This window comes from Legionella cincinnatiensis (assembly GCF_900452415.1).
GTDB classification, from domain to species: Bacteria; Pseudomonadota; Gammaproteobacteria; order Legionellales; family Legionellaceae; genus Legionella; species Legionella cincinnatiensis.
On the sequence record NZ_UGNX01000001.1, the window covers coordinates 692,057 to 749,727 of the forward strand.

Here is a 57,671-nt window from a genome sequence, read left to right on the forward strand (position 1 = left end):
ACAATAAGGATTTCACCAAAATCAAAGTAATTTATGTATAAACCATTAGCCCTTTTTATGGGTTTACGCTACACACGCGCTAGAAAGAAAAATCATTTTGTTTCTTTTATTTCTCTTAGCTCGATGCTTGGCATTGGCTTGGGGGTAATGGTTCTTATTACCGTTTTATCGGTAATGAATGGTTTTGATCAACAAATACATAAGCGATTTTTTGGTATGGCACCTGAAATTACTGTCTCTGGTCCCAATGAACGATTAAGTGATTGGCCAGAAATTGCTAAAAAAATTAAAACAATTCCAGAAATTAAAGCGCTTTCACCTTTCGTTGGAGGCCAAGGATTAATGGTTCATGATGGACAAGTGTTACCTATTGTCCTAACGGGTGTATTACCCCAAGAAGAAGAAAAAATGAGCCATCTGCAAAATAAGTTGCTTGCTGGAAATCTTAATAATTTAAAAGACTTTGGCATTATTCTTGGACGAGGTTTAGCAGATAATATGGGAACTATGATTGGGGATAAGGTAACCGTTATGATTCCTCAAGCGACCGTTACACCTGCCGGAATGATTCCTCGTTTTAAACGATTTACGGTTGTAGGTGTTTTTTCTGCAGGAACTGGATTTAATTTTGATACAAAATTAGCATTTATTAATCTGGGGGATGCGCAGAAATTATTGCAAATGGGTAATGATGTGACTGGTATTAAGATGAAGATCAATAATGTATACCAAGCGCCAGAATTATCTTCTCGGTTATCGCATTTATTAGGTGAAGAATATCAAGTAGGTAATTGGACAGAGCAATATGGATCTTTTTTTCAGGCAGTTAAAATGGAAAAAACGATGATGTTTATGATCTTATTACTGATTATTGCGGTGGCTGCATTCAATTTAGTGTCTTCTTTAGTGATGGTCGTCAATGACAAGCAGGCAGAAATTGCGATTTTGAGAACTATTGGCGCCACTCCCTCGACGATACTCTGCACCTTTATAGTCCAAGGGATGATGGTAGGAATCGTAGGGACTTTTTTGGGATTGATTGGTGGGGTAATTTTAGCAGAAAATGCAACGACTATTGTGAATCATCTACAAACTTGGTTTCATTTTAAAATTTTATCATCTAGCATTTATTTTGTGGACTATTTACCCTCTCAAATTATGCTTAGTGATTTATGGAAAGTTTGTCTTATGGCTTTATTAATGAGTTTTGTTGCAACTATTTATCCTGCTTGGAGAGCCTCAAGAACAGTGATTGCGGAGGCTTTACACTATGAGTAATCTTATTTTAAATGTTACAAAACTCTGTAAGTCTTATAGTGATGGTGCCTCTAAAGTTAATGTATTACGAGGTATTGATTTGACCATCACTGAAGGGGAGCGCTTGGCAATTATTGGCCCATCAGGTTCTGGGAAAAGCACCTTATTACATTTACTTGGTGGATTAGATAAACCAACAAGTGGGGATGTATGGATCAAGGAGGTAAATTGGCAAAAAATAAATGAAAAAAAACGCTGCCAATTACGAAATCAAGGCCTAGGGTTTATTTATCAGTTTCATCATTTATTACCCGAGTTTACTGCACTTGAAAATGTTTCTATGCCTTTACTTTTAGCAAAAAAATCGGTTAGAGATGCAGAGGCTACAGCAAGTAAAATGCTCGATGATGTTGGACTTAAAGAAAGAAAAACGCATAAACCGGCTCAACTTTCCGGAGGAGAGCGACAGAGAGTTGCCATAGCCCGAGCTTTAGTTCATCAACCTTATTGTGTTTTAGCAGATGAACCTACTGGCAATTTAGACCAGGTTACTGCAACCAAAGTTTTTGAGTTAATGTTAGAGCTGAATCGAAAAATGAATACTGCCTTGGTGATTGTCACTCATGATCATCAGTTAGCAAAACAAATGGATAGAGTTTTAGTATTAGGAGAGGGGCTTTTATCTGACCTTATATAGACTTAATGACCAGAATCGTGCTGATTTTTGCGGAAATATTTATTTTTAAGACATCGGAATTAATTAATAGGAGGTACCAAAATGTTTATAAAAATTGAACAAAATACGAAAAAAAGTTGGTTAGCTAACCAGAACGTAGCACAACTAGAGCTTACAGATACTGGTATATTAAACACACACCATTTTTTTTCTGCTAAAGAGATGTTTAAGAGTAAGATTGCTAAGAATATGTTGTTAGCTGATTCTAAGGAAATAGAAACGTCAATAGATGAGACAATTCAGAAAGGAATGTAATTTCTTTTGCCTACCCACTGAAAGGCTGTATTTGGCGTAATTACACGAATACAGCCTTTCTTCAATAGGAGCTGATCATTTTCTAATAATCAGCATGGCCAGGGGTGCGTGGGAATGGAATTACATCACGTACGTTAGCCAATCCAGTAACATAGCTCACAAAACGCTCGAGACCTAAACCAAAACCTGCATGGGGTACCGTACCGTAACGGCGTAAATCTCTATACCATTGGTAACTTTCTTTATTGAGATTGCTTTCCTCAATGCGTCTATCCAAAACATCTAAACGGTCTTCACGCTCACTACCCCCGATAATTTCACCGATGCCGGGAGCTAAGACATCCATGGCAGCAACCGTTTTTTCATCATCGTTAAGGCGCATATAAAAGCCTTTAATTTCTTGAGGATAATTAGTCAATATCACTGGTTTTTTGCAATGTATCTCTGCAAGATAACGCTCATGCTCTGATTGTAAATCGAGTCCCCAGCTGACTGGAAAATCAAATGGTTGTTCACTTTTTTCCAAAATTTTAATGGCATCAGTATAAGTCATAATTTCAAAATCTGATTCAGCAATATGCTCTACACGCTCAATACATCCAGGAGCAACAAATTGATTGAAAAAGCTCATATCGTCTGCTCGTTCTTCAAGAACAGCTTTGCATAAATAACGCAACATGGATTGACTCAAATCACATATATCAGATAATCCCGCAAAAGCGATTTCAGGTTCCACCATCCAAAACTCGGCTAAATGGCGGCTAGTGTTTGAGTTTTCCGCACGAAAAGTTGGGCCAAAAGTATAGACCTTAGACATAGCGAGACAATAAGCCTCTACGTTTAATTGTCCAGAAACGGTAAGGAATGTTTCTCTACCAAAGAAATCCTTGCTAAAGTCAATTTGACCCTGCTCACCTTTAGGTACATTGAGTAGATCTAAAGTAGATACCCGAAACATCTCCCCAGCTCCTTCACAGTCGCTTGAGGTAATAATGGGCGTATGGATCCAAAAAAAACCTTGTTCGTGGAAAAAACGATGGATGGCTTGTGATAAACAATGACGAATTCGTGTAACGGCACTAATTGTATTCGTACGAGGACGTAAATGTGCTACTTCACGTAGAAATTCAAGGGTGTGGCGTTTTGCTTGAATAGGGTAGGTATCAGGATTTTCTACCCAGCCAACGACGTTGATATGCTCTGCCTGAATTTCAAAAGTTTGACCTTTCCCTTGGGAGGCGACTAATTTACCTGAGACAATCAATGAACAGCCAGCGGTAAGTTTTGCCACTTCATCCTGATAATTCGTTAAATTATCAGTGGCTACGACTTGAATGGGAGAAAAACAGGAGCCATCGTGCATACTGATAAAAGAAAGCCCTGCTTTTGAATCACGCCGGGTTTTTACCCAGCCTCTGACAGTAACGTAGTCGTCAACACTGATTTCACCATCTAAACACTGTCTTATGGTAAAAACTTCGGTCATTTTTTACTCCTAATTATAAATATACTTAGCTTGGTCACAAAGTAAGACTTTGTATTTCTATCTGCTTGTAAGCTCCCGAATTAGAAAAAGACAGAGGTGTATTAGTGTTACATCAGCATTTTCGATTGGAGAGTCCAAGCACAACGCAGGTAGGTGACGCCAAAATTACAATTTTGTGATCACGCGAAGATAGATACCTTTTACTTAAAATGAGATGATACACTGGGCCTATCGGCATTTCTACTCTCTTGGCTAAAACGGATTGATTTTCTCAGTTTTTATGGACTCTAAAAGCATTTTATGCCCTAATACCCTGAATAGAATTATTGAGGAAGAGTCATGTTGCAAAAGATATTGTATCTATTTCTGTTCTTTTATTCTTTTAACGTTGCGGCAGATGATACGATATTAAAATTATACAGGCCCTATGGTGATGTGGAGAATCAGATTGCTCCTCAAGTCAAAAAAACCTTTAGAGGGGAGTGTTATTCACAATCTCGATTAATTGTACGTGAAGATGCATGGCGTTGCATGGCGAGTGGCAAAACTTATGATCCATGTTTTGTTAAATCGGGCCCCAATAGGACTACTGCTTTATGTCCTCAATCTCCCTGGGTGGGGGACAGCGTGCAAATCATGGTAAAACTACCCTTGAATAATGAACAGAATAAAACCTTGGATATGTCGCGTACTTACCCTTGGGCAATCGAGTTAACCAATGGCGAACATTGCCAGGCCATCAACTCAGGTAAAAGGTATGACAAGATGCCTGTGCGTTATAAATGCGGTAAAAAGAATTACTTAGTAGGACATTTACAACGATGTAAAGCCATATGGAGCATACTTGAAAAAACATCCTCTGGCGTTGTTACTGTAGAAATCAGCAAGGCTTGGTTCTAATCAGAATATTGTTGTAAATTTTAACTTACTCCATACCGCTTTACATCGTTGTAACTACCTGTTCGTATCTGAATTAATTGCTTGGCTAATGATGAACTTCATGAAGTCTCCGGGATGGCTTTTTGAAAGGCTTCAAGTGTTAAGCAATGTGTATTAATTTCATTTATAAGAGGATAATCATCCATTGCAAAATGAAAACGATGGGCATTGTATACTTGAGGGATGAGACAAAGATCCGCTAAAGAGAGTGTCCTGCCAAAACAAAAAGGTTCTTGGCGAGTAAGTGTTTGTAATTTAGCTTCGAATGCATCAAATCCGACTTTAAGCCAATGGTGATACCATTGTGTTATTTGAGATTCGCTGGGACTAAACTGATGCTTTAATTGATTTAATACTCTTAAATTATTTAGAGGATGCATATCACAGGCAACAATTAAAGCCAAAGATTTAACAGTAGCTCTATCTAGAGCATTCTGAGGCAATAAGGGAGGGGTAGGGTAAGTTTCATCGAGATAATCAATAATCGCCAATGATTGATTTATAACATGACCATTGATTTCTAAACTGGGTACTAAACCTTGAGGATTAACTTTCCGATATTCAGGACTATGTTGTTCTCCTCCATGGTTGATTAAATGAATGTTTACTTTTTCGTAGGGAATATTTTTTATATTAAGTGCAATTCGCACTCGATAGCACGCCGTGGAGCGATAATAGTCATAAAGCTTCATGGCTTATACCTTTCAACAATTTGATCAATTGCACCAAACAGACTATTTTTGTGCTGGTTTAACATTTCAATGCGAATCCTATCTCCAAAACTCATAAACGAAGTTTTTGCTTGTCCTTGCTCGATGATTTCAAGCATTCTTTTTTCAGCAATGCAGGAAGAGCCTTTACTGCGATCTGTGTTAGATACAGTACCTGAACCAATAATAGTGCCCGCACTTAACTTCCTCGTTTTTGCAGCGTGTTGAATCAACTCTGGAAAGGAAAAGGTCATATCGACACCGGCATTGGGCTGACCAAATAGTTGTCCATTTAAATGACTTAATAAGGGAAGATGCACACGTTGCCCATCCCAGTCAGAACCTAATTCATCAGCGGTTATGGCAACAGGAGAAAAGCTGCTGGAAGGTTTAGATTGAAAAAAACCAAAGCCTTTCGCAAGTTCATTGGGAATTAAATTGCGTAATGATACATCATTGACTAACATCAACAATTTAATATGTCGTCCTGCATCCTTATGATCGATACCCATAGGGACATCATCGGTGATGATCGCAACTTCAGCTTCGAAATCAATTCCAAAAGCTTCATCTGCAACTAAAATGGGATCTCGTGGACCTAGAAAAGAATCTGCACCTCCTTGGTACATCAGTGGATCAGTCCAAAAATTAGCAGGAAGCTCTGCACCACGGGCTTTGCGAACCAGTTCGACATGATTCACATAAGCACTGCCATCTGCCCATTGATAGGCACGAGGCAGGGGAGAGGTACATTCTTGCGGGTTAAAATCAAAGGTATTTTCTAATTGTCCTTCATTAAGTTGCTGATACAGTTCCTGAAGCTTTGCTTCTACTTCGTGCCAATGATCGAGGGCATATTGTAAGTTAGGTGCAATTTGGGAAACAGTGATTGCAGTAGTTAATGACTGATTGACCACACATAGTTGCCCATCCCGAGATGATGTTGATTTTAAACTCGCAAGTTTCATAAAAACCTCTTTATAAGCCTAGTTTAACCAGTAGGTGGCCCTTGTTATAGCCCCATTTCACTGGTATAAACGCCTAGGTTTAATAGGATAGAGCATATAACCCAGGCTACATTTATATTTCTTGTAATAGAGCACCTCTTCCCTGGTACGGTCATATTTGTCACGTCTTGCGCGCAAATCAGGCCGTTTACGTCAACATGGCATAGAGGAGCTGAGCCATTACTGTCTTTTTTAAACAGATGTTTCTTTTAAAGTACCGCGTTTGATTTGGTCTCTTTCAATCGCTTCAAATAAAGCTTGGAAATTACCTTCTCCAAAGCCTTGATTTCCTTTGCGTTGGATAATCTCAAAAAATACGGGGCCAAAGATATTTTCGGTGAAGATTTGCAGCAATAAACCATGTTTAGGATCCTGCTCTCCATCAATCAATATTTTTTCGTCATTCAACTGATTGACTGGTTCTTGATGCCAAGGAAGACGATCATGCAACATTTCGTAATAAGTATCGGGGACATCAAGGAATTTTACGCCTTGTTCTCTTAAGGTATGTACTGTGTGGTAAATATTGTTGGTAGTTAACGCAATATGTTGGATGCCTTCACCTTTGTATTCATGCAGAAACTCTTCGATTTGAGAGAGATCATCTTTGGATTCATTTAAAGGGATTTTAATTTTTCCACAAGGACTACCTAACGCACGACTTAACAATCCAGTCATCTTACCTTTGATGTTAAAATAGCGAATTTCTTGGAAGTTGAAAATTGACTCGTAAAAATGAGCCCATTTGTCCATATTGCCACGAAATACATTATGGGTTAGATGATCGATCAGTATTAAACCATTACCCTCTATCTTTTGATTGGGTTGATGTTCCCAATGAGCAGAGAAGGGTTGATGCTGTTCATCCACAAAATAAATCACACTACCCCCGATCGCCTGAATGGCAGGCAAACCATGATGAGCATGCTCACAATCTTCAAATGCAACAGCACCATGTTTGATGGCGTAGTCAAATGCTGCTTTGGCATTTTTAACTCTAAATCCCATTGCACAAGCCCCAGAGCCATGAGTTTTGGCATGTTCTTCAGCTTGGCAATTGGAGGCAGCATTTACTATAAATTGAATTTCACCTTGTTGAAATAAAGTAATGTCTTGGTTTTTATGATTGGCAGTGGCTTGAAAACCCATATCAGTAAACTGTTGGTGCAGACGAGTCTTGTCTGGGCCTGAAAACTCTAAGAAAGCAAAACCATCTAATCCACAAGGGTTGTTGTTTTGTTGCATTATCTATCACTCCTTTAAAATTATTCTGCTGTATCAAACATAACTGTCACATAATGATATCAACTTAAGCCCCAAACTTGTTGGGCTCATATGTGTCGCTTGGTGAAACCCGTGTTTTTAGTTTCTCGGACTGGTGACTTAAATCAGACCTAGGTTTAACATAGTTTTCTTAATGTTTCAAAAGAAGAGCTTATATGTTGTTTGGTTGTATTAATAATAATCCATCAGCTATAGGCAACAAGCTAATAAATACCCGAGGATCATTTTTAATTAAATCATTTAGTTTTCTTATTTCTCTAGTTTGTCCACCTGTTTCATTTTCATCAATTACTTTACCATCCCAGAATATATTATCTATAGCGATTAATCCTTGGGGCTGAATCAGTTTTAATGCCATTTCATAGTAATTGATGTAATTGGTTTTATCCGCATCAATAAAAATAAAATCAAATTTATGGTGCCAACCTTCATGAACTAATGTATGCAAAGTATCAAGTGCGCGTCCAAGTCGTAATTCAATTTTATGGTCTTGCTTTGCTTCTTTCCAGAAAGGATGTGCTTTACTCGTCCAGGTAGTATTGATGTCGCAAGTAATGAGTTTTCCATCATCAGGTAACATCAATGCCATTGCTAAGGCACTATAGCCTGTAAATGTTCCTAATTCTAAGATATTTTTTGCATGAATTAAACGCAAGAGCAATTGAAAAAATTGCGCTTGCTCTGGAGGGATTTGCATATTTGCCAACTCCATTGTGGATGTTTCTTTGCGTAATGCTGTTAAGGACGGGTGTTCACGCAAAGATTTATCCAGCATGTAGGTGTATAATTCGGGAGTTAGGCTAATATGCTTCATATGATCCTTTTTATTTTAAGAGAGTTTCTCTTGAGCTAAATGATCTGCTATTTCATTAGTAGGTAAATTTTCTTTGGCAGATCGCGTAAAAATTTCCATTAAATGAGTGTATATCGCATCAATTTGCTCATTAATTTTTTCTTCCGGAGTATGAAGATATTTAGATGCCGCAAAAATTAATCCTCCGGCATTAATTACATAATCTACTGCAAATAAGATATTTTTATCATGTAATTTTTTACCATGGTAAGTATGCGCTAATTGATTATTTGCAGCACCGGCAACAATTGTAGTTTGCAGTTGCGGAAGCGTAAGGTCATTAATAATAGCTCCCAATGCACAAGGAGCAAAAACATCACAGGGGACCTTGTGAATTTGCTCAGTACTTATTGGTTTTGCTCCAAATTGAGTCACAGCACGTTCAACTGCAGCTGGAGAAACATCGGCAACAGTCAGTTTGGCACCTAATTCATGTAAATGTTTGCACAGCAAGAATCCAACATGTCCTAGGCCTTGGACCGCTACATGAATTCCGCTTAGGCTGTCTTTCCCCAATTTAAAAGCAACTGCTGCTTGAATACCGCGTAAAATTCCGCGGGCAGTAGATGGAGACGGATCACCATCATACTTGGATAAACTGGCGACATAAGGAGTATGTTCTGCAATGATGTCCATATCCTTTAATTCAGTTCCGCTATCGAGAGCAGTGATGTAACGTCCGTTTAATTCATGAACGAATTTACCAAATTGATGCATATATTGAGCACGATCGAAGGGCTCTCTAGGTTTTATGATAACAGACTTACCACCTCCTAAAGGTAGATTCACCGAGGCGGCTTTAAAGCTCATTCCACGAGCAAGGCGCATTGCATCTTTAACTGCAGCCTGAGTATTGGGATACTCAATAAAACGACACCCTCCTAAAGCAGGTCCTAGTTTGGTGTTGTGTATGGCTATTATTGCTTTCATTCCTGTTTCGGGATCAACCTTAAAGTGCAAATCACCAAATCCATGAGAGAGCGCATAATCAAGAAAATCATCATCGGCTATTGTTTGGTTACTATTAGAGATATTGTCCACAGACATCATGTTTCGCTCCGATTGAAATATTTGCAGAAGTTATATTCCTATTTTTTGATTAAATCAATGGTACCGTTTAATAATTTGGTATCTTTGGGTTTGCTGATATACACTTATTCGATTATTTATCAACTTGGAGAGTGTTATGCGTCAAGTAGTTCAAATGCTGGCTTTGATGGTAGTTACACCGTTTGCCTTTGCGGAAAATGTCTTACCACCGCCACCGCCGCAACCTCAATTAGTGCTTGATAAAATTGATTTCCAACTTTCGGCAAAACAATGGGTTACAACGCAAACTGCATTGCTTGGTGTCACTATTAATGTAACTTTAAACAATGCGGATCTTGTTAAAGCTCGTTCTGATATTATGGAGCGATTAAACAAAATCGCCAAAGGAGATTGGCATCTCGTTCAATTTGATCGTTCACAGGACAGCTCTGGGCTTGAGAAACTTTATGTACAAGCTCAAGCGCGAGTAAATCAGGAGGTATTAACTGATATTTATCAAAATGCTAAGGTTGTAAGCTCGCCTGGTGCTCAATATGAAATCTCCAGTGTAGATTTCAAACCAAGTTTTGATGAAACACAAATGGTTCTAACTCAAATTCGGCAGCGCTTGTATCAACAAGTAAATGATGAGCTTGATCGCATTAATAAGGCCTATCCAACCCAAAATTATAGTGTGAGTAACTTGGTTTTTGTTGATGGAAATAATCCTCCTCAGCCAAGGCCTTATCAAGCCAAAGAGATGAATACGATGTTGGCTACAGCTGCGCCTGCAGCACCTGCTTTGACGGTAAGCAATGAGCTTATATTAACAGCTATAGTTGAGGTTGCTGCAAATCGTAAACAATAAGTTGAGAAAATAGTTGTCATTTAGGTGGCGTATCGCAGACACTAGAAGGGTATTGTTACGCTTCATGCTCATGTTAAGTTAAGGTCAATTACGGATAAGCGAGCGAGTTATTACTTCGAAGCCTTGGCAGGTACTTTCAAATCCGATGTCAAGGCTTCGAGATGGCATAAATGCCTCCCCAGTCCGAACGGTTCGTGATGGAGGCTGGATCTAAGTAAATTCTTTATTAGATCTTTGGATCCCGTGGACAAGCCACGGGAAGTAGACACGAGCCTTAACTGAACGTGAGTTTCGTATAAGAGAACGTGGTTTTAGTTTGAGCCGTTCGGGCTGAGGAAGCGCATCGCGCTGTCTCGAAGCCTTAGGACAAATTTTCAAGTTCTGGGCTAAGGCTTCGAGATGGCGTAAACGCCTCTTCAGCCCGAACGGTTCGTGATGGAGGCTGGATCTAAGTAAATTCTTTATTAGTCTTTGGCTCCCGTGGACAAGCCACGGGAAGTAGGCACTAGTCTTAACTGAAACGTGAGTTTCGTATAAGAGAACGTGGTTTTAGTTTGAGCCGTTCGGGCTGAGGAAGCGCATCGCGCTGTCTCGAAGCCTTAGGACAAATTTTCAAGTTCTGGGCTAAGGCTTCGAGATGGCGTAAACGCCTCCTCAGCCCGAACGGTTCGCGATGGAGGCTGGATCTAAGTAAATTCTTTATTAGTCTTTGGCTCCCGTGGACAAGCCACGAGAAGTAGGCACTAGCCTTAACTGAAACGTGAGTTTCGTATAAGAGAACGTGGTTTTAGTTTGAGCCGTTCGGGCTGAGGAAGCGCATCGCGCTGTCTCGAAGGCTTAGTACGAATTTTCAAATTCTGGGCTCAGGCTTCGAGATGGCATAAATGCCTCCCCAGCCCGAACGGATGGGGATAGTAACGGGTTATAATTACATCTTTATCCATAACTGACGTTACGTTAAGGAAGTTAATTACGCGCCTAGGGGAGATGACTGCTTTCTTGGTATTTAAAAGGTGGGCGCATGACGCGTGTCTTATGCTTTTACTTGAAGGGGATTAATTTGTTGGCTGTAGAAAAAATTATTGGACATAGAGGCGCCTCTGCTTATGCTCCTGAAAATACCATAGCGGCATTTGATAAAGCTTTAGCTTTAGGATGCCGTTTCATTGAGTTTGATGTGATGTGCTGTTCTGATGGTGAGCCTTTTGTCATTCATGATGACTGTTTAAAAAGGACGACAAATGGACGAGGGAGTGTTGGTTTAGTTGATTCAGATTATTTACAATCCTTAGATGCTGGTTCTTGGTTTTCACGGCGATTTAAAGGAGAACATATTCCTCATTTTAAAGAGGCTTTGAACTGGCTGTCTGTTGCAAATATGCAAGCAAATATTGAGATTAAACCTTATCCTGGTACAGAAGAGCAAACAGCGGTAGCAGTAATGAGCCATATTAATCGCTATTGGCCGTCTGAAAAAAATTTACCTTTAGTATCCAGTTTTTCTTGGGATGCTTTGACATTATGTCGAAGCATCGCCCCGGAGATGCCTTTAGGTTTACTATTGCATGTTTGGGATGAGCAATGGTTGCAAAAAGCAAAACAATTAGAATGTTTTTCCATTCATTTTAACCGTAGAGTTTTAACCAAAGAGCGGGTTAAGGAGATAAAAGCTGAAGGTTATGTGCTTTGTGCTTATACGGTTAATCGCAAGCGATTAGCAAATAAATTATTTGATTGGGGTGTCGATGCAATTTTTAGTGATTATCCTGACTTATTAGCATGAAAAAAATAACTCATCATTACTTTAGATGTCTCATTATTCTGAATTGTTTCGTTGCTTTATTGTGCTCTTTTCCGGCACAGGCAGAGCGGGTCGAGCTGGTATTTTGGCATGGAATGGCAGGACATTTAGGAGAAGAGGTCAAAGCACTTGCTTATGAATTTAACCAAAGCCAAAGCAAATACTTGATTAAACCTGTGTATAAAGGAAACTATGTTGAAACCTTAACCAGTTTTGCTGCCGCATTCAGAGCACATCATCCACCTGCAATCGTGCAAATATTTGAAGTTGGCACTGAAATTATGCTTTCGCCTAAGGGTGTTATTAAACCAGTAGATGAACTTATGCAAGAACAAGGAGTTCGTCTCCCTAAAGAAGATTTTATACAATCTATTCGGGAATTTTATAGCAAAAATGGGGAGTTGATGGCTTTGCCTTTTAATCTTTCAGTTGCTACTTTGTATTATAATTTAGATATTCTTGCTAAGGTAGGTTATACCCAGACGAATTTTCCACGTACGTGGAATGAAATGGAAGTATTGGCTAAAAAGTTAAAAAATGCAGGTTATGATTGTACTTATACAACAGCTTATCCAGGCTGGGTACTTTTTGAATCTTTCTTAGCAATTCATGGATTACCATTAACTCAAGATGAGCGTGCTGTTTTTGCTACTTCCCAATTATTAAGTCATTTTGAACGCTTAAAGCGTTGGCATTCTCTTCACTATTTTCGTTACGCAGGAAGAGTAGATGATGCCACTATTTTATTTACCAGTGGAATTTGTCCTTTATTTAGTCAATCTTCAGGCGCTTACAATAGTTTATCGGCATTAGTTCCTTTTCATCTGGGTATCGCAAGTATGCCTTTAGACACACAAGTGAGTAAAATAAGGCACGCCAATGTTGCAGGGGGGGCTGCTCTATGGGCCGTATCCGGACAAACAAAGGAGCAATATCAGGGAATCGCACAATTCTTTGCTTTTATAGTAAAGCCAGAAATACAAACACGATGGCACAAGCATACAGGGTATCTTCCTGTTGGCTTGCAAGGTATCTACGCCAGTATTCTACAAAGCAGTCATCACCCTACATTACTTATGGCTCAAGCTGATTTAGAAGGTGAAACACATAACAAATCATTACGTCGCTTTGGCCCACAAAACCAAATCCGTAGTATTAACGATGAAGCATTAGAAGCTATGTTTGCTGGGTTTATAAGCCCGAGTAATGCCTTACAGGAGTCTTCTATACGAACGAATCATGTGTTATTGCGTTTCATCCAAAATACAGAGGGACAATGAGGGTAAGATGAGTTAAATGCTATGCATCCTGGGATAACATTCGTATACCACCATAAAATGCATTTTTATGTCGAACCAAGTTATTTATGAATAATAACGACGGATTCATAGGTGTCTGTATCAGTAGGGACATCTGGATACACAACTTGGGGGGGATTATAGCCTGGCGCATAAGTGTAATGAATTGGGACGTTTGAGGTACCAACCACAGTTGCAGTAGGAGCGCAACCTGTTAGAGAAGAAAGTATTATCCCTAATAGACTACAAGAGAAAATCATCTTTATCATAAAAACTACCTTAAGGCATACAAAAAACGGTACGCCTTTGAATCTTATTGTATAATTATAGACCAATTCGGAGCTAAGAGGTATAGAGTTTAGGAGGCACAGCCATAAGGTATTCGGGTCTTGGAAGACGAATTGTCAACAGATCCTAATACCTTATAAAATTTTTATAAAGGCTCGAGAAAATGATGTAAGTCAGATTTTTGGCCCAATCGATATTGATAAACAACGTAAAAAGCCATAATGTTTTTTAAGTAATTGCGTGTCTCTTGCCAGGGTAAGGTTTCTATCCATACGTCAATTTCTTTGGGAGGATGAGTTTTTAACCAATAAACCACTTGTTTAGGACCAGCATTATAAGCTGCTGCAATAAGGATAGGATGATGACCAAATCGCTTTGCGAGCTGTTTTAAATAAGCAACGCCTATATTAATATTTTTTTGGGGTAGAAATAATTGTTTTTGATCATTATAGGGAATCTTATCTGCCTTTGATACGACTCGTGCAGTATAGGGCATGACTTGCATTAAACCACGAGCGCCAGCTGAAGACGTCGCATCATCTCTGAATCCGCTTTCTTGGCGGATAATGGCATAAATAAATTCAGGTTCCACCGTATATTTTTTAGAATAAAGTGAGATACTGTCTTTGTAGGCGAGCGGAAATCTTAAAGAAAGTTGATTATTAAGCGTTTCGTTATTACTGAGATAAACGGATTTGCCATGCCACTGTAGTTTACTATCAAGCCAATAAACTAAAGCACTTGCCTCCTCTTTGGGCAGCTCACTGATAAAGTCATTGAGCAATCGTGATGCTTGCAGATTTTGTTTGGTGACGTAGAGTGTTTTAATTTGGTCGATAAAAGATTGATAAGGTTTCAAAACTTCTAAGTTGGTTGTGGGTGCCTCATTACTAAAGCTTGGTGTTTTATCAAGACGTAAACTGGCTAAAAAACCATAATATTGTCTATTTTTAGCTAAAGGCTCATAAATTGCGCGCGCCTCTGTCATTTTGCCTTGCTCTTCTAAGGCGCGAGCTAGCCAATATTGCCAACAAGGTTCCTCTTTATTTTTTGAATCATTAATTAAGGTTGTGACTTGAGCCCAATTTTTATGTTTTAACGCGAAACGTATTTGCCAATCCAGTAAAGTATCATTGTAATATTGTGGCTTTACTTTAGCGAACCATTGCAATGTATCCTCATTATTCCGCATTGCCTTATAAAGTGCTACATGGGCTAAAAAGGCTTGTTGTTGTTCTTGGTTTAGCATCTTTTGGGTTTTACTTTGTTGCCATAATTTAAGCGCTTGATCCATATTTGTTGAAACCATGTGCTTAAGGCCATAAAGATAAATGGTACTGTTTAATCCACCGGGACTAAGCTTGCTTACGTTAGCGGGATTTTGGATCACAGCATTTAATGCCTGAATTTCTGCTGCGGGAGATATTTTGTATTGTTTTAACAAATAACGAGCTAACTGTATGTTACGTTGTTCTAATGCTAGGTCAAAACGTTTCGTAATTAAGTCCCGATCTAATTTATTGTTTTTCAATAATAAATTAAATAAGCTATCGCATGATGGTGGTCTTGAGCTTCCCGTTAACCATAAAGGAATCGACTCTTTTATGGCTTCATCCTGCATTCCTAAATTATATTTTGCAATCTGGTCATAACACACAAGATTAATATCCTGAGAGGGTTGGTAATATTGATTGAAATGAGTCCAATCTTTGTTTTTAGCCAATTCATAAAGCCATTTATCCCGTAATTTGGTTGAAAGAGCGCCATCTCCACTAATAAACTCGAGGAATGTGGTATCAGGCGTAGCAGGAATATTTTGACTATAGAAGAGATAAGTATTAAATCGATCCATATAGGCCTGGCCTGAAAGAGCATGACATAGCAGTGATCCCATAAGTCCGCATAGTAATAAAATGATATTTTTCATGACTCTCTTACATTAAAGTTTTTTATACATTGGCTAATTGGGTGCGCATAGCACTAATGGTGTCTTTGTAATTGGCACTTTTAAATACTGCAGCGCCTGCAACAAATTGATTTGCTCCGGCGCGTGCTAAGGTGGCGATATTGTCTATTGTAACGCCTCCATCCACACAAAGATCAAGTTGAGGATAGCGTTCACGGATTTGTGGTATTTTGTTAATGATTTCAGGAATAAGTTTTTGACCACCAAAGCCTGGGTTCACAGTCATGATGAGTACAAAATCAAGTTTATGAGCACACCACGTTAATACCTCAATGGGTGTTGCCGGGTTTAATACTAAGCCAGCCTTGCATCCTAAATCTTTAATAAGGTTAAGGCTACGATCGATGTGGATGGTAGCATTCGGATGGATACTAATACGTTTTGCGCCAGCTTTTGCAAAAGATTCAATCAGTGCATCTACAGGTTGAATCATGAGATGTACATCTATAGGAAGTTTGGGGAAGCGTTTGATTAAAGCATCGCAAAATGCAGGGCCAAATGTCAAATTAGGTACGTAGTGATTATCCATGACATCAAAATGAATAAAATCAGCTCCAGCTTTCATTACAGCATCGACTTCAGTGCCAAGACAAGTAAGATCAGCGGATAATATTGAAGGTAATATATGGTAAGCCATGGTTTATGTATTTAAAATTCGGTGTATACGCATATAATATGCTGTCTTGAAAAAACATTCTATTGCTATCGTGTGGAAAGCAATAAATTGTTTTCAGGTAGCATGATTATGGTGCATAGGATGCTGCGGAGCATAATAAACTTCTTCAATATTTGAACTCAATATTGAGAATTTGAACAAAATCTGAGATAATATCAGACCTAGTCCTGATTTTATATTGAGTTAAGTTACAGAAACCTAATCATGCTTTTAGGGAGAATAATATGAGTCAAAATTGGCCTACCAGAGACAAAGATTTACAAACCGCCCGCATGATTATGGAAGAATATGCTAGTGAGCGTGAAAGTGATACTTTAGGTCTTTTTGAAATTGTTGTGGATCAAGCCGAGAAAAAGATGAGTTTTCGTTTATCCGGATGGGTTATTACTTTAGCGAAACATTTTAATTCAATGTATGGATTGGATCAGGGCGATTTTGTTATCCGACAAGTGATTACACGTTGTTTTACTCAGGGACAAACATTACATTAAATTTTTCTAAAATATTATGTTGTAACATAAACGTAACGTTTGTCTCTTGCAAAGGTAGGAATGTGACGTATTAAGACGGCATTCGGTTCTAAATGGAAGTAGTTCAATACAAAAGTTTATACACATGGAAAATTCTGCATTGCTGCAATCAAAATCATGGTTTATCGAAAAATATCTGTCAGATTTACATCATCCATTGTCTGACAGCGTAAAAAAACTTACTCTTATTAGCGACTATGCGTGCAGACATATTCAATTGTTAAAAAACTTACTGATGACGGATAATTGTCATTCTGCTTTGTCTCGCGAGGATTATTTTCATGCACTAAAAAGCACCGCATTATGTTTACCGATTGCAACTTACTTACGTGTCGTGCGCCAATTTAGAAATACCCAACTTTTGCGGCTTCTTCTTCTTGAGATGGCCGGTATTATTCATGTTGAAGAAGCAATCGAATCTTGGTCCGATTGTGCCGATGCTTTGATATTGCACGTTTTAGATTATTGCAAACAAACGCTTTCTTTACGTCATGGGACGCCGCGTGATAGAGAGGGAAATGAAGTTTATTTATATACCCTTGCTATGGGTAAGTTAGGGGGAAGAGAACTCAACTATTCTTCGGATGTTGATCTGATTTTTGCTTATACGCTTGTAGGTGAAACTGACGGTGAAGAGCGTATTGATAATCAACATTTTTTTAGTAAATTAGTCCAGCAGCTCGTTCAAGTTTTGCAAAATATAACCGCAGATGGATTTGTTTTTCGTGTCGACTTGAGGCTACGTCCTAATGGAGATAGTGGTCCTTTGGTGTCAAGTCTAGCAGCACTAGAAACTTATTATCAAGAACAAGGCCGTGATTGGGAGCGCTATGCTATGGTTAAGGCTCGTGTAATTACGGAGTCACTCGACGAGGTACATCCTTGGTTTGCGCGGTTAATCGTCCCTTTTGTTTATAGGCGTTATGTTGATTTTAGTGTGATTGAGTCTTTGCGTAGTATGAAGGCAATGATTGAGAGAGAAGTAGAGTTAAACCCACGATTAGATGATATAAAACGAGGCAAAGGGGGAATACGAGAGGTCGAATTTGTTATTCAGAGTTTTCAACTAATTCGCGGAGGCCGGCTACCGCAACTCCAAGAACAAAATGCTTTATCGGCACTGAGTGTTTTAAAACGGGAAAAACTATTACCACATACCGATGCTTTAAGACACGCTTATCTGTTTTTGCGCCGATTGGAAAATATGTTACAAAGTTTAAATGATCAACAGACTCACTCTTTACCGGAAGATGTAATAAAACAAGAACAAGTTACTTTAGCTATGGGGTTTTCTTCTTGGAATGATTTAGTAATCAAATTAAACAAATATCAGCGCATTATTAGCTATGCATTTCATTCAATACTTGGCAAAGTCAAAGACTATGAAAATGATAAAAGGCTATTAGATAATCAGTTATCAAGTCTTTGGCAAGGCCATGTTGAAACCGGTATGGCAATTAATTTATTAACCAGCTTGGGTTTTATAAACGCTTCTTATTGTTATCAAATGATTCATTCCTTTCGTCATAGCCCTCGCTGTCGACGTTTAACCCAAGGCGCACGTATGCGCTTGGATCGGTTAATGGTGATGTTGCTTGCAGAACTTACTCATGTTGAAAAAACGGATGAGGTGTTATTGCAAGTGATGCATTTACTTGAAAATATTGTAGGACGTAGCGCTTATTTGGCTTTAATCACTGAAAATCCGCAGGTACTTACTGAATTATTGTTTTGGTTTGCTCATAGTCCTTTTATTACTTCATTATTAGTGAATCAACCGTTTTTACTCGAAGTCTTGCTGGATCAAGGGCAAGAATGGCGCCCATTATCGCTTCACCAATTGCAACAACAATTGATTGAAAAATTGGGCCATCATGATGATATTGAGGTGCAGGAAGAAATTCTGCGTCAGTTTAAATTGGCGAATTGGTTGATGGCTGCTCGTGCAGAATGTTATGGGTTCTGTAGTTCTGTACGAATTGGACAATTTCTGTCGGATGTGGCGCAAGTGATTGTGAATCAGGTTTTGCAGCTTGCTAGTGAACAATTGGGCGTACGCTATCCTGAAATAGAGCAAACCAAAACACATTTTGCAATTATTGCTTATGGGAAATTAGGTAGCCGTGAAATGAACTATGCATCTGATTTGGATTTAGTATTTTTATATACAGCAAAACCATCAGAAGAGGCTTTGGTGACACGATTAACCCAAAAAATTTTACATATGCTGACTACTCGTTCCCAATCTGGAGTTCTTTACAGTGTCGATACACGTCTTAGGCCCTCTGGTGCTGCTGGACTATTGGTTAGTCATGTGGATGCATTTGTTGAATACCAAAAAAAACAGGCATGGACATGGGAACATCAGGCTTTATTAAAAGCACGGATCTTAAGTGGTAATGCCAAAATTAGACATCATTTTATGCAATTGAAAAAATCGGTAGTGCAAATAGAGCGAAATAAAACCACTTTGCAGCACGATGTATTGTCTATGCGATCCAAGATAGAACATTATCAAACTAAAGATCCAATAGCTCGGGGATTGTTAGATTTAGAGTTTTTAGTGCAATATTTGATACTTCATTTAAGAAATCCTTCTTTGGCTCGATATACCCACACATTAAGTCAATTGCACCATTTATTTTTAGCCGGCGCTTTCAATAAAGAACAATACCTTTTTTTGAAAAAAGCGTATAAGAAACACCATCAGCTATTACATTTGAATTTATTACGTCCAAATACGGTAAGTAGTGATGGCATGCAAAATGAAATTATGAGAATTTCTCGCGATTTTTTTGATTAATCTTTAAACTCTGCATATAAATCATAATCATCACTATCTGTAATCATTACTTCGGCGAAAGATCCACTTTTAATTCCTGGAGTAGGGGGGAGAATCACAAGACCATCAATTTCTGGTGCATCACCTTTGCTACGCGCAATAATTTGATCGCCATCAATTTCGTCAATTAATACTGTTTGGGTTTTACCAATTTTACTTTCCAATTTATTACGACTAATTTCTGCTTGTAATTGCATGAAGCGGTGGTAGCGTTCCTCTTTTATTTCTTCGGGAACGGGATCGCTTAATTCATTCGCTTTAGCTCCTTCGACTGGAGAATATTTGAAGCAACCTACACGATCTAATTGTGCCTCTTCTAGGAAGTCGAGTAACTCTTCAAATTCTTCTTCTGTTTCTCCAGGAAAGCCAACAATAAACGTGGAGCGAAGCGTAATCTCTGGACAAATCTCGCGCCAAGAGGCAATCCGTAAGAGGGTATTTTCACTACTTGCCGGGCGTTTCATTGCTTTAAGTATTCTTGAGTTGGCATGCTGTAAAGGGATATCCAAATAAGGAAGAATAAGACCATCGCGCATTAAGGGTATAATTTCATCAACATGCGGGTAAGGATAGACATAATGCAAACGGATCCAAATGCCTAATTGACCTAATTGTTCACATAAATCAAAAAATCGGGTATTGATGGTTTTTTCTTGCCAAGTTACTGGTTGATAACGCGTGTCTACTCCATAAGCGCTAGTATCTTGAGAAATCACTAAAATTTCATTAACTCCGGCATCCTTTAATTTCTTAGCTTCGGTTAATACTTGTGCCATTGGATAACTTTGTAATTTTCCTCGCATCGTGGGAATGATGCAAAAAGTACATTTTTGATTACATCCTTCAGATATTTTTAAATAAGCATAATGGCGTGGAGTTAATTTAATTCCTTGGGGAGGAACAAGTTGGGTAAAAGGATCAGTTGGTGGAGGTAGATGTTGATGTACTGCATTGACTACTTCTTCATAGGCATGTGCACCGCTAATATGGAGAACATCAGGACAAGCTTCTTTGATGATGTCCGCTTTTGCCCCTAAACAACCGGTAACAATAACACGTCCATTTTCTGCCATTGCTTCTTTAATGGTATCTAGCGATTCTTTAACCGCACTATCAATAAAACCACAAGTATTAATAACGACAACACCGGCATCTTGATAACTGGAAACTAATTCATATCCTTGAGCACGTAATTGGGTAATAATTCGCTCTGAGTCAACTAGAGCTTTAGGACAACCAAGGCTAACAAAACCAACTTTATGATTCATATTATTTTAACTGTAAAAAAAATGAACTAATTATACCTCTTCTTTAATGCTATTCCAATAATTCTTATTTAATTTTCTCATGTTTGGAGTGTATCGTGTGGACCGAAATGAAGAGAGTTGATGGACGAATTAAGGATTTCGTCATTTTCGCGAAAGCGGAAATCCATTTCTAGAGGAGCATTGTGCTTCCATCAACATGGGAACCCGCTTGCGCGAGGACGACTACAGATTTCCTAAGTTAAGTTGAGTTCGGAATAAGGATGTCATTAAACTCTGTTTTTAGCACGATCCGTTCGGGCTGAGGAGGCTTTTACGCCGTCTCGAAACCTACGCAGGACACTTGAACGCTCGCACTAAGGCTTCGAGACAACGCTATGCGTTTCCTCAGCCCGCACGGATCCGAGTAAATTTACGTCCGTTTATCCTGAGCTCATGGTAAGTTAATGACAGTAAAGCATCGGCTAGCCCGAACGGACCTAGATATAGACCCGATCTTATATAATCCTTATCCGATACTCACGTTAATTTAAGGACATGCTTTTTCGAGCTTCCTCTAAATTTTCATGAAGCTTACTACCACGAGAGTTCCAGAAACTCATAGCATTGCTTGCAGTATTATCACTTGGGATGAAAGGAGTCAGATATAAGAGACTTGGTAAAAGTGTTGTGATGAGGTGACGTGCAGCATACACCACATGGGTAATAAATCTTGACAAGGAGTCACGATGCGTTTTTAAGGTTTCTGCTCCATCATTAAGAGTGATAAAAAACTTAGTAACCCTATCAGAGGGCTTCAAAGAAGACTTAGTATCTCTCAAGTCTTGTATCAAGTGCTCTATTAAATCAATTTTACTTGCTGTTCTTATTCTTTTGATTTCATCCATGCTCGTTAAATCTTGAGATTTAAGATAATCGTAGTATTTTTGGGTCATAGGCAACAATTTATTTTGAATTAGTTCAAAATATTTATGCTCAGTTTTATTATTCACAAGAGACATTAAGTGTTCATTTTCATTGTTTAATCTTGCACTAATTCCAATGCCTTCAACAAATAAATCTAAAATACTATTTAGTGAATTTGTTAATTCTTCAATTTCCTTATTGTTTTGAGCTATTAACTCGCTAGTTTCATTTTCTAACTTTTTAAAGTCCTTGCTTTTTTTATCTGCTAGCGCTTTAGCTTCATTTAATGCTTTTTCTTTCTTCCCCAGCTCTTTAGATTGTAAATCGATCAATGTGGTGATGCTGATTATTTTTGTTTCTGGTGTAAACGTTGGAAAACCATTTTGCTTAAAGAGTTCGCATTGTTGGTGTTTCTTTGAATACCTTACAATGTTCCATCCTTTATCCGTATCTGATAAGTTAATTGGTGTTCCAATTAAGGAGTCAATTCCTTTTTCATTAAGTGTACCATCTTGATTTTTTACCGGAAGTGAAGTGGTACGAAGCTGCTGTTTTTCGCTTTGATCAATTTGATCTATTCTGATATGGGTTAGTAGATCAGGTGTTTTTAGGATGGTTGTGGCAATAGCGGCCTGATTCTTGCGATAATTACATGTATCTGCTCCAATACGATGTAAAACCACCTCTTTCTCATTGGTATTATAAGTGTTTTTATAAATACGCGGACGTTCTGCTGGTATATGACCATGATATATTTCGTGTACACCACTATCGTATAATTTATGCAAAGTCTCTTCTTTTAAGGTATTTCCAAAAGCACCATGAATTAGGGTTGCTCCACCATTGCGCGCCGCTGGAAGTCCCATACTAACGAGTTCAGCGAGTCCATAATTAAGCCTTAAAGTTGACTCTTTAGCTAAGTGATTTGCATGAGTGTATAACGTCCATAACACAGTATACCAAGCATTTTCAGCGTCGATTAATTCCTGAATATTTCGTGCAATTAATTTTCCTTTTTCATTTCTGGGAGGTAAATTGCCGTTGAAGATTTTAGATAATATATCAGCATCAACTAATTCCTCTAAAGTACTTGGTAGTAGGAAAGAATTATCGTCAATACCGCCATGGGTAAATAAAGTACTACCAATTTGTGCGCCTAATTGGCAATAACCAAGATATTGGACATAAGGGCTGTTAGGATTGGTAAAGTAGTATTTCACAAATTCTAAAGTGGCTTCTTGATTATCGACCACTATTTTATTCTCTTCCCAATGAGCAAAACCTTTTTCTAAAGCGAGATCTTCCCATAATTCAGGAGCTCCAGTACTGTTTGCAAACTGCCATTTTATAAATAAAATCTGTTTTTCTGTATCAGTGAGCTTATTAAATAAAGTGATTAGTTTTTGAGAGTCAGACTCCTTAGGCCAATTTAACTCGTCTATAAGATAAGTTAAAAATAATTTTGCTTTATCATTACCATCTACCCAAACAAGCGATGGGTTACGAGCTGTTCCTTTATTTTGACGCTCCTCTGGAGTTAAGTGAACATCATTTAGAAATACCTGATTGATAGAGTTGATGCTTAATTCATTCAGGATGCGAAGCTTGGTTGTTTCGCGATTACCAAGAATGGAAATCATTCGCTCCCCGTACACCTTATGAGTATTGTTGATAATTTCAACGAGACGTATATTATGCGGATCTTGTCGGCCTGTGTTACTGCGTGATTTATCAGTAAGATCACCAATGTTCACACAAATGACATTTTCTGGTAGTTGAATGCAGGTTTTGCCGTCTTTGGTTACTAGGGTGAAATCATTCTCTTCGAGAGCAAGTTTAGGAAAACTTTCCCTATAGGTTTTTTTATAAAGAGCTAGACTTCGTTCCAAAAAACTTAAATCGCCTTCAAGATCAGCAAAGGTGATTATCATTTGTCCCTCATATAATTCATGATGGGTATTTTTTGTCATTATCAAATGCTCCTGAAAAGTTAAATTTTCCGAGATGCTACACAAATAGACGTTTTTTTTACCAATAAAATTTGCTAATATGTGATATGAAATTTACAAATAATATATTATTTACAATAGGTTATTAGTGGTTTGTGACAGGATAACTTCTTAACAGGTGGGTTACAACTGAATTTAATGTAAACGGTTAAGGCTACTTTAGAGCGGTTTGGAGTTTAAAGCATAAATCAGTCAAGCAAGGTCTGACTACTTATGCTTACTGGATTTGCTGTAAAGTTTTTAAGAATTTATCGGTAGAAATTTCACCTACTAGTTTAAACTGATTCAGTTCCGTTCCTTTGGTGTTAAAAAAGATAAAAGTAGGAGGAGCTACCACATCAAAGTAAGTAAGTATTGCCTTATTTTCAGCGTTCTGTGCGGTAACATCGATCTTAATTACCGTAAATTGCGTTAAGGCATCTTGCACTTGAGAGTCTTTAAATGTGGTTGCTTCCATCACCTTGCAGGAATGACACCAATCCGCATAAAAGTCCAACATGATGGGTTTGCCTTGCGATTCTAAAATCGCTTGCTTTATGTCACTTAAATTCTGTACTTGTGGTGTTTTAACGTGGAGGGAATTTGCAGTGTATGCACTAGTTAAAGGCTGTAAAGGATTGGTTGCTCCCATACTGGCACCTACTAAAATTAAGAAACCATATACGAGCAAAATCAGTCCTACTCCTTGGCTGAATTTTTCACGATTTGTGAGGGAGTAGGTGAGTGCGCCACTATAAATACCTGAAAATATAAGCAAACAAGCCCATAATCCCATGCTGATTAAAGAAGGAACTATGCGAGAAATTAAATCAATAGCAACCGCAATGAAAAGAATACCAAAAAGTGCTTTAATCGTATTCATCCAACTGCCAGTTTCAGGTAACCATCGACCTGCGGAGGTCCCAATCAGCAGTAAGGGCGTGCCCATTCCCAAACCCAAGATGAATAACGTCAAACAACCCAAAAGAACATTTCCAGTTTGAGCAATATAGGTGAGCACTCCAATTAAAGGTGCAGTAACGCAAGGAGAAAGAATCAGAGTAGACAAACATCCCATGATTGCAGCTCCTAGATAGTGGCCGCCCCTACGATTACTTGTACCGTGTATTTTTGCTTGCCAAGAATGCGGTAATTTAAATTCATAAAATCCAAACATGGATAAGGCTAAAAGAATAAAAATGAGGCTGAATATTCCTATAGCCCAAGGTGATTGCATGCTGATTTGCAGATTGGCTCCGAGTAAGGCGACTACCGCTCCAATTATTGCATAGGTTATTGACATACTTAAGACATAGCTTAAAGAGAGAAAAAAAGCTTTTCGAGTTGAAAGTTCCTTCCCATGGCCAACGATGATTCCCGATAAAACTGGAACCATAGGTAAGATGCATGGGGTAAATGATAAAAGTAGACCAAAACCGTAAAAAGTAATAAGAATAATAAACCAATTATGACTCAAAAAGACTTTTGAAATGCTATCATTTTGAGTTTCTTCTGCAGCTATTGGTTCATTAGTTGGTTGTTCTAGGTTTGCATGAGTTAATGCTAAATTGTTATTTATAGATAACCGTATTGCTTTTGTTTCTGGAGCATAGCAAAAACCATCGTCGGAGCATCCTTGATAATGCAAATCAATATAGGTTTCTCCGGATTGATCAGCTAAAATACTTACTGGAATAGAGACTTGATCACGATATACAGTATAAACATGTCCTTGCTTATCCGTTTTTTTTACTGTAGGGGGTAAACGAAGAGGGCCTAAATTAATGTTACTGTCTGACTTAGATATTAGCTTAATACGTTTACTGTATAAAAAATAATCTGGCTTTATTTGAAAATTGATGGCAAAAGTGTTGGGGTCGACTTTCGCTACATTCACATGAAACACTTCCGATGCGGGAAGTGGGTTTGCATGGAGAGCAAATGTAGCAACGTAACAAAATACCAATAAAAACCATTTTCTCATTCTGCAACCTTTTTCATAAAATTTAGAGTCTGGAACAGTTAGCTTCAGGATGCTTATGCTATCCCCGAACATGTAGATAACTATATCAGAACATAGTGTAGTGTGAATAAAGTTAAAACTAAAATTTTTTTTATTTTGACCCTTGAAAGTTTTTTCTTTGTCCCCATATGCGTTTCAGTAACATTGTAAATGAGTTTAAAGTTTAATTAATCAGGAGAAAGAAGCATGAAAATTCGTCCTTTACACGATCGAGTTGTTGTTCGTCGTATGGAAGAAGAGCGTACCACAGCCGGTGGTATTGTTATTCCAGATAGCGCTACTGAAAAACCAATGCGTGGTGAAATCATTGCTGTTGGTGCGGGTAAAATATTAGATAACGGTGATGTTCGCGCTTTAGCAGTAAAAGTAGGCGATATTGTTCTATTTGGTAAGTACTCCGGTACCGAAGTAAAAATCGACGGTAAAGAACTGGTTGTGATGCGTGAAGACGACATCATGGGTGTTATTGAGAAATAATTTGTTTCATTAGGAGAGATAAATAATGGCAAAAGAATTACGTTTTGGCGACGATGCTCGCTTACAAATGCTTGCTGGTGTTAATGCATTAGCTGATGCAGTTCAAGTAACAATGGGGCCTCGCGGTCGTAATGTTGTTTTAGAAAAATCATATGGTGCACCTACTGTAACTAAAGATGGTGTATCTGTTGCTAAAGAAATTGAATTTGATCAACGCTTCATGAACATGGGCGCTCAAATGGTTAAAGAAGTTGCTTCTAAAACTTCTGATACTGCTGGAGATGGTACTACTACTGCTACTGTATTGGCTCGTGCTATTGTAGTTGAAGGCTATAAAGCAATTGCTGCTGGCATGAATCCTATGGATCTGAAGCGTGGTATTGATAAAGCAGTTGCTGCAATCACCAAAAAACTACAAACCATGTCTAAGCCTTGCAAAGACAACAAAGCAATTGCACAAGTAGGTACTATTTCTGCTAACTCTGATGAAGCAATTGGTTCAATTATTGCTAGTGCAATGGATAAAGTAGGTAAAGAAGGTGTTATTACTGTTGAAGACGGTAATGGATTAGAAAATGAATTATCCGTTGTTGAAGGTATGCAGTTTGATCGTGGCTATATTTCTCCATACTTCATCAACAATCAACAAAGCATGACTTGCGAGCTTGAGCATCCATTCATTCTGTTAGTTGATAAGAAAATTTCTAGCATTCGTGATATGTTGTCTGTATTGGAAGGTGTTGCAAAATCAGGTCGTCCATTATTGATTATTGCTGAAGATGTTGAAGGCGAAGCTTTAGCAACTTTAGTAGTTAACAACATGCGCGGTATTGTTAAAGTATGTGCTGTTAAAGCTCCAGGATTTGGTGATCGTCGTAAAGCAATGCTACAAGACATCGCGATTCTGACTCATGGCCAAGTAATTTCTGAAGAAATTGGCAAGAGCTTAGAAGCTGCTACTTTAGAAGATTTAGGTACTGCTAAGCGTATCGTTGTTACTAAAGAAAACACAACCATCATTGATGGTGAAGGTAAGGCTGCTGAAATCAATGCGCGCATTACTCAAATTCGTGCTCAAATTGAAGAAACTACTTCTGATTACGATCGCGAGAAGTTACAAGAGCGTGTTGCTAAATTATCTGGTGGTGTTGCCGTGATTAAAGTTGGCGCTGCTACTGAAGTAGAAATGAAAGAGAAAAAAGCTCGTGTTGAAGATGCATTACATGCTACCCGTGCTGCTGTTGAAGAAGGTATTGTAGCCGGTGGTGGTGTTGCTCTAATCCGCGCACAAAAAGCTTTGGATTCTTTGAAAGGTGATAACGACGATCAAAATATGGGTATTAACATTTTACGTCGTGCTATTGAAGCACCTATGCGTCAGATCGTAGCTAATGCTGGTTATGAAGCTTCTGTCATTGTGAATAAAGTAGCTGAAAACAAAGATAACTACGGTTTCAATGCGTCTACTGGTGAATTCGGTGACATGGTTGAAATGGGTATTTTAGATCCAACTAAAGTAACTCGTATGGCATTACAAAATGCTGCTTCTGTAGCAAGCTTAATGCTGACTACTGAGTGCATGGTTGCTGATTTACCAAAGAAAGATGAAGCTGGTGCTGGCGATATGGGCGGCATGGGCGGAATGGGTGGTATGGGAGGCATGGGCGGCATGATGTAAGCCTCTCTTAACCCGTTCTTTTAAAACCCGTCTTTATGGCGGGTTTTTTTTAATAGCCTCTAATAAAATATTTCTATTGGTTTTAAAAGCATTTATCATCCAATAATTAAAAAATTACCAAGCTAGGAGTAACGATGGGAACAATAATTAAAAAATTGGAAGTAGTCTTGGCAGATACATATGCTTTGTATCTCAAAACGCAAAATTACCACTGGCATGTTAAAGGTGTGCAATTTAAAAGCTTACACGAGTTGTTTGAAATGCAATATAAACAATTAGCAGACGCTGTGGATGAAATTGCAGAGCGAATTTTAATTATAGGTCATAAAGCTCCAGCTACTTTTTCTGAGTTTAATGCGTTAAAAACCATCAAAGATGGCAATTCTAGTGCTGATGCAAACCAGATGGTGAGCGAGTTAGCTGAAGATAATGAGGCTTTAGTGAAGGATCTTAATAAAGCAGTTCGATTAGCTCAAGAACAGGGTGATGAGGGTACGGTAGCATTATTAAGTGAGCGTATCGCAGCTCATGAAAAAGCACATTGGATGTTAAGTGCTTCTCGCTAAGACTAATTTGTAATCCTAAATCTTCAAAAAGCGTCGCCTGCTGCGAAAGCAGGAGATCTATTCCTGGTTGCAAGCAACCAGGCTACTCATTTACGTTGATTTTGCTTTATTCACGCCAATCTTATTTAAGATAATCGTGAACGACTCTACCATAAGGTAAAGTGAGATCGGATAATATATGTACCGCATTTACTACGCGACGAACAGGAAGACTCGCTACTGGAGCTAATGCATGGTGCGCTAACTCTAATTGAGCAGGACCTTGCCAGGATCCTTTGATAACCACATCTTCTAAGTGATATTCGACAAGCTCACAAATACGGATACTCCCATCCACATGGGGAATGATTTTGAGTAAATAATTAGGAGCATTCATTGAGTCTGCTACTTTTTTTACATCTAAGGTTTCGTATTTGTAGCCCATTGTTGCAGTTGCGATACGAAAAGGCCCATATTCAAGAGTGCCTAGTAGTGTTTCATGAGCGACCTCAAGTTTTGGTTGAGCTAATTTCTTAGGAAAACCCCAGATTTCTCGACCTCCGGCTATGGGAGGCAGATCATCTAAAAACATTGCGTGAGTATATCCCCCCATTTTACCCTTATAACGCACAGGAATTACCTGTCCTGATTCAGTATAATCACCAAATCCTGTTGAATCAGGCATGCGAATGAATTCGAATTTGACTAAAGGGTCTACTACTTCTAAAGGGGCAGGGACTATTTTGCGCAATAAATCTATATCCGTTTCATAAGTAACGATTAAATATTCTCTATTGATAAAGCGATAAGGGCCACGTGGGTAAGCTGGGCTGGTAAGTGGCATTGCAAAAGCTTGTTCTATTACCTCTGCTTCTTTCATTTCCAAACTCCTTTGGATGTGTATGGTGACAGACAGATTCTAATCATTTAATCTTTGTCATCCGTGGTACGCTTTTTCCACTGATAGTGGGTCTATGTTTAAGTTGAGGCCAATATTTACTCCATGAACCAGCCATGACTTACTACAAGTGATTGTCCTGTCAGGGCATTAGATTCAAAAGAAGCAAAAAATAAAGCAGTTTGTGCCACGTCATCAGTAGTAGTGAATACGCCATCGACAGTATCTTTCAGCATGACATTTTTAATGACTTCTTCTTCAGTAATTCCTAATTCTTTCGCTTGCTCTGGAATTTGTTTGTCTACAAGTGGTGTTCGAACAAAACCAGGACAAATGACGTTTGCTCTTACATTATGGGCTGCTCCTTCTTTAGCAACAACTTGACATAAACCAAGTAAGCCATGTTTTGCAGTCACATAAGGTGCTTTAAGCTTAGACGCTTCTTTGGAATGTACTGAACCCATATAAATGATACTGCCTCCTTTACCAGAAGCATACATGTGCTTTAATGCTGCACGAGTTGTTAAGAACGCACCGTCTAAATGTATAGAGATTAATTTTTTCCAGTCTGAAAAAGCTAATTGATCTACAGGGCTAATAATTTGAATTCCGGCATTGCTGACCATAACATCCACACCACCAAAATTTTCAGCTACAGCGTCTACGCCTTGATTGACTTCGTTCTCATCGGTGACGTTCATGGCAACTGCCATTGCTTCTCCACCTTTAGATTTTATTTCCTCAGCAGTGATATTGGCTTGAGATAAATTCAGATCAGCAATTGCAACTTTTGCTCCTTCTTTTGCATAAACTAAGGCTATTTCTTTACCAATTCCACTGGCGGCTCCAGTAATTATAGCTACTTTGTTTTTTAAGCGCATGATAACAATCCTTGTATTATTTTTGAGTTAATGGGTAATCATATAATTGAACTAAATTTTTTAAAAGTATAGCAATGGAAGTAAAATATTGCTTATTCTTCACCAAGAATTTTTAACAATCCATTTGTCCCAAGCTCTATGCTCGGAAGCCAAATAATGTGAATCTATTTGTAGGACTCAAGGGTCAACAGCCCCTAATCGTCCATAGATGCGTTACATGGATTAATACACAAAACCCAATGGGTTTAAAAACTTTAACCTCTTTAATTATAGAGGTTAAAGTTATTTTTTATATTAGTAATAATAATAATTGTAACCAGGACGATAGTAACGATGACGGTAGTAATATTGACGGTCTTGTTGCTGACCAATAGCATTACCTACGAGGGCTCCGGCTCCTGCACCTATTACTGTACCTACTGCACTTCCACCGGTAGCTGCATAACCTATACCCGCTCCAGCTGCTCCACCAACACCGGTTCCTATTTCTGTATTAGTACAACCACCGAGCATAAAAACTGATAAACTGAGAAAAAATAATGGAGCAATAATTTTTTTCATAGTGAACTCCCTTTTATGATTTAAGAATTTCTGCATTTATAAATTGATTTTTATTTGCAAGAAGATTCTAATTTCTTTATCTCCATTATGATTTTAGTACAAAAATAATTTTATTTGATAAATATTTATACAAATTTTGTATTTGTTGTAGGCATTTAAAAGACAAATTTTACTCTGACCCTCATTTTCCAGTAGTATTAGCACTATCGATTATAAAAAATAGAGGAAAATATGTTTAAAGGAAGCATAGTTGCTTTATTAACCCCCATGCTCAATGATCAAGTAGATGTTTCGCGTCTGCGTGAGCTTGTCGAATATCATATTGAAATGGGTACTCATGGTTTGGTTGCGGCAGGTTCTACAGGCGAATCAGGTACTTTATCTCACGAAGAAAAGATTCTTGTGATTAAAACCGTTGTTGATCAAGCTAAAGAGCGAATTCCTGTAATTGCTGGAACGGGTATGAATGCCACTCGCGATTGTATTACCCTAACTCAAGAAGCGATGGAATGTGGGGCCCATGCTGCATTAATTATGACTCCTGCATATATTAGACCAACTCAAGAGGGTTTATATCAACATTATTGCCAAATAGCTCAAGCGGTTGCCATGCCTATCATTCTTTATAATGTTCCAACTCGGACCGCTTGTGATATGTTACCTGAAACTGTAGCAAGACTTGCAAAAATTTCTAATATTGTGGGAATAAAGGACGCTACAGGTCAAATGACGCGTTTACAACAAATTTTGCGTCTTTCTGAAGGAAGTATTGATGTATTTAGTGGTGATGATTTTACCGCCGCATCTTGGATGCTAGCTGGGGCTAAAGGAAATATTTCCGCAGCAGCTAATATAGTTGCTAAATTAATGGCAAAATTATGTGATTTAGCTTTAGATGGGGATCATGCGGCATGTTTGCGTCTCAATGAGCAATTAATGCCTTTATATGAATTATTGTTTATTGAAACAAATCCTATTGCTATAAAATGGGCAGCAAACAAAATGGGTTTAATGGAAAATGAATTAAGAATGCCATTGACCTCTTTATCAAAAGAGCACCATGAGCCTTTAGAAAAAATATTGAAGAATTTGGAGTTGATCTAAGTGAAAAAATTGAGTTTTATTCTCGTTTGCATTGCTCTAATTTGTTCTGGATGCAGTCGTTATGCAAGTAATGGGGAACGTCTTTACTTAAATAGTCGTAATGGTCCAGTTTTGGAAGTCCCACCTCCATTATCGAGGGCAAATATCAGTAATTTTTACGATTTGCCACAACAAAACCAAGATGCACGTGTAAGTATTGCTCCACCTGTATCATAGAGGGTTTATTATGACACCATCGGAATCAGCTGAATTACTTATTGTTCAGGACTTATCGCAGCGTATTGTCGATGCGCAACGCAAGATCAGGATTCTTGATAGTATCAAATGGGATGACTCTATAAAAAAAGAGTTTTTTAAACATAAAGGTAAAAAACTCCCGCCTGTTGATAAAGAATATTATGAGAAAAAGCCTCTGCCATTTAATGTGTTTGAAAAGCAAGAGGAGTTTCGGAATATTTTACGTGATGCTCAGAATCAATTAGGACAATATTCTACTCTAACTCGTTTAATTCGACGCCAATGCGAAGAATACATTAGAGCAACACAAATGCTCGCTGCACGAGGTACGTCTGCATTTTCTGAAATAGCAACAGAACTGTATGGTAGTCCAAATGATGTATTTTATGCTGGGGGACCACGTATGTCAGAGATGGGTACATTGCTCTTTGATGTATTAACAGGCCTTAGTGTTCAATTGCAATCAGAAGCAGATGTAAAGCATTATACGCCGCAACAAGCACAAGAAATTTTACAAACTCGATTAGGAACTTTTTTTGACAAACACCCAGGTAAAGTCACTGTTATGGTAAGTGATGATATGATTGCAGATGCTTCCGCAGGTGCTGACAGTATTAAACTGAGCCAACAAGCCATGTTTAGTGATCGAGATCTTCGTTATTTAGAGGTGCATGAAGGATGGGTTCATGTAGGTACAACCTTGAATGGTTTGATGCAACCTAATTGTTTTTTTCTTTCTAAAGGCTCACCATCAAGTAGTGTTATCCAGGAAGGCTTAGCAGTGATCACGGAAATTGTTACCTTTTCTTCATATCCGAGTCGTATGCTAAAAATTACTAATAGAGTAATTGCATTAGATATGGTCACGCAAGGAGCAGATTTCCTTGATATTTATAATTATTTTTTAGGATGCGGTTTGAGTGAGGAAGACAGTTACAATCAAACAGTACGCGTTTTCAGAGGCAGTATCCCGACAGGTGGTCCTTTTACAAAAGATCTTTCTTATGCCAAAGGTTTTGTGTTAATTTACAATTACATTCGTTTTGCGATAAGCAAAAAACATGTTGAGTCGATTCCATTATTATTTACAGGTAAATTAGTTTTGGATGATTTGCCTTTGCTCACTGAATTAAAAGAGCGTCAGATATTGACAAATCCTGTTTATCTGCCACCTCCATTCCAAGATTTGGCTGCATTAAGTGCCTGGATGAGTTTTTCCTTGTACTTAAATCAGTTTGATTTGAATGAGATCCAAAAGAATTTTCGATTTTTGTTGGTTTAACTTTGATAAAAGATTAGAGGCTGTTGACTCTGGGTTTTCATTACCTCCGTGACGCATTTTATGCGCGCCCCAACTTTGCAAGAACCTAATATTGGTTCATACATACCGCTTGGCTCCCGCGTATAAAACGCGAGATGTAGGGGAGCAGAATGAATTGTCAACAAACTCTAGGTTTGAGTGGAAATACATGGTGATGTTATTTTTTAGAAAGAGATCATTTTTAAGTGTTCTCGAGTTCAATTTATAAGCTTATTCTTATAAAACCATGTTGCTATTTGTGGCCAAACTTTGTTGTATGCGTTTCATCATCATTCGACTTTCTTTCTTTCAATAATTCTTCTTGCAGCTGTTTTTCAATGCAGTCATCATCAAACAAAGGTTCTTTTTTCTCATATTCTTTAACCTTTTCCTTTATTTTTTCATTTTCAAAAAATTTTTTTGATTTCGATTCGTGGTGATTATTTGAATTATCAGGTTTTCTTGATTTATATGACATTTGATTTTCCTCTACTCAGCGTAAATATCGTTTAATAGTCCAGTTTCTGATCATTGCTATCATTCACATCATATCCTGATTTAGATAATAGTTCATTGGAGCTCATGGATAAACTTCTTTTTATCGATCGAGAGAAAAATTGCTCTCTATTAAGGATTGGCTCTATAAGTCTTTTACCACGAAATTCCGCTAATTTTTCCGAATCATAAATTTCTGCTTTTTTCTCTTTCATATCTATCCATGCAACATAAACAGGAGTGGTACCATGTGGCACGTTAGTATCATAAATAGATATTTGAATGTTTTTATTCCCAATTAATTCTTGATTGGAAAGCATTTCATACGTTGATAAAGTTACATTGCGATGTGAGTTGATTAAATAAGAGGTTTGTACGTATCGACCGGTACTTTCCCCTCGTTGTTGGGCTCTTTTTACTGAGCTTTCAGGATCCACCGTAACAATTGAAATTTCAAGTTTACCATTATCTTGTGTTCCTAATTGAATTCTATCATTTGCTGGAGCTACTCCATCAATCAACATATGAGGCGCACTACATTGATTGACCTTTTGGCGCATTTTTTCGTAGCCCATAAGTGTAATATAAGATGCTTCATCATTGTTTAAAGATACATGCAGCTCATTATTCGTTCCCAATTGTTCCTGGCGTCCTTGGCATACTAATATTCGATGTGTGTCCGTATTAATTTTTACCATATCTCGTTCATCGATACCCTTTGTTGTTTTGGCCTCATGAAGCACTTTAGCGAGAATGGTGCCTTTTCCTGATGCAGGAGCTCCAGCTAACATAAGTGTTAATCGCTCCGCTCCTTGATGTAGTGATAATTTTTGCAGTGGCGCTTCTGCGATAATTGTTCCCTTTGCATCATGGATGGGAAAAAGAGTTTCTTCTGCAACAACCTGATTAATTAGTTCTTTAATTTGAGGCGTTATATTCGACTGAAGGCATTTTTTCATCTCTTCATTGTAAACCATATCTTCTATGGTCATTTTTACTAACAAAGGAAAAGCTTCTTCTTGATTAATATTGTGTTTCAGTAAAAATTTATTTGATACTTGGTATAGTCCACTTTCAAAGGCTGCTTTTATTCTCTCGTAAACCTCTTTGTATTTAGCCAAAGAAGGATCGAGTTCTTCTTTTGCATGGATTGCAGCAAAGGCTTTTAGTGCAGTAATTTGTGCTGTTTCTTGAATTGCGTGCTCAAAATCGTTAAAGTCGATTTTAGAAACTTTGCCATAAATATGGTCTACATATTTATATAAATCAAGTTCTTCACCACATTGAACTTCTGTTTCAATAGTTGCAATGGTATCGAAGTATACGATACGTTCAATTGGATAGGTAATAAGGCTTTGGACCGTGGGGTATTTAGGTTTTTCTGTCTTAGAATATACGGCATTACACGCCATTATTTCAGCAATATCCAGCTTTGGGCGTTGACAGCTTTGCAAATTTGTATGGGTATATATGGGTTCTATGCCAGATTTGATCATTTCTAAAACTTGAGTTGCTGGAACATTTTCGATGTATTTAATTGTTTCATCAATTTTATTAAGCATAGTTCATAACCTATTTAGTCAAAATATTAGTTAAAAAAATTTATTAAAATAATAAAAAACTCATATACTCATGCTAAATGAGCAATACAGTTGTGTATGTTAGGGCGATAATTTTCATTGTCTTTAAGTTAACGTCAGTTATGGATAACGATCCGATCACTTATCCATAACTCATGTAAGTTAATGAAGTCTTCATCTTTATGCAGGTGACACTCATTCTACCAATGGATCACTTGTACATGAATCACAACTCCATACCTTACTGACTGAAGTATGCGGAGGATTCAGTTGTATTATATTTTACACGCTACTGCTTCTCTATACTCGTTGTTGACCTCTTTTTCTGGGAGACGGGCAAAAAACTGATGAATATTTTTATTATGATATAATTTAGGCTTAGCATGTTCTTTCATTGTTCTTGCTAATAGAGGATGCTCAGTAACTAGCTTTTGAGCCTGCTCTTTAATGTATGAATCATTAGATTTTTGAATCATTCCTAAATAATGAACAGCCTTTTTCACATCATTTACATCATTTGTTTGGGCCAATATTTGGCACATCACCAGCATTGCATTAGTACATCCCAAATTAGCTGATTGGCGCATAGTTTGTTTGTACTGAGAAGAATTTGGTGGATAGATGTGCGCTAAATGATATAATGCCATAGGGTTATCTTGAGCTAAGGCCAACATTTTAGGTAAATGCTGTACCACAGCTGCTTTTATGGCTGGATCATTTGGTGACTTATGTAGCTGGTTTACTAATGCAGCAAATTCATTACTTGATGTGGCCATTTCCTTACCCCCAACATTAACTACTCTTTTGTGTAGAATAAAAGATGAAGGTTAAGGTAAGATTAAGCCCAAGTTTCTTTACGATTTTTTTACGTTTTTAAATATTGCCCATCCTAAATGAAACAACATATGCGCTAATATCGCTGTAATCAGCCCATATTGCCAGAATAAGTACCCAAAAAGTAAGGATTGATAAAGGCTAAGAACAATAAAAGAATAGAGAAAACGTCTGCTTGAAATGCAACCAGCAGCTACATAGGCCGGAAGTTGTCCTAGAGCAAATATTAAGCCACTAATAAAAATTGCAATCCACGTGGTGAGGGTGGCATATTCCTTAGTAAAAAGTAAACTAAAAAATACAGTTAAATTCATAAGTCCCCAACGGGCGATAACTTCTTCTACAACACCTCCATAAAGGACACAACCATCAACGCCCAGCGTAAAACGAATTTTTTCTATAATTTCTAGACTTTTTTCGTCGATGATTCGTTTTATTATTCCATAATACAGAATACAAAAAACAAGAAGTCCGAAAAATGCATACAAGAATGCGGGTAATAAAATAGGTAAAAGTACCCCTACTCCAGCGGTACCTTGTAAGAGCGCTTCAAGTTCAGGAGCACGTAAACCAGTAGTTGGAGATAAGACTGTCCCAGCGATACTCAAGATTAAGACCATGAATAGAGTTTGCAAAATGGCAAAACGACTTATTCTTTTTTTTAATTCTTCAGAATTATCGGGTAATAAAAAATAAATTAAACGTTTTATAGCTATGGTTACTCCTGGAATAGATAAGCAGAATAAAACGATAGTTAAGGGCCAATTGAGGATCATTTTTCATCCTTAAGTAATACAGCGTAAAAGAAACCATCCATACCTTGTTCCCCAGGTAGAATTTGTTGACCGTATTCTGTCGTATGTCCCCAAGGCCAAGATTTTTTGATTAAGTTACAGTCAGGATTATTTTTTATAAAGTTAGCTATTTGTTGTTCGTTTTCGGCAATCATTATGGAGCATGTAGCATAAACAAGTACCCCACCTTTTGCTAATAAAGGCCATAAAGCGTGAAGCATAGTATGCTGAATTTTTGTAATAGCGGTAATTTCTTCATCGTTGCGAAGTAATTTAATGTCTGAATGGCGTCGAATAACTCCAGTTGCCGAGCAAGGGGCATCTAATAAAATCCTATCGAAGAATCTTCCGTCCCACCATTGAGATGGGGCTAAAGCATCTCCTTGGAGCAAGGTAGCATGCAAATTGAGACGATTTAAGTTTTCTCGAACTCGGCCTAATCTTTTAGAATCAATATCTACAGCAACACATTCTGCGAGATGAGGTTCTTTTTCTAAAATATGGCAGGTTTTCCCTCCTGGAGCACAACAGGCATCAAGTACACGAAGGCCGGGTTTTAAAGATAATAATGAAGCTGCTAATTGGGCTGCTCCATCTTGTACTGAAACTAAACCTTGAGCAAATCCGGGCAATTGATGTACATCAGACGGTGTTTCTAGAACAATTGCTTCGGGTGCAATAGGATGAGGAGCAGCGGCGATATCTGCTTGCTTTAAAAGATGTAAGTAATCCACTACCGATATTTTTCTCAGATTGACTCTTAAAGTCATAGGAGGATGGGCTTCGTTTGCCTTGGTTATTGCTTGCCAGTCGTTGGGCCAATCCGTTTGCAAACGTTTTAATAACCATTGAGGATGGCCATAAAGAAATAAGGGATCCTTATTAAGTCGAGTGAGAATTTCATTCTGTTGGCGACAAAAATTACGTAATACGGCGTTTAGTAAGCCTTTTGCCCATCCCTTTTTTATTTTTTCAAGTAATGCTACGGTTTCTTTAACTACGGCATAATCAGGTAACTTCATATAGTGCAATTGATAGATTCCTATCAATAGAGCAACCCAGATTTCTATTTCTTTAGGTTTTTTCTGCATGAGGCAGTTTGCTATTGCTTGCAGACGAAAATAATGCCGGCAAAAGCCAAAACAAATTTCTTTAGTCATTGGCGAGACTTCAGCAGAAGATGGCATAAGCTGCGACAAAGACGTTTTTTCAACCAGTAAATGGGTTAGAATGTTTAGGGCATGTAATCGTTCATTAGGCCTCTTTCGAGGCTCTATTGCGGTGGAGCATTGTTTTGAGTCTCTTCGCACTTTTTTCTCTGCGATGAACTGTGAAGGAGGCCTATTCTTGTTCATCAAAGCAAAAACCTACATGCACTTGTGATTTAGAAGCATTTAACCAATCTGCTATAGAAATGACTTTTGCACCAGGAAGCTGAATTTTCTCTACAAGCAAAGCTTGGTCTCCAGTTGCAATCAGTAAGCCTTTTTTATCGATGCTGACTACTGTGCCAGGAGCTTGCCCAAATGGTGTCGCTATAACTTTGGCTTGGTGAATACGTAAGATCTCTTCACCAAAGAAGGTGTATGCTATAGGCCAAGGGTTGAAAGCGCGAATTTTGCGATCAATTTCTGTTGCGGTTTGTTGCCAATTAATACAAGCATCTTCTTTATTAATTTTACTGGCATAAGTGGCTAATTCTTCTTTTTGGATTTCTGGTTTTGCTGTATGGTTGGCTAATTCATTAAGTGTATCCAATAAAGGTTGAGCGGCAATTTGTGCTAGCTTATCATGCAAACTGTTTGCAGTTTCTGTCGATGTTATAGGGCAAATTACTTTATGTAGCATTGCTCCGGTATCCAAACCCGCATCCATTTGCATGATGGTGACCCCAGTTTCTTGATCGCCATTCAAGATGGCTGATTGTATTGGGGAGGCACCTCGCCAGCGAGGTAATAAAGAAGCATGTACATTAATACAACCTAATCTTGGCGTTTCAAGAATTACTTTAGGAAGTATTAATCCATAAGCGATAACAATCATGATATCTGGTTTTAAAGCCGTTAACTCAGCAATTGCTTCAGGATTCTTAAAATTAATGGGTTGATAGACTGGGAGTTGATGTTTTAAAGCCCATTCTTTTACAGCAGAAGCGTGTAGCTTTCGGCCTCGACCCGCAGGGCGATCAGGTTGAGTATAAATCGCTTGGAGATTGTGGTTTGAATGCAACAATGCATCAAGACAAGGAATGCCGAATGCAGGTGTACCCGCAAAAACTATATTTAAGTGGCTCATGATTTGCGTGTGTGTTGACGTTTAAATTTTTCTAATTTTTTTCGTGCCATGGCTTTTTTTAATGGCGAGAGCAAATCAACAAATAACTTACCATTCATGTGATCAATTTCATGTTGCAAGCATTCAGCGAGTAAGCCATCAGCTTGGATTTCAAAGGGGTTACCTGTTCTATCTAATGCTTTTACTGTAACTTTCTCAGCGCGAATCACTGTATCATAAGCGCCAGGGACAGAAAGACAGCCTTCTTCAAATTTTTTTTCCCCTTCAGATGCTATGATTTCAGGATTAATAATAACCAGTTGATTTTTTTTATCGCCGACAACATCGATGACAGATAATCTCAAACCAACACCAATTTGGGGGGCTGCAAGTCCTACACCACGAGCGGCATACATAGTCTCAAACATATCCTCAATTAAAGTTTGTAATTTATCATCAAAATGAACGACAGGTTTTGCAACCTCTCTTAATCGAGCGTCAGGTAAGTAAAGAATTGTATGAATGGCCATTGTTTATCTGGTTCTCTGCATATAAAAATCATGTTATTATCCTTGATATATTGTAAGGCTGCAAGATATTCCAACAAAGGATTGACTCCATGAGATTTGTTCTCTCGCTATTCTTTTTTTTCTTTTCTGCTTTAAATTATGCGTGCTGTTTATTTATTCAATTCGGTGACTAATCCATGAATAATTTACCCTTTTATCTTGCTTTAAACCGAATGGAAAAAGTTGGTCCACGTACTGTGGTAAAGTTGCATAAGCGTTGGCCTGATCTACAACAAATGTTTCAGCTTACAGCAACGGAATTAGAACAAGCGGGAGTATCTAGCGCTTTAGCGCAAACCATAGCTGGTTTTGATTTCAGTTTGATCCAAATGGATTTAGATTGGTTTAAGGCTGCAGAGGATCATCATCTATTGACTTGGGATTCACCAGAATATCCCGCTTTATTAAAAGAAATTACCGATCCTCCTCTAGTTTTATATGCCAAAGGTCAACTTTCTTGTTTGCAGCAACCAAAGCTTGCTATAGTGGGGAGCCGTAATCCAACTGTAACGGGAAGCGAAAATGCGCGAATGTTTGCAAAATCAATTGCAGCTTATGGTGTTACTATTGTAAGTGGCTTGGCTTTAGGGATTGATGCGCACGCTCATATGGGATGTTTGGAGGCTGAAGGCCAGACAATCGCTGTCCTAGGAACAGGAATAGATTGTATTTATCCGCACCGGCATGTAACACTTTCCCAACATATTAGTCAAAATGGGCTTCTATTAAGCGAGTTTCCCTTAAAAAGTCCGCCAATCGCTGGACATTTCCCGAGAAGGAATCGTATAATAAGTGGTTTATCATTGTGCACTTTGGTTGTTGAGTCAGCAGTAAAGAGTGGCTCATTAATCACAGCACGAATGGCCTTGGAACAAAATCGCGATGTTTTAGCGATCCCAGGCTCCATTCATAATCCTATGGCTCGAGGGTGTCATTATCTGTTACAGCAAGGAGCTAAGTTAGTGACTTCAGTGGCTGATGTCCTCGAGGAGTTAATGATTGATTCAAAAGAGCAAACAACGAGTAAAGCGATTTTATCTCTTGCCAGTGAGAATAAAAACCTAGTAAAGTTCATTGGTTTTGAAATGACTACTGTTGATCAGATCATTTTACGTAGTGGATGCACCGTTGAGCAAGTGATTCGCGAGCTTGCAGAATTAGAATTGAGTGGGGCTGTTATATCTGTCCCCGGTGGCTATATGAGGTGTTAGTATATGAAAGATAACTTATTTGAGATGTTGTTGAGTTTATTTGAAACAAGTCTTACGCAGCTACAAAAAAGCCATAAAACCGCTGATCAAGATGCAATCGAATCTAACGACGAAGAGAGTTTGGCTTCTGAAGAGCAGATGGTGCATTTGAAATCGCAACAACATACCTCAACTCGGGTATTTACCTATGATGAGCAAATAAAGCTAACTAAGGCTAGTTATCAATTTCTTGTACGTATGAAATTATGGAACGTTCTTAATACAGAATCTTTTGAAATCATTATGAATCAATTACAATTTTCTGAATCTCGCATTGTGACTCTGCAAGAGACTAAATGGACGATAAGGAATGCGCTAGCTAATAGCCTAGATGAAGATCAATTGGCTTTTCTTGATTTAGTTCTTTATCAATCAGAAGATGAGTTGACATTACATTAATATCATCTATTACCTATATTACGGGAAGATATTTTAAATAGTTCATTCTTTAGCGCCAATGTTCGCCTTTAATTCGCGGATTTTTGGCATTCTTGTGTTGAAATGGGGAAGAAGGATAAGGTTAACATTAAGATGAGTAAACATTTAGTAGTTGTTGAATCACCCGCTAAAGCAAAAACAATTCAAAAATATCTAGGTAATGATTATGAAGTCTTAGCCTCTTATGGACATGTGCGTGATTTACCTGCACGTAAAGGATCTGTGAACCCAGATAAACAGTTTGCCATGACTTATGTTCCTATTGAAAAGAATGCTCGTCATATTGAAACAATCGCAAAAACACTCAAAAAATCGGATTCCCTATTGCTTGCAACAGACCCTGACAGAGAGGGAGAAGCTATTTCTTGGCATATTTATGAATTGATGAAAGAAAAAAATCTTACTAAAGATAAGACCATTCATCGGATTTTTTTTAATGAAATTACTAAATCAGCCATTCAAGATGCTCTAAACCATCCACGTACTATTTCTATGGATTTGGTGAATGCACAACAAGCACGACGAGCATTAGATTATCTAGTAGGCTTTAATCTTTCTCCCTTACTTTGGAAGAAGGTCAGAAGAGGGCTTTCTGCTGGGCGAGTACAAAGTCCCGCTTTGCGTCTTATTGTGGAACGTGAAGAAGAAATCGAAAGTTTTGTTGCCCAAGAGTATTGGAAGATTTTGGCCCAATGTTTTCATGCAAACAGTGCATTTGAAGCGCGTTTAACCCATTATAAAAATGAAAAATTACAACAATTTACAATAGTCCAGCAAGAGCAAGCACAGCAAATTAAAGAGTTTTTGATTAACGAAGCTAAAGGTTTCTTGCTTGTTACGAATATTGAGAAAAAACAACGTAAACGTAAACCTTCTCCTCCATTTATTACGTCAACGTTACAACAAGAAGCTGCACGAAAATTAGGTTTTACCGCTCGCAAGACAATGATGGTCGCCCAACAACTCTATGAAGGAATAGATATAGGAACAGGGACAGTCGGTCTTATCAGCTATATGCGTACTGATTCAGTGAATTTGTCGGTAGAGGCTGTAGAAGAAATTCGCCAATTTATTACAGAACGTTTTGGAGCTGATAATTGTCCAACAAGTCCACGGATTTATAAGACCAAATCTAAAAATGCGCAAGAAGCTCATGAGGCTATTAGACCCACATCTATTAAACGTGTGCCGGAAATGATGCAGGCGTCTCTAACTACGGATCAATATAAGCTCTATAATTTGATTTGGAAACGTACAATTGCGTGCCAAATGGCTGATGCTGTATTAGATACAGTTGCAGTAGACTTAAGTTGTGGTGAAGGTACTATTTTTCGTGCTAATGGTTCTACGGTTACATTTCCTGGATTTCTTTCAGTTTATGAAGAAGGGCGTGATGATACTAAAGACGACGAGAATGACGGTTCTTTATTACCAGTATTGGTCGTGGGTGAAAAAGTACAAGTACAGGATATATTGGCCAATCAACATTTCACTGAGCCACCGCCACGATATTCTGAAGCAACTTTGGTTAAAGCATTAGAAGAGTATGATATAGGTCGTCCTTCAACTTATGCGACAATTATACATACTCTACAACAGCGAGAATATGTTGTTGTTGATAAAAAGCGGTTTTTTCCAACGGATGTAGGTCGTATTGTCAATCGTTTCTTGACAGGCTATTTTACACGTTATGTGGACTATAAGTTTACTGCAGAGCTTGAAGATACTCTTGATGCCGTATCTCGTGGCGAAAAAGAATGGATACCGGTTTTAGATGAGTTTTGGAAACCATTTGTACAACAAATTAAAACTACGGATGAACAAGTACAACGTAAAGATGTGACCTCAGAGGTTTTGGATGAAAAATGTCCAAAATGTGATAAGCCTCTATCAATTAGACTTGGCAAACGTGGACGATTTATTGGATGTACTGGTTATCCAGAATGTGATTATACTCAAGATATTGCCGGCCAGGAAAATGAAAAAAAAGAACCAGAAGTAATTGAGGGAAGAGTTTGTCCTGAATGTTCCAATCCTTTGCATATAAAAGTTGGACGTTATGGTCGTTTTATTGGTTGTAGTAATTACCCTCAATGTAAACACATGGAACCTATAGAAAAGCCTGCTGATACCGGTGTTGATTGTCCTAAATGCCATCAAGCAAAAATATTACAACGCAAATCAAGAAAAGGAAAAATTTTCTACTCATGCGGTAATTATCCTAAGTGTGATTATGCATTATGGAATGAACCAATTAATCAACCTTGTCCGAAATGTAACTGGCCTATTTTAACGGTTAAAGAAAGCAAAAAATTCGGTCGTCAAATTTTATGTCCGCAAGAGGGATGCGGTTATTCTACAAAGGAAGAGTAAAAACGGATAACGTCGTAAAAGGCATAATGCCTTTTACGGCGAACACAAGTGATTAATACCAATCAATAGTGGTTGCTGTAACGTCAACCGCTGGATAGGAATAAACTGCTACAGGTTGAACAGTAGGCACAACTTGTCTGTATTCGACTACATCAGTTGAGTAATAGCATCCCGACATTAATACAGCACTAATTATTAGGATAATCCATTTCATTATAACGCCCCTTTCTTGGATACTTATAAAAATTGTACATTATTTGATCAATTATGGCCAATTTTGAGGCTCATATTGGTATCCATGCTTACAGAGCTCGGCATAAAGAAGTTAAATAATGTTTTATGATTACAATAACTCATTCTTCCTGTTCATTTTGAATCGGTATATACTCATCATCTTCTTAGAAAATAACTCAAACAGGATGTAGCGATGTTAGACAGGGCTATTGTAGTTGATGAGCGGTTTGTAAGTCGGATCCAGCAAGCAGACTTTCCAAAATCCAAAAGTACGATGGATCCGGAAACGGCGGAATTGGATAAGAAAACTGCTATTGACCTCTTTGATTCGCAAATCAAATCGCGTCTGCTTGATTTGATTGCCAGGCAACTGAAAGAAAAGGGTTTATCTTTTTATACTATTGGAAGTAGCGGGCATGAAGGCAATGCGGTATGGGGGCAGGTTTTTCGCGCAGAGGACATGGCTTTTTTGCATTACCGAAGTGGCGCATTTTATTTACAGCGCGCCAAAAAATTTCCAGGCACTGATGGTGTGAGGGATATTTTGTTGTCTTTGGTTGCTGCAGCGACGGATCCAATATCAGGGGGCCGCCATAAAGTATTTGGTAGTGTTCCTTTAAATATTCCGCCACAAACATCGACTATTGCTTCTCATCTGCCTAAAGCCTTAGGGGCAGCAATATCCATTACCCGAGCAAAAGAATTAAAAATTCCTAGTAATTTAAATTCGGATTCAGTCATTCTTTGTTCTTTTGGCGATGCATCTACGAATCATGCTTCTGCACAAGCTACCCTGAATGCTTGCTCCTGGATGGCACAGCAAAATTATCCTTTACCCATAGTTTTTATTTGTGAGGATAATGGAATAGGAATTTCTGTCTCTACTCCTCATGATTGGATAGAGCGCTCTATTTGTGCACGTCCTGGATTGCATTATCTGACTTGTGATGGATTAAATATTGCTGATGCTTATGCCGCGGCTCAGGAAGCGGAGTATTTAGCTCGAATAAAAAAACAACCTGTTTTCTTGCATATGCGTTGTATTCGTTTATTAGGACATGCTGGTTCTGATATTGAATCTCAATATTGCACTCAAGAAGAAATTGAAGCTAGAGAAGCAGATGATCCTTTGCTTCATACCGCAGGGCTGCTTTATGAAGAGGGTTGGATGAGCATTCAAGATATGCTCAGTCTTTACCAAAGCAATAAAGATTTAATCGAAGCCAAAGCCGTAGAAGCGATTAGACAGCCTAAGCTTTCTAGTGCAGATGAAGTAATGTCTTCATTGATTCCGAGGGTATCTCCAAAACAGACTTATTCTCTTCCGAGCGAAGACCAGCGCGTAAACGTTTTTGCCAATGCGTTTTCGCAATTAACTCAAAAGCGTAATTTATGCCAACAGATTAATTTTGCGCTGACAGATTTAATGCTGCAATATCCCAATATGTTGGTGTTTGGTGAAGACGTTGGTAAGAAAGGAGGTGTTTATCGCGTGACTGCGGATTTGCAAGCACGGTTTGGGCGGCGTCGAGTGTTTGATACTCTTTTGGATGAGACAACTATCTTAGGTACTGCTATAGGTTTAGCTCATAATGGATTTATCCCTATCCCAGAAATCCAATTTTTAGCCTATTTACATAATGCAGAAGACCAACTGCGTGGCGAGGCATCTACCTTATCCTTTTTTTCCAGTGGTCAGTACCAAAATCCCATGGTTGTACGTATTGCTTCATTAGCTTATCAAAAAGGATTTGGTGGTCATTTTCATAATGATAACTCTATTGCTGTATTACGTGATTTGCCAGGTGTCATTGTCGCTTGTCCATCCAATGGCCCAGATGCTGCAAAAATGTTGCGTACTTGTATGCGTTTGGCTTATGAGCAAGGGCGAGTTGTTGTGTTTTTAGAACCTATTGCTTTGTATATGACTAAAGATTTACATGTCCCTGGTGATAACGGATGGTTATTTCACTATCCGGCCCCTGATGTTGAGATCCCGTTGGGTGAAGTGGGTATTTATGGTGAAGGAACAACTGTCATTTTGACTTATGCTAATGGTTATTATTTATCACGACAAGCAGCACAAGTACTGCAGGAAGAACATAAAATTTCAGTGAAAGTTGTGGATTTACGTTGGCTTAATCCCTTACCAAGCGATGCTATTTTAAGAGAAATAGCCAAGGCAAAACAGGTGTTAATTGTGGATGAAGGTAGAAGAAGTGGTTCTGTTAGCGAAGGGTTAATGTCTTTGCTCTTGGAAGAAGCTTCATCCAGCTTAAAAATCAAACGAATTACGGGTAAAGATTGCTTTATTCCTTTGGGTAATGCATGGCAGTATTTATTACCCAGTAAAGAAAGTATTATTGACGCTGTAATTGCGTTAGAGTCAGATAAAAGGGAGAAAGAGAGTGGACGACTTGTTGTTTCTTGATGAACAATTGAATGATGACGAGCGTATGATACGTGATAGCGTAGCGCGTTTTGTCAGCAATGATGTAATGCCTTTGATGGCTGACTCCTTTGAACATGCTCAATTTCCACGTGAGTTGATTCGAAAGTCTGCTGAATTAGGTTTACTAGGTTTAACTTTACCTGCAGAATATGGGGGAGCAGAGGCATCTTATGTTGCTTATGGTTTAGTGTGCCAAGAATTAGAAAAAGGGGATAGTGGTCTACGTAGCTTTGTTTCTGTACAAAGTTCTTTATGTATGTTTCCTATTTTTCGGTATGGTAGCGAAGAACAAAAAGTACGTTTTTTACCAGGAATGGCTACCGGCGAGATTATTGGATGCTTTGGTTTGACTGAACCTGATTTTGGCTCTGATCCATCAGGCATGAGAACAACAGCGAAAAAAGTCGATGGAGGTTGGTGTTTGAATGGTGCCAAAATGTGGATAACCAATTCACCAATTGCTGATATTGCTATTGTTTGGGCAAAAACAGATGAAGGCATACGCGGTTTTATTGTGGATACTAAATCCCAAGGTTTAAGTCGCCCTGAAATTAAACTAAAAATGTCGTTACGTGCTTCAATCACCGGAGAATTAGTATTCGATAATGTTTTTGTTCCTGATGAAAATTATCTTCCCGGTAGTGATAAAGGTATAGGTGCTCCTTTAAGTTGCTTAAGCCAGGCACGATATGGTATTGCTTGGGGAGCTATGGGAGCAGCTATGGCTTGTTTCGATATTACCCGCGATTATTTACTGGAGCGCAAGCAATTTAATAAGCCGTTAGCTTCTTTTCAACTCATTCAAAAAGATTTAGCGGATATGTATACTGAAATTATTAAAGCACAGTGCCTTAATTTACAAGTGGGACGAATAAAAGATCATCATCGCGAAAATCCTATAATGATTTCTCTTGCTAAAGGTAATGCTTGTCGCGAGGCATTGAAAATTGCACGAAAATGCAGGAATCTATTAGGGGCAAATGGAATCAGCCTGGAATATCATGTAATTCGCCATATGCTTAATTTAGAATCAGTCTTTACCTACGAGGGCACAGACAATGTTCATACTCTTGTATTAGGAAAACATATTACAGGAATTAATGCTTTTGTTTAATGAAGCAAAATGTGATTAAAGAGTATTAATAATATTTACTCAATGGAGAAAGGTGTAAGCCTGCTCCACGCTACCATTAAGTTAGAGTGATTGTTATTTCCATTAGATGGATCCATTAACAAAGTCGGCATGATGCTGCATTAAAAATGGATTCCCTCGAGAATGACTTCTGCTTCATGGTAGCGCATCATTTTGGCAAGATGAATGAATTTGACGAGTATTGCTAGTGATTTGGTAGAATTTACTTCATAGGGAGTGTGTGAAGTAACGGCGGGTTTGTCGGCAACTTACAGGAGTATCTATGTTTAAAATGATTTTAAGACGTTCTTTAATTTGCAATTTAATCCTATTTAGCATGAATGCTCAGTCCGAGCTAAGTAAAGAATTTTTAGCCAATCAATGTCATCAGTTATCCCATGTCATTATTTCGACTTCGGAAAAACAGAATAGAAAGCAATGCATTGATAAACTTTATAGTGCATCAATACAAGTAAATACAGCAGCAGTTTTGATTATGAGCGATGAGCCGAATTCAGCAAAAGGGATGTTAAATAATGCAGTAGCTGATTTGCAATATGCGGAATTACTCAGCTGTAACCAATACATTCAAATCGTGCATTCAAAATTTGAAGCGCAGAATATTAAAGCATTAGTAATGACAAAAGATTTTCTAAGTTTAAAATAAACTAATTGTAATTATTGTTTAAAATGAGTAAGTTAATGAAGAAAATAAATAAGGAGTGAAATATGACAGGTAAGTTTTATCCACTAGTTATGAGTGGCTTATTTTTAGTAAATGTGGCATTTGCTACTACCCCACCTATTCTTGATAAGGATGGGCCAGTTTGTTCAAGCATGCTTTGTGCATTTAAGAGCCCTGGTGGATTATACGTTAATGGTACTGGTTATTATGTGCAACCCAGTGAAACAGGATTAGGTTTAGTTACTGACAGTTGGTTGTTTGAGGCTCCCGGTGGTTCGCAAGCGCAAAGCAAGCCCTTTAATCCAGGTTATCAATGGGCTGGTAGTGTGGCCATTGGTTATGATATACCTATGACTGCTAATAATGTTGAAGTCAGCTATCTTTATTTAAATAACAAAACTCATGCAGTAAATTCTTTTGCAAATGGCTCCATTTTATTTGGCAGTATTTTATTTCCTGATGCCACTATTCCTATAGATTTTAATCCTGGATTGGTCAGCGATGCATATTTAAGCTATAGAGTAGATCAAGTAGATGTTAAAGCAGGAAGAAAATACAGTGATACTTCTGGAGTATTTACCATTCGCCCTTCTTTAGGGGTGCGATATGCGCAAATAAAACATGAGCTAACTTTTGCGGCTCCAGGAGAATTAAACAGTAAATATAGTGGGGCTGGACCACTGATTGGTTTGGATGGCCACTATAATTTATGGAATGGATTTGGCTTGCTTGGTTATTTTGATTATGCGCTTATGGCGGGGTCGATGCAATCCTATTCCGCTGTTTTTCTTGGATCAAATCTCAGTTTTAATTGGCCTAAACGCAATCGAGTTGTAAATAGCGTTACTGGAAAAATTGGATTAGATTATACACATCAATTGCACAATGCTTCTACTTGGACTGCTGCAGTAGGATATCAAATTAATGAATATTTTAGTGCGATGGATACAATTAGGGGATTTACTGGGGTAGGTAATTTAGGACCTCAACGGATTGCAGGAAATGAAACAAATAATTTCTCCTTTCAGGGGCTTTTCTTAAGTTTAACATTACATGCTTAAAATACGGAGTCCAAGCAAAATATACTCCATTTGATATAATTTAATGGAGTTGACTGACCAGCTAAGAGCTAAGCGTCTTAGCTGGAAGGAATACTCAAGGATGCTTTTTATGATTCGAATTGACTTCCATGAGTTTCTTTACAATGCTCTCAAGCTCACTTTTTTGAATAGCTGTAGTTTGTTCATTATTGAGCTTGCTTTCTAATTTCGCTAAAGAGGTATATTGATAATGAGTACTTTGACTTACAGCATTATTAGTAAATGCTTCTGCAAGATCATTACCATTGTGCTCAATTATTTTTAATAATAAGTTTGTCACTGCAGAGGTATCAATATTTCGGTCCATTGCAATAACTAATGCCTGAACAAGATGCATAATCCCATTTTCACCTTTTCGTATTCCTATCTTGATTGGTTGAGTTAATACTGGGCTCATTGTATCCGGTGATTTTTTAAAAAAATCGTGAATAAGATCAACAAGTAAATTGAACATTTCTGTATTATTTTCAATGTATGATGCGGAAACAAGTGCTGTTAAAATAATATGGAAAGCATGCAATCCTTGATTGTAGCCACTTTGATTGATTTTAGTAAGTGAGTTCATTAATGGCTGGGTATGCCTTTCATTTACTATTAAAAGAATGTTACAAATAGTCTTTACAGCATCAATATTGTCTTGAGAGCATCGCGCCAATGTAGGTATTATAAAATCCATAAACCCAGTTCCAGAAAATGCACCTTTAGTAACTTCTTGGGTTATCGCAAATCCTAACTCATTAGGAGATTGAGTAATAAACTTCGCTAAGAGTTCTGCAATTAAATTTGTTATCGAGTGATTACAATCATACTCGGATGCATTTTTTAACGCGTAAATAAGGTTTAATAAGGCATTTGTCCCACTTGTAAAACCACTTTCAATAGGTTGAACCATAATTGAGGAAAGCGCATTACCCTCTTGTTCCAGTAAATGAGAAAAAATTGAAGCAATAGCGATTAATGTCGGAGAAAAAATAGAATAAAATGTTGCACTGTAGAGTCGATCCATCCAAACAAAAATCCCGGTTTGACCTTTAAATTCACCAGCTTCAATTGTTTTTCCAAGCATCGTTATTGCAAGCTGAGGATATTGTTTACTTAGGTTATAAAGAATAGAGGCGATCTCGTAAGAGGAAGAGAAATTTTTATTTTTCATGGCATTAGACAAACCATGGGTCAGCCAATATAAGGTATTACTCTGTTCGAGTTCAGATTCTGATAAATTGGCTAGATCTAAGTAGGACTTTATTTGATTGATAAGCTCCGACAATTCACTTTCAGAGAGAGCAGGGGCAACATTTCCTTTATATTCTTTAATGGGAGTGTTGAGGAAGTCCTCTTGAATCATTTTTTCAATCATATGCTATGTGGTGAATTGATGTTTTTTTTATTATAACGAGCTTCACTTGGATATTCAAAGATTTTTCATCTAGCAATATTTTTTTACAAATATAGCTCTAATAAATCAAATATCTTACTCATTATTTAGTTTGCATCAATGGCAATAAAAATTTCATTTTATAAATAAACTACTGTTTGCTCTATAATTAATCATAAAGTTAATAATTTTTAATGTAGAGGTCATTATGGATGAAAGAATAGAAAGACCTAAACTGAGTAAACACACGCCATTTTTTATATTACTAGAGAAAACCCAGCGCACTACACTTTATACCTCATATACAGGAGACGAAGAAGATTATATAAATAAAAATGATGGTGTTTTGAAGCAATTACAGACCTATGTGAAGGCAGGTAATGAGGATGCATACAATGAGTTGGTAAATAAATTTCCAGGGCGTATATTTCGAAGAACAAAAGGCGAAGTATATGAAATGTTTGATGAAGGTAAAGAAATTGAAATACGTATTGCATTGCAAGTCAAAGCCCATAGTTTGACTTGGTATTTCTGGAAGCCAGGCGTTATGGATCAATATCCTCAAAGGTTTAGAGACATACTTTATCATTCTGCGGCCCAGGCACATAGAAAAGTGACAAATGGTTGTGATTTATATTATCGTGGTAGTAATTCAGTACATTTAAAATTAATGCATCACTTAGAAATTGAATCACTTCATAATCATAACCACTATCGGTTAAAAAATAATCAACCATATACTCCAGAGGATTTTAATCAACATATGGAGGCTTTAAAAGAAACGGAGGCGTTTACTCAATTCTTTAATGTAGGTGAGATCGAAAAAATTGAAGAGCGCTTTGCTCAATTTTATGCTGATTGGCATACAAAGACGGAAGGGGGATTATCAAAACATGAGGAATATATGCAAGATCCTTCTCAGCGGTTAAACACAGGAGATGTAATCGAATTAATGCTATTTGGCTATCAACAAGAACCTTGTCGTATTAATGTACGTGAATTAACAATTGATTATGATGCAGCAAGAAAAGAAATCGAGGAAGCACTAGAAAAAGGAGGTACTTCCGAATCCCAACTTGAGTTAACCCAAAAGCTTCAAGAAATAGAAAAGCAATATAAAGATCTTTTAAAGTATCGAGAAAAAGGAGGGAGTCGTGGTTTACTTTCAGAAATTGGTGCTACGCGACAAACTTATCAATCGGAATTTAAACCAAATCCCTATGTAGGTGGACAAGACAGCAGCTTTGGAGCTCCGCCAGAAATACCCGAATGGGCTACAAAACTCAAGATACTTGTTGAAGAAGGCAAAAAAGCAATGATTGAGACAAGAGCTGAAAGAGAAATTATAGAGGACTCTCAAAAAGAAGAGGCCATAAAAAGTTTTGAACAAGAAGTTCCTGAGCATATTCGTAGTGCAAATAAGCAAAAGAACATGAAATTTTTTAAAGAAGAAACGAAAGAAGAAACAAAAGAAGACAGTCAAGATGATCTACTGAAGAGACTCCAAAAGAAATAAGTGGATAGAAAACAATATTTATTAAGAGGATAGAAATATGCAAACGACAAAGGTATTTAATGAAGCAGATTACAAGCAAAGAGCGCAGTTAATCCTTCAAAATCTTAATAATGTTCAATTAGACATAGAAAAATACAATAAAGAGCTTTTTCTTCTTGGTGAAAAACTAGACAAAGTCAATTCATTCCCCGAATTTTTTAAGATTGTTAATGACATTATTAAAACAGAATCAGAACTTGATAAATTTCTTATAAAAGAAATGAAGGGTTTGAATCAAAATATAAAAAATATTCTACTACAAGATATGAAAGATAAAAGCGAATTTCAGTCTTTTACTAATGTTCTAAATTTTAATCAAATTATAACGGATAAAATTTTAAAAAATAAAGAGCGGCTAAGTCTCTATCTTTTAAAAGAAGAATTACCTGAACCTAAATATAATCTCGCGAAAAAATTTATTCATTCTATTACTGTTTTAAAGCCAATTACTGAACTCATTGAAAAACAAAAGATTCATTTTAAAACGAAGTTAGATTCAGCAGATTCAATGGAGCAAGTTAATGAGATAGAAAGACAAATTGATGCCCAGGATCGTGATTTGTTAGAGGCTTATCAGACGTTAATTAATTTTCCAGAAGATGAACAAACTGCTGAGTCTGTTATTAAATTTTTAGAGAAAAATCAACACTTCAAAACCATTCTAGAGTCTTTTGATTTTGCTGAATCTTTAATGGATGATGTTCTAAATGCAAAAGTAAGGGTTTCTGTTTCTCAGAATCATGGCCTTAATTAATATGAGAAAGGAGTATAGGTTAATAAATTAAGAAATACTGTGAGTAAGTTAACCCGATTTTATAAAATAAGTGGAACATCTTTTAAACTCTATTGAAGTGTGAGCTCAATTCTAAATGAGTTCAATAGGAGATTTCTTGAATAAATACTCTTGCTCTTGTTATTTCTTCCAGACTTCGTTATCATTTGCCAGCAGTCGGGGCGTAGCGCAGCCTGGTAGCGTACTAGCATGGGGTGCTAGTGGTCGAAGGTTCAAATCCTTCCGTCCCGACCAAGCCCAGCAAGGGTTATAGACAAAAAATTTTTAATACACAAATTCCTGGCTACACTTCTGGCTACACTTTTTGGAAATACTCCAAATGAGCGTAACAAATATCCTTTTTTTTTGATAATTTGTTGCCCCATATCTAGCCCATCAAAGAAATGTTTAATGCGTTGATCGGCCAGGATTTTTCGATAGAAAATATTCACAGCAGAAGTAGTAACAGTATCTTGGCCACCACCTAGACATTCATATAGGGATGCAGGCATAATCTAAACTCCAAATGAAAAATGAAAGAAGTTTGGGTAATTTTCATCCCGCAATCCCTTGCTTAAGAATTTAAATAAGTTGAAAACTATTAATTATGAAACCTCTTGCACGTGGATATATACATTTAGCAGCATTTTTTATCACTCTTTGTGCATGCACTATACTAATCATTTACAGCAACGGGGCTTACGCCATTTTTGCCAGTGTAACATATAGTATTAGCCTTATTGGACAATATGGTGTGAGTGCGCTTTATCATACCCGCATGTGGACTCGGCAAAAATATTTATTACTTAGACGCATTGATCATGCAGCTATTTTTGTTTTAATAGCAGGATCAGCAACTCCCATTTGTCTACTTAAGTTAAAGAACGCATCTGGATTGCAACTTTTATTCGTCTTTTGGCTAGTTGCAATAATTGGAATGTTAATAACGACCTTATGGACTCACGTACCCAAATGGTCTAGAGCGGTTCTTTATGTTGCTATGGGTTGGATTGGAATTCTCTATTTTCCCGAAATTAAATCTTCGCTAGACACAACAAATATTCAGCTATTAGTAATAGGAGGAGTTGCCTATACACTAGGTGCTCTAATCTATGCTTTTAAGTGGCCGGATCCCTTTCCTAGCGTCTTTGGATATCATGAAGTCTTTCATGTTTTCGTTGTCTTGGGGAGTGGGTTGCATTTTTGTCTTAACTATAATATAGCTACTTAATTCTGTATCTGAGTTTCGTCATCGATTGGCAAGTTCGTAGGATAAACCCTGCTTGGTACCAAGCAGGGTTTATCCTACCAACGAATACCCCTTCAGTAACATTTCTTTTGATGCAACAGGCCAATGAAATCAACATACCCTATTTGTCTTTTTTTATTTACTTTTTAAAAGGATTTTTTCCCTTACCTTCCTGCTCGGTTAAGGGATGTTCGGACTGACTTGTATGATGCTCAGATATAAAGTTATGAATATCAGGTTGATTACTCATTGAGTCATCCGGTAGGCTCATCTGGTTTAATAATAAACCTGTTTCTGGTTCTGGCATTCCCATCTTACGCTCTAATTTAGTCATCCTGTTTTTTACCCTATCTTCCTTTTTATCAGAAATATCCTTACTGAGCACTGGCACATCCTTTTGTTTCTCATTCGAACTAATGGGTTTGTCTATTGAGATACCCTTCTTACTCTCTGTGAGGATCTTTTTGTGTGCGGGTATATTTTTCTTGCTTTCAGGTAGCGCTCTCTTAAGAGCTGATACTTCCTGTTCACGTGTAGACTTGGTTGTTTTTTGTTCTGACTTAACTCTGTTTTGTATGGGTGTACTCTTGGATGCAGTCTTACTTTTTGATTTCATCAAGGTATTCTTAGTAGGGGCAATTTTATTTTTATTTGCAGTTTTCTTATGCTCCGAAGGTTTCACCGTTTTCGTCATTATTTCAGAGACAGTCTTCTGATTTTTAGACAGCCCAGCACCTGAATTTTTAATTGATTGAACTGTATTTTCTTTAAATTGTTTTGAAAGCGATAAAAAAGAATATTCTAAAAGTTGAAATGATTGTGTCATATAATCTAGAATCATATGACTATTTTCCATCATAAGCTTAATCTGTTTATCCAGTAATTCTCCAGGCTGTTTCATTGAGGACATATCTTCAACCGTTAAATACTTTAAACCTTGTAATGTCTTAACATTAAGATCCAGCATTTCTTGATATGGTTTTTGCATTTCACCCATCATCATAGTCCAATTTTGTAAATAGTCCTGATTCATGATTATCTCCATAAGGTTACAAAACATAATTGTTAGACTAGCAAATTAATTAATCTATCGCGAATTTATTGGGAAGGTAAAACTGATTAAGTGAGACAATTTACACTAACAATCGAAAATAGCTTGTATTAGGTACTATTGATTTTTAGAGTCACAGAAAAAAACTACCTAACACCTGAGCGGAAGCTGACTATCTTAAATATGAAAGGTAAAGGCACACCCCTCCACTAAGGATTACAAAACCCTTTTTGATAGGGCATTTTATCGTCGGATCTTGTCACTGAACTCTGGGAGCAAGATCTAATGAAGGATGGGGCCAAAAACTTTCCAGCCTATTATGGCTAATAAAATAAATAACATTATATTGCCACCGACGATACCATAGTTGCCACGAGAAAACTCAGTTCGATGCCAATACAATCCGAAAAGTAACCAAACGAGCATCAGAACCCAAAACAAAACTCCAATAGGCATTTTATACTCCTTGTTTGTTAACCAGAAACTGCATTTACAATTTAATCATTAAACTACAACCACCATAGTAAATTATAGCTGATAATTACTCCCATTTAGTTGGATTGATGTTATTTATATGACGTAAGTTTATGAAAATGAAAGGTGATATTTACAAAAGAGTGTTGTGGATATATGTGATCCACTCTCACTATGCTCTAAAAAAATTAGATATTTCGCTGCAATTAGAAGCACTTTTTTCTATGAAAAGATTATTTTGTCCTATTAGCTTGATTTCCCCCCTCATTATCCATGGCTTTTTTTGCTTCGAGCTCTTCTTTTTCTTGTGTTTGTTCAGGTTCTTCTTGGTGAGAAGAATGAGACATATCACATACAGGACAAGATGAGTGTTTTGATGGACAAACGTAACAACACAACTTATTAAACAGACATAAAACAACTCCCGCAGCAAATAATGCAACTATTCCAAGACCACTGTGAGTAGAGATAGTTAAGCCGGTTGCGATAACCAATAGGATAACGCCTAGCATTTCAAAGCGCAGCGTCCAAAGACATGTGATCTTCGAGCATTCCATTTTTTTCATTTTATTACTCCTAGTATTAACGATGCATTGATGTTATTAACGTAACTGTGATTTTATTAATTCTAGACTACTATTTGACTCTTCGTAACTTTGCGTTGGAAGTTAGCCTCCTTAGGCTGAACCTAGAGTACGCTTTCAGAGCTTTGTTTAGTGTGTTTTATACTACTATTCAATAACAATAGGTCAAAGTCCACAGCACTTTTCTTATCAAACTCTGGTATTGATTTTCAAACTGATGCTGATTGCAGTAACCCAAAGATGAATGTAACTTATGGGTTTTATAAATAGGGTTCTATGACTCAGGATTTCCTGCGTAGCATCCAATTGGGTTTGGTAGTTATGGCAATGAAGTCCTTACTGAAGCCAAACTAAAAAGTGTAAAATTGGGGCGAAGTCGAACTGATGCTCGCCAAAAAATAGTTTCGCTGTATACTCTAGGCATAGGTGCAACAGAAATTGCAAGATAAGTTCGATTTGGAAGATCAACAGTATCAATCACAACGAAACTCAGCAGAGTAATGAGCTAATCAAACGCATTATCTTATCTGTTTGAAGCTTTACAAAAGCATTTGAGCAAGTAATGCGAGCTTTATTTATGATAGTCTAATAATTATTGGTTAAGGATAAACGAGTGCCATTAAATCCACAGTTACCTAAAGAACCCATACATTGGGTATCTAAACCATTAGATAGATTTATTCGTATTGAGACAAGTACAGCAGGCATACTCT

Annotated in this window: 54 protein-coding genes and 1 tRNA gene (1 of these 55 cut by a window edge); 27 read left to right on the forward strand and 28 right to left on the reverse strand. The window is 37.6% G+C overall.

What is annotated here, in order from left to right:
- Positions 1-33 precede the first annotated feature (33 nt).
- The 3 genes from DYH34_RS03060 (at position 34) to DYH34_RS03070 (ending at position 2,248) form a co-directional block, all read left to right on the forward strand.
- The gene (locus tag DYH34_RS03060; RefSeq protein ID WP_058465077.1) at positions 34-1,278 is read left to right on the forward strand and encodes a lipoprotein-releasing ABC transporter permease subunit; all 1,245 of its coding nucleotides are present in this window, start codon (positions 34-36) and stop codon (positions 1,276-1,278) included.
- On the forward strand, positions 1,271-1,954 hold the full coding sequence (gene lolD, locus DYH34_RS03065) for a lipoprotein-releasing ABC transporter ATP-binding protein LolD (protein WP_058465078.1): 684 nt from the start codon (positions 1,271-1,273) through the stop codon (positions 1,952-1,954). The genes DYH34_RS03060 and lolD overlap by 8 nt, the downstream gene beginning before the upstream one ends.
- An 81-nt stretch (positions 1,955-2,035) precedes the next feature.
- The gene (locus tag DYH34_RS03070) at positions 2,036-2,248 is read left to right on the forward strand and encodes a hypothetical protein (protein ID WP_058465079.1); all 213 of its coding nucleotides are present in this window, start codon (positions 2,036-2,038) and stop codon (positions 2,246-2,248) included.
- Positions 2,249-2,330: 82 nt separating this feature from the next.
- Here the strand turns inward: DYH34_RS03070 and asnS are convergent, their stop codons facing one another.
- A complete protein-coding gene (gene asnS / locus DYH34_RS03075) occupies positions 2,331-3,734 on the reverse strand; it encodes an asparagine--tRNA ligase (protein WP_058465080.1) in 1,404 nt (467 codons plus the stop codon).
- A 339-nt stretch (positions 3,735-4,073) separates the two neighbouring features.
- Between asnS and DYH34_RS03080 the strand changes: the two genes are divergently transcribed.
- Positions 4,074-4,634 (forward strand): hypothetical protein, encoded by a 561-nt coding sequence (locus tag DYH34_RS03080; RefSeq protein WP_058465081.1) that lies wholly within the window; start codon positions 4,074-4,076, stop codon positions 4,632-4,634.
- A gap of 98 nt (positions 4,635-4,732) precedes the next feature.
- Here DYH34_RS03080 and maiA read toward each other — a convergent pair whose 3' ends face one another.
- The 5 genes from maiA to DYH34_RS03105 all read right to left on the reverse strand — a co-directional run bounded on the left by maiA (position 4,733) and on the right by DYH34_RS03105 (position 9,577).
- Positions 4,733-5,365 (reverse strand): maleylacetoacetate isomerase, encoded by a 633-nt coding sequence (gene maiA / locus DYH34_RS03085; RefSeq protein ID WP_058465082.1) that lies wholly within the window; start codon positions 5,363-5,365, stop codon positions 4,733-4,735.
- Complete coding sequence (locus tag DYH34_RS03090) at positions 5,362-6,351, reverse strand: fumarylacetoacetate hydrolase family protein (RefSeq protein ID WP_058465083.1); 990 nt, start codon at positions 6,349-6,351, stop codon at positions 5,362-5,364. Before DYH34_RS03090 ends, maiA begins: the two co-directional genes overlap by 4 nt.
- A 231-nt stretch (positions 6,352-6,582) precedes the next feature.
- Positions 6,583-7,635, reverse strand: a complete 1,053-nt coding sequence (gene hppD / locus DYH34_RS03095) for a 4-hydroxyphenylpyruvate dioxygenase (protein WP_058465084.1) — start codon at positions 7,633-7,635, stop codon at positions 6,583-6,585.
- A 190-nt stretch (positions 7,636-7,825) separates the two neighbouring features.
- Positions 7,826-8,488 (reverse strand): class I SAM-dependent methyltransferase, encoded by a 663-nt coding sequence (locus DYH34_RS03100; protein WP_058465085.1) that lies wholly within the window; start codon positions 8,486-8,488, stop codon positions 7,826-7,828.
- Positions 8,489-8,503: 15 nt separating this feature from the next.
- Positions 8,504-9,577, reverse strand: a complete 1,074-nt coding sequence (locus tag DYH34_RS03105) for a Leu/Phe/Val dehydrogenase (protein WP_058465086.1) — start codon at positions 9,575-9,577, stop codon at positions 8,504-8,506.
- Positions 9,578-9,713: 136 nt separating this feature from the next.
- Here DYH34_RS03105 and DYH34_RS03110 point away from each other — a divergent pair, with 136 nt between their 5' ends.
- The 3 genes from DYH34_RS03110 to DYH34_RS03120 all read left to right on the forward strand — a co-directional run bounded on the left by DYH34_RS03110 (position 9,714) and on the right by DYH34_RS03120 (position 13,505).
- Positions 9,714-10,424, forward strand: coding sequence for a hypothetical protein (locus tag DYH34_RS03110; protein WP_058465087.1), 711 nt, complete (start codon positions 9,714-9,716; stop codon positions 10,422-10,424).
- 1,063 nt (positions 10,425-11,487) lie between these two features.
- A complete protein-coding gene (gene ugpQ, locus DYH34_RS03115) occupies positions 11,488-12,207 on the forward strand; it encodes a glycerophosphodiester phosphodiesterase (RefSeq protein WP_115342646.1) in 720 nt (239 codons plus the stop codon).
- Complete coding sequence (locus tag DYH34_RS03120; RefSeq protein WP_058463462.1) at positions 12,204-13,505, forward strand: extracellular solute-binding protein; 1,302 nt, start codon at positions 12,204-12,206, stop codon at positions 13,503-13,505. The genes ugpQ and DYH34_RS03120 overlap by 4 nt, the downstream gene beginning before the upstream one ends.
- A gap of 80 nt (positions 13,506-13,585) precedes the next feature.
- Here the strand turns inward: DYH34_RS03120 and DYH34_RS17885 are convergent, their stop codons facing one another.
- The 3 genes from DYH34_RS17885 to rpe form a co-directional block, all read right to left on the reverse strand.
- A complete protein-coding gene (locus DYH34_RS17885) occupies positions 13,586-13,792 on the reverse strand; it encodes a hypothetical protein (RefSeq protein ID WP_131775176.1) in 207 nt (68 codons plus the stop codon).
- A 164-nt stretch (positions 13,793-13,956) separates the two neighbouring features.
- A complete protein-coding gene (locus tag DYH34_RS03125) occupies positions 13,957-15,738 on the reverse strand; it encodes a transglycosylase SLT domain-containing protein (RefSeq protein WP_058463461.1) in 1,782 nt (593 codons plus the stop codon).
- 22 nt (positions 15,739-15,760) lie between these two features.
- Complete coding sequence (gene rpe, locus DYH34_RS03130; RefSeq protein ID WP_058463460.1) at positions 15,761-16,414, reverse strand: ribulose-phosphate 3-epimerase; 654 nt, start codon at positions 16,412-16,414, stop codon at positions 15,761-15,763.
- Between the two features lie 263 nt (positions 16,415-16,677).
- Here rpe and DYH34_RS03135 point away from each other — a divergent pair, with 263 nt between their 5' ends.
- Together DYH34_RS03135 and glnE are read left to right on the forward strand one after the other, a co-directional pair.
- Entirely contained in the window at positions 16,678-16,944 is a 267-nt protein-coding gene (locus tag DYH34_RS03135; protein ID WP_058463459.1) for a hypothetical protein, read from the forward strand.
- 124 nt (positions 16,945-17,068) lie between these two features.
- A complete protein-coding gene (gene glnE / locus DYH34_RS03140) occupies positions 17,069-19,786 on the forward strand; it encodes a bifunctional [glutamate--ammonia ligase]-adenylyl-L-tyrosine phosphorylase/[glutamate--ammonia-ligase] adenylyltransferase (protein WP_058463458.1) in 2,718 nt (905 codons plus the stop codon).
- On the opposite strand, the gene rimO is transcribed toward glnE, so the two are convergent.
- The 3 genes from rimO to dsbD form a co-directional block, all read right to left on the reverse strand.
- On the reverse strand, positions 19,783-21,093 hold the full coding sequence (gene rimO / locus DYH34_RS03145) for a 30S ribosomal protein S12 methylthiotransferase RimO (protein ID WP_058463457.1): 1,311 nt from the start codon (positions 21,091-21,093) through the stop codon (positions 19,783-19,785). The two genes, glnE and rimO, sit on opposite strands and share 4 nt — an antisense overlap.
- Positions 21,094-21,614: 521 nt before the next feature.
- Complete coding sequence (locus DYH34_RS03150) at positions 21,615-23,966, reverse strand: hypothetical protein (RefSeq protein ID WP_058463456.1); 2,352 nt, start codon at positions 23,964-23,966, stop codon at positions 21,615-21,617.
- A 256-nt stretch (positions 23,967-24,222) separates the two neighbouring features.
- On the reverse strand, positions 24,223-25,968 hold the full coding sequence (dsbD, locus tag DYH34_RS03155) for a protein-disulfide reductase DsbD (protein ID WP_058463455.1): 1,746 nt from the start codon (positions 25,966-25,968) through the stop codon (positions 24,223-24,225).
- Positions 25,969-26,193: 225 nt separating this feature from the next.
- Here dsbD and groES point away from each other — a divergent pair, with 225 nt between their 5' ends.
- From groES to DYH34_RS03170, 3 genes are all read left to right on the forward strand, one after another.
- Complete coding sequence (gene groES / locus DYH34_RS03160; RefSeq protein ID WP_058459691.1) at positions 26,194-26,484, forward strand: co-chaperone GroES; 291 nt, start codon at positions 26,194-26,196, stop codon at positions 26,482-26,484.
- Positions 26,485-26,509: 25 nt separating this feature from the next.
- Positions 26,510-28,162 carry a chaperonin GroEL gene (groL, locus tag DYH34_RS03165; RefSeq protein WP_058463454.1) on the forward strand — a complete coding sequence of 551 codons (1,653 nt, stop codon included), beginning with the start codon at positions 26,510-26,512 and terminating at the stop codon, positions 28,160-28,162.
- A gap of 134 nt (positions 28,163-28,296) precedes the next feature.
- Positions 28,297-28,728, forward strand: coding sequence for a Dps family protein (locus DYH34_RS03170; RefSeq protein WP_058463453.1), 432 nt, complete (start codon positions 28,297-28,299; stop codon positions 28,726-28,728).
- A gap of 121 nt (positions 28,729-28,849) precedes the next feature.
- Here DYH34_RS03170 and DYH34_RS03175 read toward each other — a convergent pair whose 3' ends face one another.
- From DYH34_RS03175 to DYH34_RS03185, 3 genes are all read right to left on the reverse strand, one after another.
- A complete protein-coding gene (locus tag DYH34_RS03175) occupies positions 28,850-29,587 on the reverse strand; it encodes an acetoacetate decarboxylase (protein WP_058463452.1) in 738 nt (245 codons plus the stop codon).
- Positions 29,588-29,703: 116 nt separating this feature from the next.
- Positions 29,704-30,486 (reverse strand): 3-hydroxybutyrate dehydrogenase, encoded by a 783-nt coding sequence (locus tag DYH34_RS03180; protein ID WP_058463451.1) that lies wholly within the window; start codon positions 30,484-30,486, stop codon positions 29,704-29,706.
- 294 nt (positions 30,487-30,780) lie between these two features.
- Complete coding sequence (locus tag DYH34_RS03185) at positions 30,781-31,047, reverse strand: glycine zipper domain-containing protein (protein WP_058463450.1); 267 nt, start codon at positions 31,045-31,047, stop codon at positions 30,781-30,783.
- A 231-nt stretch (positions 31,048-31,278) separates the two neighbouring features.
- Between DYH34_RS03185 and dapA the strand changes: the two genes are divergently transcribed.
- From dapA to DYH34_RS03200, 3 genes are read left to right on the forward strand one after another with little or no spacing between them, the layout of a single operon-like run.
- The gene (gene dapA / locus DYH34_RS03190) at positions 31,279-32,151 is read left to right on the forward strand and encodes a 4-hydroxy-tetrahydrodipicolinate synthase (protein ID WP_058463449.1); all 873 of its coding nucleotides are present in this window, start codon (positions 31,279-31,281) and stop codon (positions 32,149-32,151) included.
- Positions 32,152-32,367, forward strand: a complete 216-nt coding sequence (locus DYH34_RS03195) for a hypothetical protein (protein ID WP_003632889.1) — start codon at positions 32,152-32,154, stop codon at positions 32,365-32,367. It begins immediately after the preceding gene.
- Positions 32,368-32,377: 10 nt separating this feature from the next.
- Positions 32,378-33,670: a flavohemoglobin expression-modulating QEGLA motif protein gene (locus DYH34_RS03200; RefSeq protein WP_058463448.1), complete on the forward strand. Its 1,293-nt coding sequence runs from the start codon at positions 32,378-32,380 to the stop codon at positions 33,668-33,670.
- Positions 33,671-33,941: 271 nt separating this feature from the next.
- Here the strand turns inward: DYH34_RS03200 and DYH34_RS03205 are convergent, their stop codons facing one another.
- The 7 genes from DYH34_RS03205 to def form a co-directional block, all read right to left on the reverse strand.
- Complete coding sequence (locus DYH34_RS03205) at positions 33,942-34,166, reverse strand: hypothetical protein (RefSeq protein ID WP_058463447.1); 225 nt, start codon at positions 34,164-34,166, stop codon at positions 33,942-33,944.
- Between the two features lie 31 nt (positions 34,167-34,197).
- Positions 34,198-35,745, reverse strand: coding sequence for a zeta toxin family protein (locus tag DYH34_RS03210; protein ID WP_058463446.1), 1,548 nt, complete (start codon positions 35,743-35,745; stop codon positions 34,198-34,200).
- A gap of 293 nt (positions 35,746-36,038) precedes the next feature.
- The gene (locus DYH34_RS03215) at positions 36,039-36,539 is read right to left on the reverse strand and encodes a hypothetical protein (protein WP_058463445.1); all 501 of its coding nucleotides are present in this window, start codon (positions 36,537-36,539) and stop codon (positions 36,039-36,041) included.
- A gap of 78 nt (positions 36,540-36,617) precedes the next feature.
- Positions 36,618-37,373, reverse strand: coding sequence for a CPBP family glutamic-type intramembrane protease (locus DYH34_RS03220; RefSeq protein WP_058463444.1), 756 nt, complete (start codon positions 37,371-37,373; stop codon positions 36,618-36,620).
- On the reverse strand, positions 37,370-38,746 hold the full coding sequence (gene rsmB, locus DYH34_RS03225; protein WP_058463443.1) for a 16S rRNA (cytosine(967)-C(5))-methyltransferase RsmB: 1,377 nt from the start codon (positions 38,744-38,746) through the stop codon (positions 37,370-37,372). Before rsmB ends, DYH34_RS03220 begins: the two co-directional genes overlap by 4 nt.
- On the reverse strand, positions 38,733-39,686 hold the full coding sequence (gene fmt / locus DYH34_RS03230) for a methionyl-tRNA formyltransferase (protein ID WP_058463442.1): 954 nt from the start codon (positions 39,684-39,686) through the stop codon (positions 38,733-38,735). The genes rsmB and fmt overlap by 14 nt, the downstream gene beginning before the upstream one ends.
- Positions 39,683-40,195, reverse strand: a complete 513-nt coding sequence (gene def, locus DYH34_RS03235; RefSeq protein ID WP_058463441.1) for a peptide deformylase — start codon at positions 40,193-40,195, stop codon at positions 39,683-39,685. Before def ends, fmt begins: the two co-directional genes overlap by 4 nt.
- Positions 40,196-40,371: 176 nt before the next feature.
- Here def and dprA point away from each other — a divergent pair, with 176 nt between their 5' ends.
- The 3 genes from dprA (at position 40,372) to topA (ending at position 44,295) form a co-directional block, all read left to right on the forward strand.
- Positions 40,372-41,445, forward strand: a complete 1,074-nt coding sequence (gene dprA, locus DYH34_RS03240) for a DNA-processing protein DprA (RefSeq protein WP_058463440.1) — start codon at positions 40,372-40,374, stop codon at positions 41,443-41,445.
- Positions 41,446-41,448: 3 nt separating this feature from the next.
- A complete protein-coding gene (locus DYH34_RS03245) occupies positions 41,449-41,883 on the forward strand; it encodes a DUF494 family protein (protein WP_058463439.1) in 435 nt (144 codons plus the stop codon).
- 132 nt (positions 41,884-42,015) lie between these two features.
- Positions 42,016-44,295, forward strand: coding sequence for a type I DNA topoisomerase (gene topA / locus DYH34_RS03250; protein ID WP_058463438.1), 2,280 nt, complete (start codon positions 42,016-42,018; stop codon positions 44,293-44,295).
- A gap of 52 nt (positions 44,296-44,347) precedes the next feature.
- Here the strand turns inward: topA and DYH34_RS17935 are convergent, their stop codons facing one another.
- Complete coding sequence (locus DYH34_RS17935; protein ID WP_165481789.1) at positions 44,348-44,509, reverse strand: hypothetical protein; 162 nt, start codon at positions 44,507-44,509, stop codon at positions 44,348-44,350.
- Between the two features lie 213 nt (positions 44,510-44,722).
- Between DYH34_RS17935 and DYH34_RS03255 the strand changes: the two genes are divergently transcribed.
- The 4 genes from DYH34_RS03255 (at position 44,723) to DYH34_RS03270 (ending at position 49,859) form a co-directional block, all read left to right on the forward strand.
- Entirely contained in the window at positions 44,723-46,960 is a 2,238-nt protein-coding gene (locus tag DYH34_RS03255; RefSeq protein ID WP_058463437.1) for a thiamine pyrophosphate-dependent enzyme, read from the forward strand.
- Positions 46,938-48,095 carry an acyl-CoA dehydrogenase family protein gene (locus DYH34_RS03260; protein WP_058463436.1) on the forward strand — a complete coding sequence of 386 codons (1,158 nt, stop codon included), beginning with the start codon at positions 46,938-46,940 and terminating at the stop codon, positions 48,093-48,095. Before DYH34_RS03255 ends, DYH34_RS03260 begins: the two co-directional genes overlap by 23 nt.
- Before the next feature lie 301 nt (positions 48,096-48,396).
- Positions 48,397-48,780, forward strand: coding sequence for a hypothetical protein (locus tag DYH34_RS03265; RefSeq protein ID WP_058463435.1), 384 nt, complete (start codon positions 48,397-48,399; stop codon positions 48,778-48,780).
- 62 nt (positions 48,781-48,842) lie between these two features.
- Positions 48,843-49,859, forward strand: a complete 1,017-nt coding sequence (locus tag DYH34_RS03270; protein WP_058463434.1) for an Lpg1974 family pore-forming outer membrane protein — start codon at positions 48,843-48,845, stop codon at positions 49,857-49,859.
- A 94-nt stretch (positions 49,860-49,953) separates the two neighbouring features.
- On the opposite strand, the gene DYH34_RS03275 is transcribed toward DYH34_RS03270, so the two are convergent.
- On the reverse strand, positions 49,954-51,243 hold the full coding sequence (locus DYH34_RS03275) for a hypothetical protein (protein ID WP_238589411.1): 1,290 nt from the start codon (positions 51,241-51,243) through the stop codon (positions 49,954-49,956).
- A gap of 238 nt (positions 51,244-51,481) precedes the next feature.
- Here DYH34_RS03275 and DYH34_RS03280 point away from each other — a divergent pair, with 238 nt between their 5' ends.
- The 3 genes from DYH34_RS03280 to DYH34_RS03290 all read left to right on the forward strand — a co-directional run bounded on the left by DYH34_RS03280 (position 51,482) and on the right by DYH34_RS03290 (position 53,855).
- A complete protein-coding gene (locus tag DYH34_RS03280) occupies positions 51,482-52,789 on the forward strand; it encodes a hypothetical protein (RefSeq protein ID WP_058463432.1) in 1,308 nt (435 codons plus the stop codon).
- A gap of 37 nt (positions 52,790-52,826) precedes the next feature.
- Positions 52,827-53,582 carry a hypothetical protein gene (locus tag DYH34_RS03285; protein ID WP_058463431.1) on the forward strand — a complete coding sequence of 252 codons (756 nt, stop codon included), beginning with the start codon at positions 52,827-52,829 and terminating at the stop codon, positions 53,580-53,582.
- A 196-nt stretch (positions 53,583-53,778) separates the two neighbouring features.
- Positions 53,779-53,855, forward strand: a tRNA-Pro gene (locus DYH34_RS03290).
- On the opposite strand, the gene DYH34_RS03295 is transcribed toward DYH34_RS03290, so the two are convergent.
- Positions 53,834-54,112, reverse strand: coding sequence for a globin family protein (locus DYH34_RS03295; protein ID WP_083502696.1), 279 nt, complete (start codon positions 54,110-54,112; stop codon positions 53,834-53,836). The two genes, DYH34_RS03290 and DYH34_RS03295, sit on opposite strands and share 22 nt — an antisense overlap.
- A 95-nt stretch (positions 54,113-54,207) precedes the next feature.
- Between DYH34_RS03295 and trhA the strand changes: the two genes are divergently transcribed.
- The gene (gene trhA / locus DYH34_RS03300) at positions 54,208-54,831 is read left to right on the forward strand and encodes a PAQR family membrane homeostasis protein TrhA (protein ID WP_058463430.1); all 624 of its coding nucleotides are present in this window, start codon (positions 54,208-54,210) and stop codon (positions 54,829-54,831) included.
- 157 nt (positions 54,832-54,988) lie between these two features.
- On the opposite strand, the gene DYH34_RS18160 is transcribed toward trhA, so the two are convergent.
- The 3 genes from DYH34_RS18160 to DYH34_RS03310 all read right to left on the reverse strand — a co-directional run bounded on the left by DYH34_RS18160 (position 54,989) and on the right by DYH34_RS03310 (position 56,940).
- Positions 54,989-55,882: a hypothetical protein gene (locus DYH34_RS18160; protein ID WP_058463429.1), complete on the reverse strand. Its 894-nt coding sequence runs from the start codon at positions 55,880-55,882 to the stop codon at positions 54,989-54,991.
- A gap of 300 nt (positions 55,883-56,182) precedes the next feature.
- On the reverse strand, positions 56,183-56,356 hold the full coding sequence (locus DYH34_RS17940; protein ID WP_157061439.1) for a hypothetical protein: 174 nt from the start codon (positions 56,354-56,356) through the stop codon (positions 56,183-56,185).
- A 251-nt stretch (positions 56,357-56,607) separates the two neighbouring features.
- Positions 56,608-56,940, reverse strand: coding sequence for a hypothetical protein (locus tag DYH34_RS03310; protein WP_058463428.1), 333 nt, complete (start codon positions 56,938-56,940; stop codon positions 56,608-56,610).
- Between the two features lie 631 nt (positions 56,941-57,571).
- Here DYH34_RS03310 and nhaA point away from each other — a divergent pair.
- On the forward strand, positions 57,572-57,671 hold the start of the coding sequence (nhaA, locus tag DYH34_RS03315; protein WP_065240084.1) for a Na+/H+ antiporter NhaA. The gene runs 1,232 nt beyond the window's last position; only the first 100 of its 1,332 coding nucleotides appear in the window; the start codon lies at positions 57,572-57,574; its stop codon lies off the right edge, out of view.

What these genes read in the sequence shown, in the direction of transcription:
- DYH34_RS03200 (WP_058463448.1), top strand. Translation starts at nt 32,378, where the DNA reads ATGACACCATCGGAATCAGCTGAATTACTTATTGTTCAGGACTTATCG.
- groES (WP_058459691.1), top strand. Translation starts at nt 26,194, where the DNA reads ATGAAAATTCGTCCTTTACACGATCGAGTTGTTGTTCGTCGTATGGAA.
- DYH34_RS03105 (WP_058465086.1), bottom strand. Translation starts at nt 9,577, where the DNA reads ATGATGTCTGTGGACAATATCTCTAATAGTAACCAAACAATAGCCGAT.
- DYH34_RS03090 (WP_058465083.1), bottom strand. Translation starts at nt 6,351, where the DNA reads ATGAAACTTGCGAGTTTAAAATCAACATCATCTCGGGATGGGCAACTA.
- DYH34_RS03070 (WP_058465079.1), top strand. Translation starts at nt 2,036, where the DNA reads ATGTTTATAAAAATTGAACAAAATACGAAAAAAAGTTGGTTAGCTAAC.
- DYH34_RS03280 (WP_058463432.1), top strand. Translation starts at nt 51,482, where the DNA reads ATGGATGAAAGAATAGAAAGACCTAAACTGAGTAAACACACGCCATTT.
- DYH34_RS03285 (WP_058463431.1), top strand. Translation starts at nt 52,827, where the DNA reads ATGCAAACGACAAAGGTATTTAATGAAGCAGATTACAAGCAAAGAGCG.
- DYH34_RS03210 (WP_058463446.1), bottom strand. Translation starts at nt 35,745, where the DNA reads ATGCTTAATAAAATTGATGAAACAATTAAATACATCGAAAATGTTCCA.
- DYH34_RS03185 (WP_058463450.1), bottom strand. Translation starts at nt 31,047, where the DNA reads ATGAAAAAAATTATTGCTCCATTATTTTTTCTCAGTTTATCAGTTTTT.
- DYH34_RS03060 (WP_058465077.1), top strand. Translation starts at nt 34, where the DNA reads ATGTATAAACCATTAGCCCTTTTTATGGGTTTACGCTACACACGCGCT.
- dsbD (WP_058463455.1), bottom strand. Translation starts at nt 25,968, where the DNA reads ATGAGAAAATGGTTTTTATTGGTATTTTGTTACGTTGCTACATTTGCT.
- glnE (WP_058463458.1), top strand. Translation starts at nt 17,069, where the DNA reads ATGGAAAATTCTGCATTGCTGCAATCAAAATCATGGTTTATCGAAAAA.
- DYH34_RS03215 (WP_058463445.1), bottom strand. Translation starts at nt 36,539, where the DNA reads ATGGCCACATCAAGTAATGAATTTGCTGCATTAGTAAACCAGCTACAT.
- DYH34_RS03125 (WP_058463461.1), bottom strand. Translation starts at nt 15,738, where the DNA reads ATGAAAAATATCATTTTATTACTATGCGGACTTATGGGATCACTGCTA.
- fmt (WP_058463442.1), bottom strand. Translation starts at nt 39,686, where the DNA reads ATGAGCCACTTAAATATAGTTTTTGCGGGTACACCTGCATTCGGCATT.
- maiA (WP_058465082.1), bottom strand. Translation starts at nt 5,365, where the DNA reads ATGAAGCTTTATGACTATTATCGCTCCACGGCGTGCTATCGAGTGCGA.
- DYH34_RS03170 (WP_058463453.1), top strand. Translation starts at nt 28,297, where the DNA reads ATGGGAACAATAATTAAAAAATTGGAAGTAGTCTTGGCAGATACATAT.
- DYH34_RS03120 (WP_058463462.1), top strand. Translation starts at nt 12,204, where the DNA reads ATGAAAAAAATAACTCATCATTACTTTAGATGTCTCATTATTCTGAAT.
- def (WP_058463441.1), bottom strand. Translation starts at nt 40,195, where the DNA reads ATGGCCATTCATACAATTCTTTACTTACCTGACGCTCGATTAAGAGAG.
- dapA (WP_058463449.1), top strand. Translation starts at nt 31,279, where the DNA reads ATGTTTAAAGGAAGCATAGTTGCTTTATTAACCCCCATGCTCAATGAT.
- DYH34_RS03245 (WP_058463439.1), top strand. Translation starts at nt 41,449, where the DNA reads ATGAAAGATAACTTATTTGAGATGTTGTTGAGTTTATTTGAAACAAGT.
- lolD (WP_058465078.1), top strand. Translation starts at nt 1,271, where the DNA reads ATGAGTAATCTTATTTTAAATGTTACAAAACTCTGTAAGTCTTATAGT.
- DYH34_RS03205 (WP_058463447.1), bottom strand. Translation starts at nt 34,166, where the DNA reads ATGTCATATAAATCAAGAAAACCTGATAATTCAAATAATCACCACGAA.
- DYH34_RS17935 (WP_165481789.1), bottom strand. Translation starts at nt 44,509, where the DNA reads ATGAAATGGATTATCCTAATAATTAGTGCTGTATTAATGTCGGGATGC.
- DYH34_RS03220 (WP_058463444.1), bottom strand. Translation starts at nt 37,373, where the DNA reads ATGATCCTCAATTGGCCCTTAACTATCGTTTTATTCTGCTTATCTATT.
- DYH34_RS03150 (WP_058463456.1), bottom strand. Translation starts at nt 23,966, where the DNA reads ATGACAAAAAATACCCATCATGAATTATATGAGGGACAAATGATAATC.
- rimO (WP_058463457.1), bottom strand. Translation starts at nt 21,093, where the DNA reads ATGAATCATAAAGTTGGTTTTGTTAGCCTTGGTTGTCCTAAAGCTCTA.
- DYH34_RS03100 (WP_058465085.1), bottom strand. Translation starts at nt 8,488, where the DNA reads ATGAAGCATATTAGCCTAACTCCCGAATTATACACCTACATGCTGGAT.
- groL (WP_058463454.1), top strand. Translation starts at nt 26,510, where the DNA reads ATGGCAAAAGAATTACGTTTTGGCGACGATGCTCGCTTACAAATGCTT.
- dprA (WP_058463440.1), top strand. Translation starts at nt 40,372, where the DNA reads ATGAATAATTTACCCTTTTATCTTGCTTTAAACCGAATGGAAAAAGTT.
- rsmB (WP_058463443.1), bottom strand. Translation starts at nt 38,746, where the DNA reads ATGAACAAGAATAGGCCTCCTTCACAGTTCATCGCAGAGAAAAAAGTG.
- DYH34_RS03310 (WP_058463428.1), bottom strand. Translation starts at nt 56,940, where the DNA reads ATGAAAAAAATGGAATGCTCGAAGATCACATGTCTTTGGACGCTGCGC.
- hppD (WP_058465084.1), bottom strand. Translation starts at nt 7,635, where the DNA reads ATGCAACAAAACAACAACCCTTGTGGATTAGATGGTTTTGCTTTCTTA.
- DYH34_RS03080 (WP_058465081.1), top strand. Translation starts at nt 4,074, where the DNA reads ATGTTGCAAAAGATATTGTATCTATTTCTGTTCTTTTATTCTTTTAAC.
- DYH34_RS03265 (WP_058463435.1), top strand. Translation starts at nt 48,397, where the DNA reads ATGTTTAAAATGATTTTAAGACGTTCTTTAATTTGCAATTTAATCCTA.
- DYH34_RS03180 (WP_058463451.1), bottom strand. Translation starts at nt 30,486, where the DNA reads ATGCGCTTAAAAAACAAAGTAGCTATAATTACTGGAGCCGCCAGTGGA.
- trhA (WP_058463430.1), top strand. Translation starts at nt 54,208, where the DNA reads ATGAAACCTCTTGCACGTGGATATATACATTTAGCAGCATTTTTTATC.
- DYH34_RS17885 (WP_131775176.1), bottom strand. Translation starts at nt 13,792, where the DNA reads ATGATAAAGATGATTTTCTCTTGTAGTCTATTAGGGATAATACTTTCT.
- asnS (WP_058465080.1), bottom strand. Translation starts at nt 3,734, where the DNA reads ATGACCGAAGTTTTTACCATAAGACAGTGTTTAGATGGTGAAATCAGT.
- DYH34_RS03275 (WP_238589411.1), bottom strand. Translation starts at nt 51,243, where the DNA reads ATGATTCAAGAGGACTTCCTCAACACTCCCATTAAAGAATATAAAGGA.
- topA (WP_058463438.1), top strand. Translation starts at nt 42,016, where the DNA reads ATGAGTAAACATTTAGTAGTTGTTGAATCACCCGCTAAAGCAAAAACA.
- DYH34_RS03255 (WP_058463437.1), top strand. Translation starts at nt 44,723, where the DNA reads ATGTTAGACAGGGCTATTGTAGTTGATGAGCGGTTTGTAAGTCGGATC.
- DYH34_RS03110 (WP_058465087.1), top strand. Translation starts at nt 9,714, where the DNA reads ATGCGTCAAGTAGTTCAAATGCTGGCTTTGATGGTAGTTACACCGTTT.
- rpe (WP_058463460.1), bottom strand. Translation starts at nt 16,414, where the DNA reads ATGGCTTACCATATATTACCTTCAATATTATCCGCTGATCTTACTTGT.
- DYH34_RS03135 (WP_058463459.1), top strand. Translation starts at nt 16,678, where the DNA reads ATGAGTCAAAATTGGCCTACCAGAGACAAAGATTTACAAACCGCCCGC.
- DYH34_RS18160 (WP_058463429.1), bottom strand. Translation starts at nt 55,882, where the DNA reads ATGAATCAGGACTATTTACAAAATTGGACTATGATGATGGGTGAAATG.
- DYH34_RS03175 (WP_058463452.1), bottom strand. Translation starts at nt 29,587, where the DNA reads ATGAAAGAAGCAGAGGTAATAGAACAAGCTTTTGCAATGCCACTTACC.
- DYH34_RS03270 (WP_058463434.1), top strand. Translation starts at nt 48,843, where the DNA reads ATGACAGGTAAGTTTTATCCACTAGTTATGAGTGGCTTATTTTTAGTA.
- DYH34_RS03295 (WP_083502696.1), bottom strand. Translation starts at nt 54,112, where the DNA reads ATGCCTGCATCCCTATATGAATGTCTAGGTGGTGGCCAAGATACTGTT.
- DYH34_RS17940 (WP_157061439.1), bottom strand. Translation starts at nt 56,356, where the DNA reads ATGCCTATTGGAGTTTTGTTTTGGGTTCTGATGCTCGTTTGGTTACTT.